42 protein-coding genes and 3 pseudogenes (1 of these 45 running past the window's edge) are annotated in these 57671 nt (G+C 70.5%); 17 read left to right on the forward strand and 28 right to left on the reverse strand.

Going from position 1 to position 57671, the window contains the following annotated elements; all coding sequences use genetic code 11:
* The 7 genes from ACIQMR_RS27875 to ACIQMR_RS27905 form a co-directional block, all read right to left on the reverse strand.
* A partial coding sequence (locus ACIQMR_RS27875) for an amino acid adenylation domain-containing protein (RefSeq protein WP_401392812.1) occupies nt 1-7613 on the reverse strand: 7613 nt, incomplete at its 3' end.
* A gap of 2 nt (nt 7614-7615) precedes the next feature.
* On the reverse strand, nt 7616-8914 hold the full coding sequence (locus ACIQMR_RS27880) for an SRPBCC family protein (RefSeq protein ID WP_401392815.1): 1299 nt from the start codon (nt 8912-8914) through the stop codon (nt 7616-7618).
* A gap of 371 nt (nt 8915-9285) precedes the next feature.
* The gene (locus tag ACIQMR_RS27885) at nt 9286-10527 is read right to left on the reverse strand and encodes an NAD(P)/FAD-dependent oxidoreductase (protein ID WP_401392817.1); all 1242 of its coding nucleotides are present in this window, start codon (nt 10525-10527) and stop codon (nt 9286-9288) included.
* Nucleotides 10528-11666: 1139 nt separating this feature from the next.
* Nucleotides 11667-12452: an ABC transporter permease gene (locus ACIQMR_RS27890; protein ID WP_401392820.1), complete on the reverse strand. Its 786-nt coding sequence runs from the start codon at nt 12450-12452 to the stop codon at nt 11667-11669.
* Nucleotides 12449-13450, reverse strand: a complete 1002-nt coding sequence (locus ACIQMR_RS27895; protein WP_401392823.1) for an ATP-binding cassette domain-containing protein — start codon at nt 13448-13450, stop codon at nt 12449-12451. Before ACIQMR_RS27895 ends, ACIQMR_RS27890 begins: the two co-directional genes overlap by 4 nt.
* A gap of 66 nt (nt 13451-13516) precedes the next feature.
* On the reverse strand, nt 13517-14362 hold the full coding sequence (locus ACIQMR_RS27900) for a DUF4097 family beta strand repeat-containing protein (RefSeq protein ID WP_401392826.1): 846 nt from the start codon (nt 14360-14362) through the stop codon (nt 13517-13519).
* A 76-nt stretch (nt 14363-14438) separates the two neighbouring features.
* On the reverse strand, nt 14439-14969 hold the full coding sequence (locus tag ACIQMR_RS27905) for a hypothetical protein (RefSeq protein ID WP_401392829.1): 531 nt from the start codon (nt 14967-14969) through the stop codon (nt 14439-14441).
* Nucleotides 14970-15400: 431 nt separating this feature from the next.
* Between ACIQMR_RS27905 and ACIQMR_RS27910 the strand changes: the two genes are divergently transcribed.
* Nucleotides 15401-15919: a hypothetical protein gene (locus ACIQMR_RS27910; RefSeq protein ID WP_401392832.1), complete on the forward strand. Its 519-nt coding sequence runs from the start codon at nt 15401-15403 to the stop codon at nt 15917-15919.
* Nucleotides 15920-16050: 131 nt separating this feature from the next.
* Here ACIQMR_RS27910 and ACIQMR_RS27915 read toward each other — a convergent pair whose 3' ends face one another.
* Nucleotides 16051-16341 carry a hypothetical protein gene (locus ACIQMR_RS27915; protein ID WP_401392834.1) on the reverse strand — a complete coding sequence of 97 codons (291 nt, stop codon included), beginning with the start codon at nt 16339-16341 and terminating at the stop codon, nt 16051-16053.
* Between the two features lie 63 nt (nt 16342-16404).
* Here ACIQMR_RS27915 and ACIQMR_RS27920 point away from each other — a divergent pair, with 63 nt between their 5' ends.
* From ACIQMR_RS27920 to ACIQMR_RS27930, 3 genes are all read left to right on the forward strand, one after another.
* Nucleotides 16405-17133, forward strand: coding sequence for a MerR family transcriptional regulator (locus ACIQMR_RS27920; RefSeq protein WP_401392837.1), 729 nt, complete (start codon nt 16405-16407; stop codon nt 17131-17133).
* Nucleotides 17134-17336: 203 nt separating this feature from the next.
* Nucleotides 17337-19193, forward strand: coding sequence for a protein kinase (locus ACIQMR_RS27925; protein WP_401392839.1), 1857 nt, complete (start codon nt 17337-17339; stop codon nt 19191-19193).
* Nucleotides 19194-19378: 185 nt separating this feature from the next.
* Complete coding sequence (locus ACIQMR_RS27930) at nt 19379-21307, forward strand: FHA domain-containing protein (protein ID WP_401392842.1); 1929 nt, start codon at nt 19379-19381, stop codon at nt 21305-21307.
* Nucleotides 21308-21454: 147 nt separating this feature from the next.
* Here ACIQMR_RS27930 and ACIQMR_RS27935 read toward each other — a convergent pair whose 3' ends face one another.
* A complete protein-coding gene (locus tag ACIQMR_RS27935; RefSeq protein WP_340370390.1) occupies nt 21455-22018 on the reverse strand; it encodes an NAD(P)H-dependent oxidoreductase in 564 nt (187 codons plus the stop codon).
* A 134-nt stretch (nt 22019-22152) separates the two neighbouring features.
* On the opposite strand from ACIQMR_RS27935, the gene ACIQMR_RS27940 reads away from it, so the two are divergent.
* The 3 genes from ACIQMR_RS27940 to ACIQMR_RS27950 all read left to right on the forward strand — a co-directional run bounded on the left by ACIQMR_RS27940 (nt 22153) and on the right by ACIQMR_RS27950 (nt 26104).
* Entirely contained in the window at nt 22153-22698 is a 546-nt protein-coding gene (locus ACIQMR_RS27940; protein ID WP_401392846.1) for a MarR family winged helix-turn-helix transcriptional regulator, read from the forward strand.
* 318 nt (nt 22699-23016) lie between these two features.
* On the forward strand, nt 23017-25656 hold the full coding sequence (locus ACIQMR_RS27945) for a LuxR C-terminal-related transcriptional regulator (RefSeq protein WP_401392849.1): 2640 nt from the start codon (nt 23017-23019) through the stop codon (nt 25654-25656).
* Between the two features lie 25 nt (nt 25657-25681).
* Nucleotides 25682-26104 carry an acyl-CoA thioesterase gene (locus ACIQMR_RS27950; protein WP_401393220.1) on the forward strand — a complete coding sequence of 141 codons (423 nt, stop codon included), beginning with the start codon at nt 25682-25684 and terminating at the stop codon, nt 26102-26104.
* A 66-nt stretch (nt 26105-26170) separates the two neighbouring features.
* On the opposite strand, the gene ACIQMR_RS27955 is transcribed toward ACIQMR_RS27950, so the two are convergent.
* The 15 genes from ACIQMR_RS27955 to ACIQMR_RS28025 all read right to left on the reverse strand — a co-directional run bounded on the left by ACIQMR_RS27955 (nt 26171) and on the right by ACIQMR_RS28025 (nt 41286).
* Nucleotides 26171-27352 carry an NAD(P)/FAD-dependent oxidoreductase gene (locus tag ACIQMR_RS27955; protein ID WP_401392851.1) on the reverse strand — a complete coding sequence of 394 codons (1182 nt, stop codon included), beginning with the start codon at nt 27350-27352 and terminating at the stop codon, nt 26171-26173.
* A 145-nt stretch (nt 27353-27497) separates the two neighbouring features.
* Complete coding sequence (locus ACIQMR_RS27960) at nt 27498-28556, reverse strand: LLM class F420-dependent oxidoreductase (RefSeq protein ID WP_401392854.1); 1059 nt, start codon at nt 28554-28556, stop codon at nt 27498-27500.
* Nucleotides 28553-29530, reverse strand: coding sequence for an alpha/beta hydrolase (locus tag ACIQMR_RS27965; RefSeq protein WP_401392856.1), 978 nt, complete (start codon nt 29528-29530; stop codon nt 28553-28555). The genes ACIQMR_RS27960 and ACIQMR_RS27965 overlap by 4 nt, the downstream gene beginning before the upstream one ends.
* Nucleotides 29527-30273 carry a 3-oxoacyl-ACP reductase FabG gene (gene fabG / locus ACIQMR_RS27970; RefSeq protein WP_401392859.1) on the reverse strand — a complete coding sequence of 249 codons (747 nt, stop codon included), beginning with the start codon at nt 30271-30273 and terminating at the stop codon, nt 29527-29529. Before fabG ends, ACIQMR_RS27965 begins: the two co-directional genes overlap by 4 nt.
* Nucleotides 30274-30449: 176 nt before the next feature.
* Complete coding sequence (locus ACIQMR_RS27975; RefSeq protein ID WP_266387960.1) at nt 30450-30704, reverse strand: acyl carrier protein; 255 nt, start codon at nt 30702-30704, stop codon at nt 30450-30452.
* 64 nt (nt 30705-30768) lie between these two features.
* Nucleotides 30769-31575: an SDR family oxidoreductase gene (locus ACIQMR_RS27980; protein WP_401392862.1), complete on the reverse strand. Its 807-nt coding sequence runs from the start codon at nt 31573-31575 to the stop codon at nt 30769-30771.
* Nucleotides 31575-32558, reverse strand: coding sequence for a beta-ketoacyl synthase N-terminal-like domain-containing protein (locus tag ACIQMR_RS27985; protein ID WP_401392865.1), 984 nt, complete (start codon nt 32556-32558; stop codon nt 31575-31577). Before ACIQMR_RS27985 ends, ACIQMR_RS27980 begins: the two co-directional genes overlap by 1 nt.
* Nucleotides 32555-33874, reverse strand: coding sequence for a beta-ketoacyl-[acyl-carrier-protein] synthase family protein (locus tag ACIQMR_RS27990; protein ID WP_401392868.1), 1320 nt, complete (start codon nt 33872-33874; stop codon nt 32555-32557). The genes ACIQMR_RS27985 and ACIQMR_RS27990 overlap by 4 nt, the downstream gene beginning before the upstream one ends.
* Nucleotides 33871-34842 carry a beta-ketoacyl synthase N-terminal-like domain-containing protein gene (locus ACIQMR_RS27995; RefSeq protein WP_401392870.1) on the reverse strand — a complete coding sequence of 324 codons (972 nt, stop codon included), beginning with the start codon at nt 34840-34842 and terminating at the stop codon, nt 33871-33873. The genes ACIQMR_RS27990 and ACIQMR_RS27995 overlap by 4 nt, the downstream gene beginning before the upstream one ends.
* Nucleotides 34839-35981: a beta-ketoacyl-[acyl-carrier-protein] synthase family protein gene (locus ACIQMR_RS28000; RefSeq protein WP_401392873.1), complete on the reverse strand. Its 1143-nt coding sequence runs from the start codon at nt 35979-35981 to the stop codon at nt 34839-34841. The genes ACIQMR_RS27995 and ACIQMR_RS28000 overlap by 4 nt, the downstream gene beginning before the upstream one ends.
* On the reverse strand, nt 35978-37522 hold the full coding sequence (locus ACIQMR_RS28005; RefSeq protein ID WP_401392876.1) for a class I adenylate-forming enzyme family protein: 1545 nt from the start codon (nt 37520-37522) through the stop codon (nt 35978-35980). The genes ACIQMR_RS28000 and ACIQMR_RS28005 overlap by 4 nt, the downstream gene beginning before the upstream one ends.
* Nucleotides 37519-38544, reverse strand: coding sequence for a beta-ketoacyl synthase N-terminal-like domain-containing protein (locus tag ACIQMR_RS28010; RefSeq protein ID WP_401392879.1), 1026 nt, complete (start codon nt 38542-38544; stop codon nt 37519-37521). Before ACIQMR_RS28010 ends, ACIQMR_RS28005 begins: the two co-directional genes overlap by 4 nt.
* Nucleotides 38534-39811 carry a beta-ketoacyl-[acyl-carrier-protein] synthase family protein gene (locus ACIQMR_RS28015; RefSeq protein WP_401392882.1) on the reverse strand — a complete coding sequence of 426 codons (1278 nt, stop codon included), beginning with the start codon at nt 39809-39811 and terminating at the stop codon, nt 38534-38536. Before ACIQMR_RS28015 ends, ACIQMR_RS28010 begins: the two co-directional genes overlap by 11 nt.
* Nucleotides 39811-40068, reverse strand: coding sequence for an acyl carrier protein (locus tag ACIQMR_RS28020; RefSeq protein ID WP_401392884.1), 258 nt, complete (start codon nt 40066-40068; stop codon nt 39811-39813). The genes ACIQMR_RS28015 and ACIQMR_RS28020 overlap by 1 nt, the downstream gene beginning before the upstream one ends.
* Nucleotides 40069-40077: 9 nt before the next feature.
* Nucleotides 40078-41286, reverse strand: coding sequence for a 3-deoxy-7-phosphoheptulonate synthase (locus tag ACIQMR_RS28025; RefSeq protein ID WP_401392887.1), 1209 nt, complete (start codon nt 41284-41286; stop codon nt 40078-40080).
* A gap of 404 nt (nt 41287-41690) precedes the next feature.
* Here ACIQMR_RS28025 and ACIQMR_RS28030 point away from each other — a divergent pair, with 404 nt between their 5' ends.
* A complete protein-coding gene (locus ACIQMR_RS28030; RefSeq protein WP_401393222.1) occupies nt 41691-43613 on the forward strand; it encodes an anthranilate synthase family protein in 1923 nt (640 codons plus the stop codon).
* A 251-nt stretch (nt 43614-43864) separates the two neighbouring features.
* Complete coding sequence (locus ACIQMR_RS28035; protein ID WP_401392890.1) at nt 43865-45403, forward strand: MFS transporter; 1539 nt, start codon at nt 43865-43867, stop codon at nt 45401-45403.
* A gap of 252 nt (nt 45404-45655) precedes the next feature.
* On the opposite strand, the pseudogene ACIQMR_RS28040 reads toward ACIQMR_RS28035, so the two are convergent.
* From ACIQMR_RS28040 to ACIQMR_RS28050, 3 genes and pseudogenes are all read right to left on the reverse strand, one after another.
* Nucleotides 45656-45811: pseudogene (locus ACIQMR_RS28040) on the reverse strand (DUF6193 family natural product biosynthesis protein); the annotation flags it as partial.
* A 46-nt stretch (nt 45812-45857) separates the two neighbouring features.
* Nucleotides 45858-46214, reverse strand: coding sequence for a DUF6193 family natural product biosynthesis protein (locus ACIQMR_RS28045; RefSeq protein WP_401392893.1), 357 nt, complete (start codon nt 46212-46214; stop codon nt 45858-45860).
* Between the two features lie 15 nt (nt 46215-46229).
* Nucleotides 46230-51080, reverse strand: coding sequence for a DUF6531 domain-containing protein (locus ACIQMR_RS28050; protein WP_401392896.1), 4851 nt, complete (start codon nt 51078-51080; stop codon nt 46230-46232).
* Nucleotides 51081-52257: 1177 nt separating this feature from the next.
* On the opposite strand from ACIQMR_RS28050, the pseudogene ACIQMR_RS28055 reads away from it, so the two are divergent.
* The 8 genes and pseudogenes from ACIQMR_RS28055 (at nt 52258) to ACIQMR_RS28090 (ending at nt 57262) form a co-directional block, all read left to right on the forward strand.
* Nucleotides 52258-52643 (forward strand): annotated as a pseudogene (locus ACIQMR_RS28055) (hypothetical protein).
* 65 nt (nt 52644-52708) lie between these two features.
* A pseudogene (locus ACIQMR_RS28060) lies at nt 52709-53161 on the forward strand (nucleotidyl transferase AbiEii/AbiGii toxin family protein); the annotation flags it as partial.
* Between the two features lie 404 nt (nt 53162-53565).
* A complete protein-coding gene (locus ACIQMR_RS28065) occupies nt 53566-53769 on the forward strand; it encodes a response regulator transcription factor (RefSeq protein ID WP_401392899.1) in 204 nt (67 codons plus the stop codon).
* Nucleotides 53770-53858: 89 nt separating this feature from the next.
* Nucleotides 53859-54191, forward strand: a complete 333-nt coding sequence (locus ACIQMR_RS28070) for a hypothetical protein (RefSeq protein ID WP_385480636.1) — start codon at nt 53859-53861, stop codon at nt 54189-54191.
* A 109-nt stretch (nt 54192-54300) separates the two neighbouring features.
* Nucleotides 54301-55017 carry an ATP-binding cassette domain-containing protein gene (locus tag ACIQMR_RS28075; protein ID WP_401392902.1) on the forward strand — a complete coding sequence of 239 codons (717 nt, stop codon included), beginning with the start codon at nt 54301-54303 and terminating at the stop codon, nt 55015-55017.
* A complete protein-coding gene (locus ACIQMR_RS28080; protein WP_401392905.1) occupies nt 55014-56546 on the forward strand; it encodes a hypothetical protein in 1533 nt (510 codons plus the stop codon). The genes ACIQMR_RS28075 and ACIQMR_RS28080 overlap by 4 nt, the downstream gene beginning before the upstream one ends.
* Nucleotides 56506-56763, forward strand: coding sequence for a hypothetical protein (locus ACIQMR_RS28085; protein WP_401392908.1), 258 nt, complete (start codon nt 56506-56508; stop codon nt 56761-56763). The genes ACIQMR_RS28080 and ACIQMR_RS28085 overlap by 41 nt, the downstream gene beginning before the upstream one ends.
* The gene (locus tag ACIQMR_RS28090; RefSeq protein ID WP_401392911.1) at nt 56729-57262 is read left to right on the forward strand and encodes a hypothetical protein; all 534 of its coding nucleotides are present in this window, start codon (nt 56729-56731) and stop codon (nt 57260-57262) included. The genes ACIQMR_RS28085 and ACIQMR_RS28090 overlap by 35 nt, the downstream gene beginning before the upstream one ends.
* A 263-nt stretch (nt 57263-57525) precedes the next feature.
* On the opposite strand, the gene ACIQMR_RS28095 is transcribed toward ACIQMR_RS28090, so the two are convergent.
* On the reverse strand, nt 57526-57671 hold the 3' portion of the coding sequence (locus ACIQMR_RS28095) for an IS3 family transposase (protein WP_401392914.1). 67 nt of this gene lie beyond the right edge of the window; 146 of the gene's 213 nt are visible here — the last part of the coding sequence; its start codon lies beyond the right edge, outside the window; its stop codon occupies nt 57526-57528.

The following is a 57671-nucleotide window of genomic DNA, read 5'->3' on the forward strand; positions in this document are numbered from 1 at the left end:
ACCTCGATCGGATCACCCAAAGACGTCCCCGTCCCATGAGCCTCCACCAACCCGATCGACTCCACCGACACCCCCGCATCACCCAACGCCGCAGACACAACCTCCTGCTGCGCCGCACTGCTCGGCACCGTCAACCCACTCGTACGACCACCGTGGTTGACCGCACTCCCCCTGATCACACCCCGCACCCGATCACCATCACGCAACGCAGCACGCAACGGCTTCACCACCACCGTCACCACACCCTCCCCCGGCACAAACCCATCCGCACCCGCATCAAACGGCCGAAGGGCATGGGAGGGAGAGAACGACCGGAGTCGTGCGCCGAGTTGGAAGTACTGCGGTGACATCGCCAGGTGCACACCGGCGACGATGGCTTGCTCGCACTCGCCGTCGCGGAGGCTCCGCACCGCCGTGTGCAACGCGACCAGCGACGACGAACACAACGTGTCGATCGTCATGCTCGGCCCGTGCAGATCCAGGAAGAAGCTCACCCGATTGGCGAGGATGGCGTTGTGGTTGCCCAGGCCCGCCGCCGTCTGTACGACGTCCCCGACGACCATGTCCCGGTAGTGCTGGTAGCTGGCGCCCACGAACACACCGGTGGACCGCTGGGTTTCACCCGCCAGGCCGGCGTCCTCCAAGGCCCGCCAGGCGGACTGGACGAGATGACGCTGCTGGGGGTCGATCCACTCCGCCTCGGCGGGCGACAGCCGGAAGAATCCGGCGTCGAAGTCGGTCAGCCCTTCGACGAAGCCGGCGCGCCTGAGGTAGACGGTGCCGGGCTTGCCCTCCGTGCCGTAGTACGAGTCGATGTCCCAGCGGGAGGCGGGCACCTCGCTCAGGCAGTCCACGCCCTCCAGCAGTACGCGCCACAGTTCGTCGGTGTTCCGGGCGTTCGGGAACACTCCGTCGAAGCCGATGACGGCGATGTCGTGGAGATCCGCGTCACCGCGCACCGGGGCGACGGGCGGTTCGACCGCCTGCACCTGGGCCGGGACCCGGGCCGCGCCCACGGCCCGAACCGGGTCCGGGGCCGCGGCCGGCTCGGGATGCTCCTCGGGCACGGCGGTCCGCGGGGCACCGCCCGCGTCCGGGGAGCCCGCGTCGGCGGGCGCCGCGGTGACCCCGTACTCGTCCCTCAGCTCGGCGGCCAGGCGATCGACCGTGCCGACCTCCAGGACCAGCGTCACAGGTATCTCCACGTCCAGCTTGGCCCGGATGTCCTGGGCCAGCGAGACCGCGAGCATCGAATCGAGCCCCTGCTCCTGCAGCGGTCGGTCCGTCTCCAGCTCGTCGACGTCCAACTCCAGGGCGGCTGCCACCCACTGGGCCAGGGCCGTGTCGAGACCTCCGGCCGCCGGGCGGCCGGGGACCGGCACGGGACGGTGGCCGTTGGACACGTGCGCCGGGGTCGGCGACGACGTCGGCGCGCCACGGTGGCCGTTTCGCGCGTCGTCTCCCGGGGCCTGCGGCGACGGCGCCTGGGAGAGCCGCTTCCAGGAGATCCCGCGGGCTTCCAGTACGGGTTCGTCGCCGTCGAGGATCACCAGGCTCGCGGTCAGGAGACCGGAGTCCGGCCCGGTGTCCCTGTCCCGCCGGGCGTACACCCGGGCGGTGTCGGGAAGCCGGCCGAGGACGGTGAGCCGCTCGATGGTGAACGGCACATACAGTCCCCGCGCGCCGCACGCGGCGAGCGCGATCTGGAAGGCGCCGTCCAGGAGCCGGGCGTCCACCGCGCCGGCGGTCCGCGTGTCGCCGTGCAGCACGCCCATCGCCTGCCCGGGCGCCACGGACAGCGTGGACACGGTCCGGAAGCCGGCGCCGTAGCTGAGTCCGACGCGCTCGAACGCTTCGTACATCGCGTCGAGGGCGACGGGTGTGAGGCTGTCGGCGGTGGCCGGAGGGACGAGTGTCACCTGTTCGGGCGCTGTCACCTCGGCGTTGCAGACGAGGGCGCCGGTGCTGTCACGGAAGGCGACCGTGGCGTGGTCGCGCTCGGCCGTGAGGGTCGTGGGAGCCTCGACGGCCGCCCGGAAGGTGAGGTCCCGCAGGCCGAACCGGTCCTGGCCGATGAGCTCGGCGACCTTGCCGGGGTACCCGGCGCCGGGCAGTGTCGGCTTGCCGAGGACCAGGTGTTCCGCGGCCTCCGGGTGTTCCGTCCACGTGCTCTTCGTGCGGCCCGACGCGCCGTCGCGCACAGGCGCGTTCGGCTGCCCGGCGTTCGGCTGCTCGGCGGGCTCCAGCCAGAGGTACTTCTCCGCGTGCGGAGCGGTCGGGAACCGTACGCCCGACCGGCGCCGCCGCCCGGCGGGCAGGGCCGCGCCGGCGACGAACGCGCGGGCGGCCTCGGCGAGAGCCTCCCGGCTCGCTCCGGCGCCGACCGGCTCCGTCGCGCCGGTCGCGGACGCCACCCCCACATGGAGGGAGCGGATGTCCGCGACCCCGGCCAGGAACAGCTGCAGCTTGTCCTCCAGCTGCTCGACGCTGTCCGCCACGCAGGCCAGCCTGTGTGCCGCGGCGGGCCGTCGTCGGCTCGCCTCACTCAGCTCGTCCAGGGACGGGCAGTACGCGGAGCGCAGCATCAGCACGAGCCGGTGGGCCAGGGTGCGCAGCGCCTCGTCCGATCCCGCGGAGAGGATCAGCAGCCGCGGACCGGGCTCCGTGGCGTCCGGCGGGCCGCCGGGTCCCGCCTCCACCACCGCGTGGGCGTTCGCGCCACCGAAGCCGAAGCTGCTGATTCCCGCGACCCGCGGGCCGCTGCCCCACGGCAGCAGCCGGTCGGCCACGAACAGGGGCGAACCGTCGAAGTCGAAGGACTTGTTCGGGGTGCTGAAGTTCAACGACGGCGGGATGTGTCCCGCTTGGAGCGCCAGGACCGTCTTGATCAGTCCGGCGATGCCCGCGGCGGGCTCCAGATGACCGATGTTGGTCTTCACCGAGCCCACCGCGACCGGCCGCCGGCCGGCCGGCTCGCCCAGGACCGCGTGCAGGGCTTCGAGTTCGATGAGATCGCCCAGCTGCGTTCCGGTGCCGTGCGCCTCCACGTAGCCGATGTCGGCCGCTGTGCGCCCGGAGCCGGCCAGCGCCTTGCGCAGCACCGCTTCCTGGGCCGGCCTGCTGGGTGCCGTGAGGAAGCCGGCACTGCCGCCCGTGTGGTTGACGGCGGTGCCCCGGATCACGGCGAGGACGGGGTCGCCGTCGCGTTCGGCGTCCGTGAGCCGCTTGAGGATGACGGCGCCGGTGCCCTCTCCTCGTACGTAGCCGTCGGCGGCATCGTCGAAGGTGCGGCACATGCCCTGCGGGGACAGCATCCCGTTGCGGGCGAAGGAGCGTGTCTTGGTCGGGGTGAGAACCAGGTTCGCGGCGCCGACCACGGCGGCGTCCACATCGCCCGCCCGCAGATGCATGGCCGCTTGGTGCAGGGCGACGAGGGAGGACGAGCAGGCCGTGTCGACGGCGAAGCTCGGCCCCGACCAGTCGAAGACGTGCGACAGCCGGTTGGCGACCATCGAGGCGGCCGTGCCGGTCGCCACGTGCGGGTCGCTGTGGCCGATGCTCCGCGCCACGATCTCCGGGAAGTCGCTCGCGATGACGCCGACGAAGACGCCGGTGGCAGCCCCCAGGGACGTGTGGTCGTGGCCGCAGCTCTCCAGAGCCTCGGCCGTCACGCTGAGCAGGGTCCGCTGCAGGGGGTCCATGCGGCGGGCCTCGCGGTCGGTCAGTCCGAAGCGGGCGGCGTCGAAGTACTCGACACCGTCCACCCAGGCCATCGGCACATCGTCGGCGGCGGACCACAGGTGGGCCCAGCCCCGCTTGCCGTCCGGGGCGTGCCCGACACTGGACACCCCGCCGACGAGGTTCTGCCAGAACTCGTCGGGTGTGGCGGCGCCGGGGAAGCGGCACGCCATGCCGATGACGGCCAGGGCGCCGTCGTCCGCCTGGCGGGCGGACTCCGCGAACGCGGGCTCCGTCGGCGCGGCCTCCCTCGGCGCGGACCGCACAGAGGTCGATACCGCGGCGGTCGATACGGCAGAGGTCGATACGGCGGAGACGTTCACCACGGGTTCGGGATCGCCCGTCGCCCGTACGGTGATGGCGTCTTCGGTCTCCGCGTCGAGCAGCTGTACCACGCCCTCCGCGCCCAGCAGCCGGGCCAGCTTCACCGGGGTACCCGAGGCGAAGATCGACGGGGCGGTGACGGTCGCACCCAGCTCACGGCCGAGTTGTACGGCGGCGAACGTGACGTTGACCGAATCGCCGCCCAGGTCGAAGAAGTTGGCGTGCACGTCGAAGCCGGGATGGTCCAGCGTGGCCGCGAACACGCCCGCGATCGACTCGGCCAGCGCCTCCACCGTCACACCGGTCAGGGCCGGCTCCGAGAGCTCCACGGGTTCCGCCGGCGTCGCGGCGGGCTCGGGGGCCGAGGGGATGATGGTGTCCCTCGTCGGCAGGGGCAGCTTGGCGCGCGCCACCTTGCCGTTGTCGGTCAACGGCAGGGCGTCGAGGTCGACGTAGGCGTCGGGCACCATGTAGCCGGGCAGGGAGCTGCCGACGAACGCGTCGAGCCGGGACTTGGTCGGCGTACGGTCGCCCACCAGATAGGCGGTCAGCCTCGGTTCGCCGCGGCCCTCGAAGCGCGCCGCGACGACCACGGCGGCGGTGACGCCGTCGAACTTCTCCAGCACCCGCTCGATCTCCGCGGGCTCGATGCGATTGCCGCGCACCTTCACCTGGGCGTCGCTGCGCCCGAGCCACTCGATCGCGCCGTCCGCGTGCAGACGTACGTCGTCGCCGGTCCGGTAGAGCCGCACACCGGTCACCGGGTGGACGATGAAGACGTCCTTCGTCAGATCGGGCCGGCCGGCGTAGCCGCGGGCGAGTCCGGTGCCCGAGAGGTACAGCTCGCCGGTCGTTCCGGCCGCACACTGCTCCAACTCCCCGTTCAGCACGTGGAGTTCCATGTTCGGCAGGGCTTCGCCCAGCGGCAGGAAGGAGCCCACGGAGGTGACCTCGTGGCACGAGGCCCAGATCGTCGCCTCGGTCGGTCCGTACAGGTTCCACAGGGCACGGGCCGGTCCGTGCAGACGCTCGGCGGTGGCCGGCGGCAGGGCCTCGCCACCGGAGAGCACGGTGAGCTCCGCGTGCGGAGTCCAGCCGGTGCCCAGCAGCAGGCGCCACAGGCTCGGCGTCGCCTGAGCCACGGTCACATCACCGGTGAGTTCGGCCAGTCGGGACGGGTCGCCCGCGGTCTCACGGGAGGCCAGGACGACCGTCGCGCCGACCGTCAGCCCGAGGAACAGCTCCAGCAGGGAGATGTCGAAGGCGACGGTGGTGTGTGCGAGCACGGTGTCGTCGGGCGAGACGCCGAGGCGTTCACCGATCCCGGTGAGGAAGTTGGCCAGCGCCCCGTGCTCGACCTCCACGCCCTTCGGGTTGCCGGTCGATCCGCTGGTGAAGAGGAGGTAGGCCAGGTCGGAGCCGGTGACCTCGGGCGGCACCGCCTGCGCCGAGCCGTCCGGCTCCGGCACGCTCCACGCGGGGCCCAGCGACGCGCCGAGCGCATGCGTACGGCTGTCGGTGACGATCAGGTCGCACTGCGAGACCTCCACGTACCGCTGCAGCCGCTCCACGGGGTATCCCGGGTCCATGGGCAGGAAGGCCGCCCCGGCCCGCAGGATTCCTAGCATGGCCGGGAGCAGCGGGAGGTCCCGCTCCATCAGTACGCCGACCACCGCACCGGACTCGATGCCCTGGTCGTGGAGGCGCGCGGCGATGGCGTCGGCCCAGGCGTCCAGGCCGGCGTAGTCCAGCGTGCGGGCGCCGCTGCGGACAGCGGTGGATCCCGGCCGGTCGGCCACCGTGGCCGCGAACAGGTCCAGTACCGTCCCGGCGGCCGAGGGGGTGGCCGAGCCGTCCGGCTGCGCCGTGAGCGGCTCCGCGGACTGCGCCTCGGACTGCGCCTCGGGCCCTGTCGCCGGGTGGGGCTCGGAGTGGCGCCCGGGCTGGGGGTGAGGTTCGGGCTGGGATTCGGCGTGCGGTTCCTCGCCGTGGAGCAGGGCCGTCAGGACCAGGTCCTCGACCTGCTCGGTGAACTCCAGCGCCTCGGCCTCCCCCATCGCGGTCTCGCGCACGAAAACGGTGGGCGGGCCGTCCTGCAGGCACAGCAGGGCGATCTCGGTGTGTGGTTCGGCGGACGCTTCTTCCCCCACGCCGCGGTCCAGCACCATGACGCGGGTGAAGCTCGGCTCGTCGGAGCCGAGCGGGCGACCGGCCAGGCCGAGCCGGAGTTCGAGGTCGCTGGCGTAGCCCTGGCGGGCGACCGCCTCGTCCAGCTTGTCCTGCAGGGACCGGGAGGTGTCGCCGTCGAACCGTATGGGGAATCGCGCGGCGGCGATGCCGTGGGTCCGCTCCGCGAGGACCCGCGCGGCCGACGGCGACCAGGCGAAGTCGAAGGTCTGCTCGCCGGTGCGCTCGGCCACGACGGTGAGGAAGGCGCGGACGACCGCGACGGCCTCCTCCCGTGAGCCGGGGGTGAGGGCCAGTTCGTAGCGGCCGTAGTGGGCCGCGGCGGCGGAGAAGTCGTCGGCGGGCAGCGGGGCGGGGCGCAGCCCCTCCAGCCGTGCGCGCCACCACGGTTCGTGCACCCGCAGCACCTTCTGGGCGGCGGCGATGTCCGCCAGCCGCTCGGCCGGGACGGCGGGCAGCGGCGAGCCCGGGGTGATGCCGAGCCGCTGCGCGGCGGCCTGGCCGCTCAGCGCGCTCCCGTCGACGGCGGTGCAGTCGCTCAGCACGAGATCGGCGTCCGGGGCGGCCAGGGTGATGGCCGACGTCGTCACCGACAGCACGGTGGTCTCGGTACGGGGATCCTCGCGCGGGATCAGCCTGACCTGCCGGGTGAAGACCGCGCCCTGCTCGGTGACGAGGGTCGGTACCCCGAGCGGGTTCGGGAAGGAGCCGTAGTCCAGGGCCTTGGAGAGCCGAACGGCCTCGACGGCGGAGGTGCCGGCGTGGATGAGGCCGCCGGACGCCATCCGGGCGGACCGTCGGTAGAACCGCCGCTCGCGGTCGCTCGTATCGACCGGCTCGGGCAGGGTCCGGGCCACCACGTGCGGCACGAGATCGGCGAAGAGGTCTATGCCCACCTCGGCCGTCTCGTACGTCAGCGACAGAGCGGTGGAGTGGTCGCGGACCGGGAACCAGCGCTCCAACAGCACGCCGCCGGCGTCCACGGCCTCCGTCATCCGGTGCCAGGTCGCCGCGTGCCGGGACGCGCCCTCGTACAGCGCCCAGGCGGGGACGTGGCTACCGGAGTAGCGGGGCAGCGGCCCGTCGTGGAAGTTGATCGCGGCCGTTGTCGGCAGGTCCAGGATCGCGGCGGGCAGGATCCGGAAGTTGACCATGCTGAACAGGTAGTCGAACGGCTGCGCCGAGAGTGTCGCCGACAGATCGCCGTACGGGTCGAGCACGGGGATCGCGTGCACACCCGCCCAGGCCTCCACGGCCGGGTCGTCGCTGAAGATTCCCTCGATCCGCACGCCCGCGTCGAGGAGCTGTGCGGCGCACTGGGTGAGGACCCGGGTGCCGCCGATGATGTAGCAATTGGCTGCCATGCTCAACCCATGGCCTTCCCGGTCTCGGAGGTGCCCGCGCCGTCCTCGGCGTTCGCGGCGGCGTCCTCGGTCCTGGCGGAGATGTCGGCGGCTTCCTCGGCGTTCGCGGCGTTCGCCGAAGTGACCGCGCGGTCCTCGGCGTTGGCGGCGGTGGCCGGGCGCTCGGCCGTCTCGGCGGCGACCCAGGAGTCGATCTGCGAGACGACCTCCTCGTCGAGCGAGAGCTGCCCGGGCGCCCAGAGCGGGTTCGACAGGCCGCGGTGCGTCCGCTCGCACATCTCCCAGTCCTCGTAGTTCGCCTTGTCCCACAGCGCGAACACGGCCTCGTGGGAGAAGTCGCTCTTGGCGGTCTCGGAGGGGTGGAAGAGCCAGAAGTGCCGTACGAAGCACGTGCCGGGGCTCTCCGGCCAGACCCACTGCATCATCACGTAGTCGGCCGTGAACCCGAACAGCAGATTGGGCAGGATCGTGATCCAGTTGATCTTCTGCCGGTCCGCTTCGGGCACCAGATCCATCGGCGTCCGGGCGCTGCGCCCCGTCATGGAGACGGAGTTGTAGCCGTTGCGGATCGACTGCCAGGCCCCGACGATGTCGCCCTTGAGGACGTAGGTGCCCGCGTCGTCGAAGTCGGTGATGCGGTGCAGGTCCTTGTGAGCCGTGGGGAAGTGCAGGCTCTCGTTGACGTTGTGCGCGACGAGCTTCCAGTTCGAGGCGACCGGGTAGTCCTTCGCCTCGACGCACTCCAGGTCGGCGAGCTCGTAGACGCGCGCGAACTCGCCGAACTCGCCCAGTGAGGCGTCGAGGTCCGGGGCGTCGTCGGACAGGGCGATGAACACGACCCCGAACCGGACCTCGGTCCTCACCGGCAGCAGACCGTTCTTCTCCTTCTCGAAGAAGTGGTCCAGGTAGGTGCCGTTGAGGCTCTTGAGCTTGCCGTTTCGGTCGTACACCCAGCAGTGGTAGAGGCAGACCAGGCTCTGCCGCTTGCCGGCAGCCTCCTCCACGAGCTTGTAGCCCCGGTGCCGGCAGTAGTTGTGGTACGCCTGGATCCCGTCGTCCCCGTGGATGATCAGAACGGATCCGGTGCCGATGTTCAGCGTGGTGTAGGCGCCCTTGTCCTTCAGCCGTGAGACGTGGTCCACCGGGAGCCAGCGTCGGCCATAGATACGGGACATCTCCCGGCGGTGCTGCTCCTCGCCGGTGTAGAACTCGTGCGACCTGCCGATGCCACCCGTCTCGAAGTAGGGCCTTTCATCGTCCTGGTCACTGATGAGATCGAACATGCTGGACGCACGCGTCATCTGCTGGTCTCCCTCAGAGGGTCGAGCGCATGGAATGCAGTGCGGGGAACGCCGAGGCGTCGGGGCCTGCGAGAAGGCCGCACCGAGCCCGGGGCATGGCCGGACTGCATGAGGAGTGGTGGCTGAGAAGTGGTGCCGGGCCTGCCCGGTTGAGGCGCGGGGGCCCGGCCGACGGGCGGGCGGCTGCCGAAGGGATACGGACGGGCGGGCCGATCGCCTTCGAAGGGAACTCGGAGAGGATCACCAGAGCACGCACGGCTCTCTGTGTGAGGGGTGCGCGAAGCACCGGCGTGAGGGCCGGTGACGGCACGCTCAACGCACGGCGCTTGGCATGGTGTGCCCTGGTCGGGGCTGGTGCGGCGAACCGGCCGTCATCCGGCCGGGTCGTAGATCCGCTTCTCCTCCGGCACGCCGGCGTCGTCGTAGAGGCGCTCGAGGGCGTCCGGCGCGTAGACCTCGTAGTCCGGTACGACTCCGCCGATCAGGCCGAGCATCTTGTTGGTCCACTCCTGGGTCGCGCTCATCGCGGACATCGTCGCCTCGAAGAACGGCGGGAGTTCGGTGAGCTCGCCGAGCGTCGTCGTGAAGTCGTACACGCCCGCGCTCTCCTCGTCGCGCAGCTTGTTGTACTCCGCCAGCGCCTCTTCCATCGGCCGCTCGCCGGCGAGGCCCTGGTGGACGCGCTCGGCGAGGAGTTCACCGTGCGTGAAGGCGTCGGTGATGCCCCACCCGGTGTAGGGGTCCTTGTGGTAGCCGGCATCGCCGACCAGCGCCCAGCCGGGGCCGTAGGCGCGGCGGTAGTAGTTGTCCGGGTAGCGCATGGGCTTGAAGGCCTCTTCACGCCTGCCCTGCTCGCGCAGCTGCGCGCCCATCTCCGGCGAGACGTCGTCGAACACGCCCTGGAAGCCGGCCTCGACGTCCTGGCGGAACTCCTTGAGCTGGCGCTTGGTGCAGATGACGGCGAGCATGCTCACGCCGTCGTTCGTCGGCCAGGTGCCGAACCACTTCTCGTTGAAGCCGGTCTTGTGGTGCAGGCCCCAGTCGAGACCGCTGTAGTACGAGTAGTAGATGAAGCCCGCGGCGGGGCGCACGTTGTACAGCTCCGCGCCGACCTTCTTGGCGACCGTGGAGTGGAAGCCGTCGGCACCGATGACGACGGTGGCACGGAACTCCCGCTCCGGCCCGTCCCCTTCGCGCCCTCGGATGCCCGTCACGCGGCCGTCGGTGAAGACCAGGTCGGAGACGGTGAATCCTTCGATCACCTCGGCGCCGGCACGGCGGGAGGCGTTGATGAGGATCTCGTCCAGCACGGTGCGGCGCGGGCAGTAGACGGCGTCGATGCCGTCCACCGGGTCGGCGAATCCGTTGAGTTCGATGCCCTGGTAGGAGTAGTTCATCTTCCGGAGCGCCGGGGTCTTGGCCGCGATGATCTCGTCGAGCAGACCCCACTCCTGGAGCCGCAGAAGTCCGGCCTGGTGGATGTAGTGGGTCGACACCGTGTCGCTGGGGAACGAGGAACGATCCACCACGAGGACCCGGTACCCCTGTCGCGCCAGCAGCATCGCAACCGGCGATCCGGCGCAGCGTCCACCCACAACAATGACGTCGTACATACGATCCCCCGCCAAATTAGGTTTGAGGTACTGGCGCACCGTGGTCTGCGGCACGAGCACGATTCGGAGGCTATGAAAATCGGCAGATGAAGGTCAAGCATCGGTAATGGCGGGGCAATGCACCGGCATCTATATCCCGCCACTCGAATGATCCATTCCGCCCAACTGTCGTACGACATGCCCCACTTTGCCCCCCTCGATCCGGTCAGGAGTGTGCTGTGCGTCACAATCCACCACGAGTTCGGATCCAGCCAGCCACGTGACGGATTCAGCCCTTCTGGCAAAGCAAAGTTATTTTCTGGAGAAGCCGAAGAAACGCGTCGCGCACGACCGGCCGTGCCGGAGAAGGCCGCCACCGACGGGGAGTTGCCCTCGCTCATCACCTCTGATGCCGGAGTCCTCCGGATCATGCCGAAGCACGGCCACTTCGACGCCGGCGCGGGCCCGGACCCCGTCTACCTGCGGCTTCTCGCCGGGCACATCACCAAGGCGTCGGCCGAGGAGGTCGCCTGGCCGGCCTCGCAGTGGAGCGTGGGGCGTGGCGCCGTGAATTCCCGGCGCAGAGATCAGCCCCTGGAAAGCGAAGAAAGATCACGCGGCTTGCGTGGCGCTTCTCGACCTGTACCGCTCACTCCGCATCCTCGACCGGTGCCTCGCGCGAGTCGTCGCGAAAGACAAGAAGGGTCACGGGCCGCGAATCTCGTGCACCGCGCCATCCACACCCGCAGGCAAACCGAAACAGCCGACGGCAAAGGGGAGACGGACACGGAACGCGAGGCGGAGGCGGCAGCCCATGTCGAGGACACGCTCTCCGGCCTTGTCCGGGACGAGCGGGAACACGGTGCCCGCTACGTCGTCATGGCCATCGGGGCCTTCCTGCCATCGGATCCCGGACGGAACTGCACAAGGAGAACCGGAACCATCGGAAAAGCGCTATCTCCGCTCCATCTCGGGCCGAACTGCGCCGAGGTGAAGTGGATTCTCACAAAAGCCTGTTCCTGGTCCTCTTCGATGTCCTCTTCGATGTCCCGGGGCCGACGGCGGAAAAGGCCGGCGGGCGGCGTACGCCGACGGGTGTCGGAGTACGCCGCCCTGGAGTGGGACGAGTTGCGGGAGGTCGCCCGTAGGCCGGCGCCCCCCTACTTCGGGTCGCGGTTGAATGCCGACTTGGACCAGACGTAGCCGAGCACCGCGAGGCCCAGGCACCAGGCCACGGCGAGCCATCCGTTGTGGCCGATCTCGGTGCCGAGCAGCAGGCCGCGCAGCGTCTCGATGGCCGGGGTGAACGGCTGGTACTCCGCGATCGGCCGGAACCAGCCCGGCATCGCGTCGACCGGCACGAAGGCGCTCGAGATGAGCGGCAGGACGACCAGCGGCAGCGCGTTGTTGCTGGCCGCCTCGGCGTTCGGGCTGACCATGCCCATCCCGACCGCGATCCAGGTGAGGGCCAGGGCGACGAGCGCCATCAGTCCGAGCGCCGCCACCCACTCCAGGACGGTGGCGTCCGTGGACCGGAAGCCGATGGCCACGGCGACGGCGCCGACGAGGACCACACTCATGACCGACTGCAGCACGCTGCCGATGACGTGCCCGATGAGCACGGAACCGCGGTGGATCGCCATCGTGCGGAAGCGGGCGATGATGCCCTCGGTCATGTCGTTGGAGACGGACACCGCCGTCCCGACGACGGTGCCTCCGATGGTCATCATCAGGATGCCCGGCACGACGTAGGCGATGTAATCGGAGCGGTCGCCGCCCCCCATGCCCGCGCTCATCACGTCACCGAAGACGTAGACGAAGAGCAGCAGCAGGACGATCGGAGTGAGCAGCAGGTTCAGGGTGAGGGACGGATAGCGGCGGGCGTGCAGGAGGTTGCGGCGCAGCATCGTGGAGGAGTCGCGCACGGCAAGGGAAAGGGAGCTCATCGGACGGTCTCCTCGGTCTGGTGGGGAATGTCGGTGGTGTCGGTGAGGGCGAAGAAGACGTCGTCGAGATCCGGGGTGTGGACGGTCAGTTCGTCCGCCTCGATGCCGGCCGTGTCGAGCCGGTCGAGGATGGAGCGCAGCTCGCGCTGGCTGCCGTCGCTGGGGATCTGCAGCGCCAGCGCCTCGTCGTCCCGGGAGGCCTCGCGCAGCGCCGAGGCGGCGGACCGGTACGCGGCCGGGTCGGTGAAGCGGAGCCGGACGTGTCCGCCGGGGATCAGCCGCTTCAGCTCCTCGGCGCTCCCCTCGGCGGCGATCCTGCCGCCGTTGAGCACGGCGATGCGGTCGGCGAGTTCGTCGGCCTCCTCCAGGTACTGGGTGGTGAGGAAGACGGTGACGCCGCCGGTGACCAGCTCGCGGATGATCTGCCACATGTTGTGGCGGGCGCGCGGGTCGAGGCCGGTGGTCGGCTCGTCGAGGAAGATGATCCGCGGGTTGCCGACCAGGGTCATGGCGATGTCGAGGCGGCGCTTCATACCGCCGGAGTAGGTCGAGGCGGGCTTCTTCGCGGCCTCGACCAGGTCGAACCGCTCCAGCAACTCGGCGGCGACCCGGCGCCCCTCACGCTTGGAGAGGTGGTGCAGGTCCGCCATCAGGAGCATGTTCTCCTCGCCGGTGATCAGGCCGTCGACGGCGGAGAACTGCCCGGTGACACCGATCGCGGCCCGTACCCCGTCCGGTGAGGTGGCGAGGTCGTGGCCCGCGACCTGGGCCTGCCCGCCGTCGGCGGCGATGAGCGTGGAGAGGATCTTGACGGCGGTGGTCTTGCCGGCGCCGTTCGGCCCGAGCAGCGCGAACACGGTCCCGGCCGGGACGACGATGTCGATGCCGTCGAGGACGGTCTTGTCGCCGTACGACTTGCGCAGACCGACGGCGGAGACGGCGGCCGGGGACGGGTGACCGCCACCCTGCCTGGATGTGGACATGACAGACGAAGGCATGGAGCCCTCCTTTGTGAAGGCGTGGTGAGTCGTGAAGTGGGGCGGGCTGACGAGGGATCGGGCGGATCAGGCCCGGGCGCGGCGGACGTCGATGTTGCCGTAGCGGGTACGGGCCCTGACCTCGACCGTGTCCTCGGACGTGTCCGGGCTCTCGGAGGAGGTGAGCGCGTTGCGCACCTGCCCCTTGCTCGCGCTGACGTCGAGCCAGGCGGCCGTGCCCTCGCGGACGCCGACATCGATGGCGCCGTAGGAGGTCTCCAACTGGACGGTGCCACGGGCCACATCGCCCACCCGCAGGGTGCCGTGGGCGGTGGTCGCGGTGACCGAGCTCTCGGCGCGCTGGATGTCGATGTCGCCGTTGGCTCCGCTCACCCGCAGCTCGCCGGTCGCGGCACCGACGGTCGTGGTGCCGTGCGAGTTCTTCAGGACGGCCGGGCCGTCCACGACACCGACGCGCAGGCTGCCGGAGCTGGTGGTGATCTCGGCCGGCCCCTCGACCTGGTCCACGGTGATCGAGCCGTGCGACGCGGTCAGTTGCAGCGGCCCGGTGCTGTCGAGGCGGACGTCGCCCGACGAGGTCTTCACCCGGACCTCTCCGAGCCGGCCCTCGCCGAGCACCTGGGTCCAGGAACCGGTCGTGTCGACGCGCGAGCCGGTGGGCAGTTCGACCGTCACGTCGACGCTGCCGGTGGGCCCGACGAGATAGCGCCCCTTGGGCGTCCTGATGGTCAGCACGCCACTCGCATACGTGACCTCGGTCTGCTCGGCGACCCGCACGTCCTTGTCCTTCTTCGGGTCACGGGGCCGCACCTCGACGACGGTGTCGAGACGGTCGCTCGCGGAGAACTGGATGGAACCGGCGGCCACGTTGGCGGTGACCGAGATCGGCTGGGGAGTGTCGAAAGAAGGCATGGCTGTCCCGTCCTCTTGGGTCTTCGCGGCGTCCCTGCTGGTGGGACGTGGTGTGGGTGAAGTGGGGCGGGCGGGGCTAGCGCACCCAGCCCGTGAAGCTCTGTCCGACGGTGCGGGTGGTGCGGCTCTTCTCCGGCGTGCGTGGCTGGGTGCCGCCGTCGACCGCGGCCGACACGGCCCGTACCAGCCAGGCGTTGACCGACAGGCCCTCGCGGCTCGCGGCTTCCTCGGCGCGGGCCTTGAGGTGGGCGGGCAGGCGCAGGTTGACGCGGGCGGTGCCGCCTTCGTCGCCGTCGGCGGGTGCCGGGGCCGGTGCCCTGAGCGGCTCGGCGGGCCCGCTGCTGTCCTCGTACGCCTCGTCGCCCGCCGGACGCGTCACCACGAAGTCGGGGTCGAGGCCGCGCAGTCGCACGTCGACCGACCCGGGGGCGAGGTCACGGGTGATCTCGTCCATCGCGGCGGAGAGCACGTTGAGCATCGTCAGTCGGGTCGCCGACTCCAGGGGAGCGGTGAGCCGCTCGGCCAGCTCGCGGGCTTCTTCGCCGCCGGCTTCGGCGGCCACCGCGAGTTCGCGGCGGAGGTTGTCGACATACGGCGTGAGGTCCATGACACCATAGTGACACCACCATGGCGCCATGCGCAAGCCCACCAGGAGGGCCATTGCGGCGCGAGGTAAGCAGGACGACCCTGACCTGCGAAAACGTACCGACATCGAGTTGCGCCAGTACGGCGCCACGGGAGTCCGGACCCCACCGGACACCTCACGAGTGGCGCCGCATGGCACCACTCGCATCACCCTGGCGCGGCCTGGACGAGCACGCAGCAGACCGGGCCCATGCCGAGACGGCGCACCGATCGCCGACCCACGCAGGCGCGACCCGATCCACACCGTGGCGCCACAGGCGGCACGCGCGTCACCACTGACGACCCCCAGTGGTGCCACTTGTGTGCCATCATGGCACCACTAGGGGGGCAGTCCTCGGCATCGCAGCCGAGGGGTGCGCGTTTCGCGGAGTCAGCCGTCAAAGGGGTCGGACCATGGAGACGGCACGGAGTCAGCAGCTCGTGGCGGCACCCGGCGCCTTCACCGCCTTCACCCGCTTCGCGCTCTGCGGCGGCGGGGTGGGGCTCGCCGCCGGCTTCGCCGTGGCGGCCCTCGCCTCCTGGGTTCCCTGGGTCTTCGCCAACGCCCTGGTCACCGTGGTCTCCACGCCCCTCGCCACCGAGCTGCACGCCCGCTTCACCTTCGGCGCGGGCGGGCGCGCGACCTGGCGCCAGCATGTGCAGTCGGCCGGGTCCGCGGTGGCCGCGTACGCGGTGACCTGCGTGGCGATGCTGGTGCTGCGGCAGCTGGTGGCGGCGCCCGGCGTGCTGCTCGAGCAGGTCGTCTACCTGTCCGCCTCCGCACTCGCCGGTGTCGCGAGGTTCGCGGTGCTGCGCCTCGTCGTCTTCGCCCGCAACCGCTCGCGGGCAGCGGCCACCGTCCGCCCCGTGCACGCGACCATGGCCCACGCCTCGACTCCGGCCGGCCCTGAGGCGCTCTGCCACGCCGCCTGACTTCCCGCCGGGCGGAAGAACGCCCCGGAGCGGGGGTCACGCTCCCGGGACGTGGCACCACGACCTTGACCACCCTGCGGTGACCACCGGGCGCTACTGAGCTCGCCGTTGGGCGCGCCGTTGGGCGCCGATCATGTACGGGGCGCGTGGTCGGCCGCGCCGGCCGGTGCCTTCAGCAACCGGTTCAGCTCGTCCCCCGCCTCGTCGTACCCGGCGTCGGCGATCCGCTGCAACGCGCGCAGGTCGCCGGTCGCGATCGCGCGACGCGTCAGGAGGAATCCGGCGCGCATGCTCCCCTCGTCCAGCAGCCCGCTCAGTTCCTCGACGTCGTCGGCTTCGTCAACGAGGTCGGCCAGCCGGTCCAGAGCCGCCTCGTTACCCTCATCGGCCAGCTCACGCAGAGTCTCCCGATCAGCATTCATGTTCGCCATGACTCCATCCTGCAAGCCTGCCCCAGGGGCAAGGTCAAGTGCGACGATGGCAGGGTGATCACCATCGGGCAGCTGGCCAGGTACGTCGGCGTTTCGATCAAGACCATCCGCGTCTATCACGACAAGGGGCTGCTTCCCGAGCCCGACCGCGACGCGTCCGGTTACCGGCGATACGGCGCCGACGACGCCGTCGACCTGATCAAGATCCGCACCCTCGCCGAAGCCGGCGTCCCGCTGGCCCGCATCCGGGAGCTGAGATCGGCGACCGACGAGGACTACCAGCGGGCGCTGGGTGAGATCGACGACGAACTCACCGCCCGCATCCGAAGCCTGCGGGCCGTGCAGAAGCGCCTGCGCCGGCTCGCCGCCGGGCAGCCGGCGCTGCCCACCGAGGTCGGGGCCCACCTGGAGCACCTGACCGAATGGGGATTCTCCCCTCGCTGGGTGGAGCTCCAACGCGACCTGTGGATCCTCGTGTTCGCCACCCACCCGGACCATGCGACCGCCCTGTTCCACGACCAGGCCCAGAGCCTGTCCGACCCCGCTCTGCGGCAGCTCTTCCTCGACTACGACCACGCGCACGACCTCGTACCCGACGATCCCCGCCTCGACGACCTCGCCCGCCGGATCGTCGAGGCGACCCGGGAACGCTACGGACCCGGCGCCCCGCCCGAGCTGGACGCCACGTCGGAGATCCCCGCCCTCATCCAGGGCACGGTCAATGCCTCGTCCCCGGCATGGCAGCGCCTCGACACGCTCATTCGCGCGCGACTGCGGACGTGACCCGCCGTGTTCGGAGGAACCTGACACCGGAGCAACGAGGCCTTCGGGCAGCAGGTCCGCAGGTGCCACAGGTCTCCCGCGATGAGGCGAACCGTTCGAACTGGCTTGCGCGTGTAGCACAATGCGGCTCTTGGAAGGTCCGGGAAGCGGCGGGCGGCACACAGCCGCGTCGCCTCCGCACGAGGAGAGGGAGAGCCGTCCGGATGCACAACGAGGAGGCCGCACAGGTGCCACCGGACCAGGAGCGGAAGGTCGCGGGCCGCTATCTGCTGCTGTCGCGCCTCGGCGAGGGCGGGATGGGAACGGTGTGGCGTGCGCGCGACGAGACCCTGCACCGCGACGTCGCCGTCAAGGAGGTGCGTGCCCCCGCCGGGATGTCCGCCGCGCACATCGAGCGGATGTACACCCGGCTGGAACGCGAGGCCTGGGCCGCCGCCCGCATCCCCAACCGCAACGTGGTGACCGTGTACGACGTGGCCACCGACGACGGCCGCCCCTGGATCGTCATGGAACTCGTGCGTGGACGCTCGCTGGGAGACCTGCTGCGCGCCGAGGGACCGCTGGCCCCGAAGCGGGCGGCGCAGATCGGCGCCGAGGTCCTGTCGGCTCTGCGTGCCGCGCACGGCGAAGGGGTGCTGCACCGCGACGTGAAGCCCGCCAACGTGCTGCTCGGCGACGACGGCAGCGTCGTGCTCACCGACTTCGGCATCGCCATGGTCGAGGGCGATTCCTCGCTGACCATGACCGGCGAGGTCGTGGGCTCCCCCGAGTACCTTCCGCCCGAGCGGGCCCTCGGCCGCACGCCGGGTCCCGAGTCCGACCTGTGGTCGCTCGGCGTTCTGCTCTACGCGGCCGTGGAGGGCCTCTCCCCCTTCCGTCAGGACACTCCGCTCAGCACGCTGCGCGCGATCGTCGACGAGGAAGCCCGGGCACCGCGCCTCGCCGGCCCTCTCACCCCGGTCATCGAAGGGCTTCTGCGCAAGGAGCCCAGCGAGCGCATGACCGCCGAGCAGGCCGAGCGGGACCTGCGGTCGATCGCGTCAGGTGATGCGGCCCGGACGGCTCCGGCATCCCCGGCGATTGCGACGGCCGCCGCGGATGCGCCCACGAGCGCCGACCTGGAAGCCCCGACGGCCGACGCCTCGGAGGGCCCAACGGCCGGAGAAACCCGCACAGTCGGCGACGCGGCGACGGTGGACGATGCGGCAACGGTGGGTGACGCCGCGAGGGTGGGTGACGCGCCGACCACAGGTGACGCGGCGACGGTGGCTCACGCGGCGACGGCGCACACCGTGCCCGGGACATCTCCTGCTCGGACCGTTCAGACTCCTGAGCCTGCTCGGACCGTTCAGCCTGCCGAGCCGGCTCGGCCCTCTCAGCCCCATCAGCCCGTACCGACACCCTCCGCGACCCTGCCGCACGGACCTGCGGTCGCCGGGGCGTCTGGCGCCACCACACCGACCGGCGTCTTCGGCCCGCCCGTCCCCTTCGAGCCGCCGCCTGCCGATGCCCCGCGCCGTCACCGACGCACCGCGGTCGTGATCGCCGGCGCGGTGGCGTGTGCCCTGCTCATCGCCGGGCTGAGCTACACGCTGGTCAATCACGGTCACGACGAGGGAGGCAACGGCAAGGCCGCGGGCACGAACGGTTCGTCGCAGGACACGGGCGCGACGCCCGGCGCCGGTTCGTCGCCGGGCCGGGCCGAGCAGGACACCTCCGCCTCGCAGCAGGTTCGTGTGACGGTGACGGGCGTGAACACGACCTATGTGGGCGCGTGTTCGCCGCCGGCCGACCGGGCACCCACCTTCACGGCCACGTTCGCCGTGGACCAGGTACCGGCCAGGATCACCTACCGGTGGGTGTCCAAGGACGGTTCGGTGGTCGACCGCAAGTGGCGCTCCCTCACCTTCCCCGGTGACGGGGACCGCACGGGCCAGGACGTCGTACGGCTCACGGCGTACTCCAAGGCCGGAACCTTCACCAGCGAGATCGGCGTTGAGGTCAAGGGCGCCCTGGGGACGACCTCGAACACGGTCCCCTTCTCGGTGACGTGCGAGTAGACCACGGACGGAGCGGCCGGAAACCGGCCGTTCCGGCCGAGTTGTCCGGGATCGGTTGAACCGCCGCCGGGCACAACTGCGTGTATGTCCGGGGATGCTCCACTCTTGCACGGGGCCGACCGCGCCATGCGGTCCGTCCTCGTATCCGTCGTTGTTCTCGAATGCCGCTCACAAGGAGTACGCAGGTGCCGTCGATCATCGTGGGACGTACGGGTCCCTTCACTGGTCAGAGTGTGGTTCTGGACGGTGCACCGCTGACACTCGGTCGCAAGGGTGACAACGGCATCGTGCTCGTGAGCGCCAACGCCTCGCGCCTGCACGCCGAGATCGTCACGGAGGAAGCCGGGTTCGTCCTCTACGACCGGGACAGCCGCAACGGCACGTACGTCAACGACGAACGCGTCACGCGGCACGTGCTGCGCCCCAATGACTGCATACGGATCGGCGACGAGACCTTCCTCTACGAGGCGCAGGAGGCGATGGAGACGGTCATGGACCTCTCCCTGCTCAACTCCCCGCGCGTCGACCCGAGCACCGTCTCCGGCACCCTGCGCGTCACGGTCACCGGTGGGGGTCCGGTCGGCCTCGCCTTCGCTCTGGCGCTCGAGGAGCAACTCCCGGGGCGTGTGCAGATCACCGTGTACGACGCCCGGTGGCGCAAGGAAGGCTCCACCGTCGTCTGGAAGGACGAGCGACACGGCAACGTCCGGCGTCAGCAGGTCGTGACCGTGCAGAGCCGGCAGTACCTGGCGCTGTCCGAGGAGGTCCGCTCGGCGCTGTTCGACGACACGGACGGCTACTCGGAGATGTGGCCCGTCGGACCGGACTCCGTGGACGGCCGTCCGCCGCGCAACATCCGCATCGCCCACGTCGAGGACCAGTTGCTGGAGCTGGCCGACAGACGCGAGGCCATCAGGCTGGTGCCCCGGCGTTTCGACGTGGAGGAGCAGCAGAACCGGCTCGCCCAGGACCACGTCCTCGTCATCGCCGAAGGCGGGCGTTCGCGCACCCGCGAACACTTCGCCGACCGCTTCGGGGCGGCCGACGCCTCGATCTACTCGCTCGACGGCGAGCACCTGCGGGACGTCGTGCTCGGGTTGCGGGTCAAGTCGACGCTGTCGGACCCGATGAGCGTCCTGCTCACCGTGTCGCAGAACCGTTTCCTGCTCAACTCGCTGCGCGGCGAGGGCTTTCTGAACATGCGGCTGACCCGCGAGGAGGCCGAGGACGTGATCGGCATCGACCCGGTCCGCAAGGTCTTCGAGGAGTGCATCGCCGCCCGTCCCTGCGTCATGACCCGTGGCGAGCACCACGAGTTCGTGTGTCCCACGCACGGAACCCTGTTCCTGCCGGCCCTGCTTCAGGGTTCGCCGCTGTGGAAGCGGATCCTGGAGGGGCTGAAGATGTTCGGGGTGCCCGAGGAGGACCTGTCGGCGGTCACCTCGTTCCGTCTGGACATGGTGCAGCGTCCGCGCTTCACGGCCCAACTCAGCCGGCCCACAGCCAAGACCCCGGGAACGTTCGGCTTCCTGCTGGGCGATGCGGCCAACGCCATCCACTTCTGGCCCGGCCGCGGCCTCAACAGCGGTCTGGCATCGGCCACTTCGCTCGCCCGCTCCCTCAGCCGGGTCTGGCAGGGCCGGCCGCTTCGCGACGCCGACTTCATCCGGCACGAGGCGGCGATGTCGATGCTTCAGTACCGGCACAAGTCCCGGGCCTGGAACGCGATGGTGGCGACCGACGACGAGGGGGTCACCCGCGCCATCAAGGACATCGTCGCCCGCAGCATGGAGCCGGACGACGGCTCCGCGGCGAGGCGCTCCGACCTCGACCTGCTGCTCGACCGTATGACCGCCATCCGTGAGCGGCTGTCGTCCCGCCTGCCGGGCATGCCGACCGACGAGGTGCTGCGCGCCCACCTGGCGACGCTCGGGCCTCAGACGCTGCGCACGCTTCAGGAGAGCGGGGCGTGGGACACCCTGATCGTCAGCGGTGAGGAGGCCGACATCGACATCTTCTACCAGTCGGAGGTCCCGGTCTTCGTCCCCCGCCCCACCGACCCCCGCACCGGCCTTCCGCCGCACGCGCCGCAGGAGGCCGCTTCTCGCCACTGAGGGCCCGTCCACCACTCGGGGAAGGGTTTCCCCGCACTCACCCGCAGCGTTCCGGGACTCGTCTCAGGAGGGACAGTCTTCCCGTCGTCCCTCGCGGACGCGGTCCCGGAACCTCCGGGGAAGCCCTCCTTCCGGCGGGCAGGGGTGTCAGCCCCGGACCGTCCTGAGGGCGCGGGCCCAGGACTCCAGCTGGTCGAACAGGGTGGTCGCGGCGGCGTCGTGCTGCTCGGCCGGCTTGAAGAGGGAGAAGTTCTCGAAGTCGGTGAACAGCGAGAAGGACAGCTGCTGACGCACGTGGGCCAGCTGCAGTTCACTGGCCACGCTCCGCAGGTGCTCGATGGCCCGGGCGCCGCCGAGAGAACCGTAGGAGACGAAGGCGGCGGCCTTGTTGTTCCACTCGCCGTACAGGTAGTCGATCGCGTTCTTGAGTACGCCGGAGGTGGAGTGGTTGTACTCGGGGGTCACGAAGATGTACCCGTCGAACTCGGCGATCTTGGCCGCCCATGCCTTGGTGTGCTCCCCCTGGTACTGGCCCATGGACGGCGGGATGGCCTCGTCGAGGTGGGGCAGCGGGTAGTCGGCGAGGTCGACCAGCTCGTACTCCACGCCGGCGCGGGCGCCGGACCGGTCCACCACCCAGTCGGCGACGGCCTTGCCGTTGCGGCCGGGGCGGGTGCTGCCGAGGATGACGGCGATCTTCAGGTCACTCATGTGGTCTTCTCCTTGATGGCCGCCGATCGAGGCCGACCTCTTCACTTGAACCTTCATGTCAGACCCTAGACCAGTGACTCATGAACGTTCAAGTGTGAGCCGGTCGCGGCGTTCACGCCGGATAGAATCCCGGCATGCCCGAACAGGTGCCGCACCCGCACGAGGAGCCCCGCTGGCTGACCCCGGCGGAGCTGGAGACGTGGCAGCGGTTCAGCCTGATGCTGCACAAACTGCCCACCGCCCTGGAAGCGCAGCTGCAGCAGGACTCCGACCTCCGCTACGCCGAGTACTACGTCCTCGCCGGACTGTCCGACCAGCCGGAACATCGCATGCGGATGAGCGAACTGGCCGTCCTCGCCAACTCCGAGCAGTCCCGCCTCTCCCACATGATGAGCAGGCTGGAACGCCGCGGTTTCGTCCGCCGCGAACCCGACCCCACCAACGGCCGCTACACCCACGCGATCCTCACCGACGCCGGGCTCGCCCATCTCGTCGAAGCCGCCCCGGGACACGTGGCCCGGGTGCGCGCCCTCGTATACGACGTCCTCGAACCCGCCGAGCTGGACAGCCTGCGTTCCGCCGCCGAGAAGATCAGCGAGAGCATCGACCGCTGGGAGCGGCGGGGCGGCCCCGGCGAGAACACGGCCACTCAGCCGCAGCTGCGGGACGCCACACGCTGATGGGACCCCGATGCGGGACGCCGTACATCCGGCGTCCCGCATCGTCGATTCGCGTCCCTTCGTGCGCCCACGGCACCCGGTCGCCACAGAATATTCAGAAACGGAACCACGTAGATTTTACGAAATCCTGAACTGAGACGAAGATCACACGTCAAACAGGACAAGCCGTCTCCGTTTTCCGGCGGTCCGCATGCCAGTCTGGGAGGGCGTTGACCTGCCATTCGACCGCTGTCACGGAGGGAGAATTCCATGACCTGCCACCCGCCGTTACCCGACCTGACGTCCAGGCCTTCACTTAAACCGAAAGTCTGAGACACCATGACGGAACGTCCTGAATTAGTTCAGACTTTCGGCCGGAAAGCAGAAACAGATCGAATAGCGCAACTGCTCGCCGCCGGTTCTGCGGGGCGCAGCGGCACGCTCACCGTCCAGGGACCGCCGGGAACGGGCAAGACCAGGCTGCTGCTGGAGTCCCAACGGGCCGCGGAGCGACTCGGCTTCACCGTTTCCTCGTTCTTGAACCCCGCCGCGGGCGGACCGGCAGGACGCCATGAGGCCGCATCCCTCATGGCGGTTCTCGACTCCGCCGCAGTGAGCTCCACGCCCCGGCTGGTCGTGGTGGACAACCTGCACAACGTCCCCGAGGAATTGACCGAGGCAGTGGCATCACTGGCTCACTACGAGCCGCCGAAGAATTCCCGGACGGCTCCCCTCATCCGGATCATCGGGCTTCGCACCGAATTACAGAACCCATCGATGCGCCGCCTTTCCAGTGAATTTGCCGGGTGCCAGCGAATAGAACTCGGCAGGCTTTCCGAAGCCACTTCGAGAGAACTCGCCGCCGACATCATGGGCGCCGCTCCCGACCCGAAGCTCGCCGACATGATCTCCGGCGCGGGAGGAAATCCCCTCCTGATCGTGGAACTCGTCCAGGGGTTGCGCGAGGAGGGTTCCGTGGAGATCTCCCACGAGCGGGCCCGGCTGCTGGACGAACGCATCCCACGACGGGTGCGCGACCTCGCGCAGCACTGGCTGGACTCGCTCTCGGACAAGGCCCGCCAACTCGTCCAGGTGGCCGCGGCGGTCGGCGGGTCCTTCATGGTCGTCGAGGTCGCCTCGATGCTGCGGGAGACCACCGCGTCGATGCTTCCCGCGCTGAACGAGACCATCGCCTCGGGCTTGCTGATCTGTCCGGGCGAACAGACGGTGTTCCAGCACGAGCTGGTGCGACGCTCCATCGCCGACGCGCTGCCCGCCGCGGTCCGGCAGGCGCTGCGCCAGGACGTGAGCGCCCTGCGCAGGCAGCACTGCCTCCAGGTGCCGATACCGCCGGAGTTCCTGGTCACCGGCGGCCGTCCGCCCGGCACGCCGGTGGCGGGGTCCACGGACGCGCCCGGTCCACTGCACACGCCCGGCCCGCTGCCCGCGCCGGCGCCCCTGTCGGGCGCGACCACGGGACCCGGGATCGTCCACCGGCTGCTGCCCGCCCTGATGATGGCCCGCGGCACCCGCACCGAGCCCCTGCCGTTGGGGCTCGCCGAGGAGTTGCGAGCCGGCCTGACCTCCGTGCTGCAGGCCCACTACGCCGACGCGGCACTCACCGGGACCGCCGACGCACCGCTCGCCGACCGGACCGACCGGATCACCCGCAACACGGTCTCCCTCTTCGCCGACGGTGTGGAGCGCGCCACCACCCGGGCGCGGGCGATGCTCGCCACCCACCAGGGCCGCGACGACGACGCCGACGCGGTGACGGCCACCGTCGTCATGTCCAACCTGGAATGGGCCGTGGGCAACCTCGCCGAAGGGCTCAGATGGGGGCAGCGCGCCGTCCAGCGCCTGGGCCCGGCCACCCCGCCGGTGTGGTCCCCGTACGTCAGGCTGGCGCTGGCCACCAAGCTGTCCGACATCGGCCGGTTCGAGGAGGCCGAGGAGCTGATCCGCACGGCCCGGACGGAGGCCGGGGCGCTCGGCCACCCGCACACGGCGACGCCGTTGATCGCCAGGGCCAGGCTGCTGCTCCAGTCCAGCCGGCTCCAGGAGGCCCAGGACTGCGCCCAGACCGGGCTGGAGGTCGCGGCCAAGACCGGCGGCGGCTGGGTCGTACCGGTCGGGCAGGCGGTGCTGATCCTGGTCGCGCTGCGCCGCGGTGACCTGGCGTCGGCCGCCGACTACGCGTGGCGCTGCCGGGCGGCCGTCGGCGCCGACAGCACGGTCTTCCCCTCGATCCACTTCGACTGGGGGGAGTGTCTGGTGGCGACCGCGCAGCTCGGCGCACGGCGCACGGCGGAACTGCTGACCACCACGTACGCCCATCTCCTCACCTCACCCCAGCTGTTCGTGGAGGAGGCGGCGGCTGCGGCCTGGTTCGTCAGGCTCGCTCTGGCGGCGGACGACATGCCGCTCGCGGCGACCGTGGTGACGGCCGCCGAAAGGTTCGCGGCCGCCAACCCCGGGCTCCCCACCCTGGCCGTCGCCGCCCTGCACGCCAGGGGGTTGCTGGAGCGGGACTCCGAGGCACTGCGGCAGGCCGCGCGCGAGCACGTCAGCCCGTGCGCGGGCGCGCTCGCCGAGGAGGACCTGGGGATACTGCTGAGCGCGCAGGAGGAGAAGAACGGCGCTCTCGGCGCCGCCGCGCTGCGGTCCGCGCTGCGGCGCTTCGTACAGATCGGATCACAGGGCGACATCGAGCGTATCCAGGCCTTCATGGAGGAGCGCGGGACGCCCGTCACGAGCTCCCCCCGCCGGAGCAGGGCCGCCACCGCGGGCTGGGAGGCGCTCACGGAGACCGAACGGTCCATCGCCCACCTGGTCAGCGACGGGCTGACCAACCGCCAGGTCGCACGGCGGGTCAGCCTGTCTCCGCACACCGTCAACTACCACCTCAGGGCGATCTTCCGGAAGCTCGGCATCGGCTCACGGGTCGAAGTCGCCCGCCACATCACCCACAGCGCATGAGATGCGCACCGCAGAAAGGAAGAACATGGCCAAGCCGTTCACGGTCCGGGTCACCGTTCGCGTCTACGAGACCGACGCGCAGGGACACCTCAATGGGAACGTGTACCTCCAGCACGCGGAGCACGCGCGCTGGGAACTGCTGCGCGCGGCCGGGATCAACCAGGCGGACCTGCTGAAGAAGGGCGTCAGTCCCGTCAACCTGGAGACGACCATCAGGTACCACCGTGAGGTGGTCGCCGGCGACGAGGTGGACATCAACTGCGTCTTCGTCTTCGGCGAGGGCAAGAGCTTCCGGGTGGAGCAGACCATGACCAGGGCCGACGGCACGCTCGTGGCGGAGGTCTTCAACGTGGGCGGCATCCTCGACCTGGACGCTCGCAAGCTCGTATCCGATCCCCGGGAGTGCTTCCGCTCGGTGGCGGCCGATCCGGCGGTGGCCGGGATCTGACCGCGCCGCCGCGCCGGACGGCGCCGGTCTCCCCACTTCTTCTCGTGGGGGGACCGGCGCGGCGCGTCACGCCCCGACGCGTTCCCGCAGCTCCGGTGTCATCAGCTCGCCGGAGGGCAGCACTCCGGAGATGGTGGAGAAGAACCGCGCGGTCATCTGCGCGTCGTCCACGATGGCGCGCATCAGCGGCAGCCGACGGCCCGGCCGCAGCTCGGCCGCCGCCAGGGTGTCCCGGTATCCGTCCATGACCAGCTCGTCCCGCCGCTCGCCGTACCGGCGCAGCGACTTGTCCAGCGCGGGCCCGTCGCGCAGCCCGTCGCCGACGGACTCGACGAGCGCGGTCGCCTGCCGGAAGGCGTCGGTGATGCCCTTGCCGGTGAGCGAGTCCTTGTGGTGGCCCGCGTCCCCCACCAGCGCCCAGCCGGGGCCCGCCGCCTGGCGGAAGAAGTTGCGCTGGTCCCCGGTGCCGAAGAGCCGGTCCTCCTGCGTCGCGCCTGCCATCCGGTCGGCCAGGACGGGTGAGATGGCGGAGATGTTCTCCAGATAGGCGGTACGGGCGTCCGCGCGCACCCGGTCGTAGTCCGCCATCGGGAAGTAGGTGCCGACCAGGGTCAGGCCGTCGTTGGTGGGGACGAATCCGGCCCACTTGCGGGTGCTCTCGTACACCTCGAATCCGGTGTCGATCCCCGACCAGAACGAGTAGTACGCGCAGGTCAGCATGGGATCCTCCAACTCGATCCGGGCACCGGCGAGTTCGGCGACCTTGGAGCGCATGCCGTCCGCGCCCACCACCAGACGGGCGCGCTCCTCGAACTGCTGCCGGCCCGAGCGGTAGCGGACGCCTGCCACGCGGCCGTCGTCGAAGACCAGCTCGTCGACGGTGGACTGCTCGCGGAACTCCGCGCCGGACGCGACCGCCTCGTCGGTGAGGATGCGGTCCAGCAGATAGCGGCGCGGGGCGTACGCGGCGGTGACGCCGTCGGCGGGCCACGAACAGCCTTCGAGCACCACGTCCTTGACCTGGTGACGGGCATGGTCGAGCGGCGGGCAACCGGTGGCGGCGACCGCGTCGAGCACGCCCCAGCGCTTCAGGTGGGCGACGCCGGGCTGATGGATGTAGAGGGTCGAGAGCGTGTCGCGGGGGTGGCGGATGCGGTCCAGCAGCAGCACGCGGTATCCGGCGCGGGCGAAGAGCATCGCTGTCGGGGAACCGGCGGCCCGCGCTCCCACCACTATGACGTCGTACACGGGGCGACCGTGCCTTTCCTGGGATCGGAGGTCCGGGGACGGAGGTCCGCGTCGGGGGTCCGGGGACGGAGGTCCGCGTCGCAGGACGCGGCGCGCGGTGGCCGGGCGGGTACGGGCGCCGGCAGGCGTCCGCGGGCAGGGACCGTCAACCCACGCCCGCCTTTCCCAGCGCGTCGGCGAGTGCGCGCAGGGTCCGCAGGCCGTCCTCCGCGTCGACGGGGAAGATCATCGCGGAGAGCGTGGTGACTCCCGCCTCCGCGTGCTCCCGCAGGGTGTCGGCGATGCGGTCGACGGGGCCCAGCAGACAGGTCCGTTCCAGGAACTGCCGGGGGATCGCCGCGGCCGCCTCCCGCGGGCGGCCCTCCAGGTAGAGCTCCTGGACGCGCCGTGCGGCGTCCGCGTAGCCCATGCGGGCGGCGAGACGGTTGTAGAAGTTCTCCTTGCGGGAGCCCATGCCGCCGAGATAGTGCGCGGTGTACATGCGGACGCGGTCGGCACAGTCGGCGACGTCGTCGCCGACGACCGCGGGCATCGAGGAGACGACGTCGAACCCCGTCAGGTCCCGGCCCGTCCTGGCCCGCCCGGCGCGCAGCAGCGGCAGGTGCTCGGCGACGGTCTCGGGCCGGTAGAACACGGACAGCCAGCCGTCGGCGATCTCCCCGGCCAGTTCCACGTTGCGCGGGCCAACCGCCGCCAGGTAGACCGGCACGTCCTTGCGGCGCGGCCGGGTGCCCAGGCGCAGCGGCTTGCCCGGTCCGTCGGGCAGCGGGAGCCGGTAGTGCGTGCCGTCGTAGACGACGTCCTCTCTGCGCAGTGCCATGCGGACGATGTCCACGTACTCGCGGGTGCGCGCCAGCGGCTTGTCGAAGCGCGCGCCGTGCCAGCCCTCGGCGACCTGCGGCCCCGAGACGCCCAGGCCGAGCCGGAAGCGGCCCTCGGAGAGGATGTCGAGGGTGGTGGCGGTCATCGCGGTCATGGCGGGGCTGCGGGCCGGGATCTGCATGGCGGCCGTGCCGAGTTCGATACGGCTGGTCTGCGCGGCGAGGTAGCCGAGCAGGGACACCGCGTCGGAACTGAAGGCTTCGGCGGTCCAGGCCACCGCGTAGTCGAGCCGCTCCGCCTCCTGTACGTATCTGGCGGAGGTCCTCGGGTCGGCGCCCGCGCCGAGGTTGCCGAGGTAGCGCAGGTTCAGTCCGAGTCTCATCGGTGCACCGTCCTGGTCGGATCGGCGACCGCCCCCGGGTCGTTCCCGGGCCGGGCGCAGGCACGGTCCAGGAAGTCCAGGACGGTCGCGAGGTATCGCTCCTTGTCGGCCCACAGGCCGCGCAGGTGGCGGGCGTCGGGGAGCACGAGGGTCTGGGCGTGCGGGTAGCGGCGGGCCAGCCGCAGGATCTCGTCGGCGGGGACGACGGCGTCGGCGCCGCCGCCGATGAACAGCATCGGGGTGGTGGCGTATCCGGGCGCGGCCGGGGCGGGCGGCCAGTCGGCGCCGCCGATGGTGAGGTGGTTGAACAGCTCGAAGGACCGCTCGGCGACCGCGGCGGCCCTTCCGCCGCGGGTCCGTTCCGGCAGTGGAAGCAGGCCCTCGCGCAGCAGGTTGGGTGAGATCGCCGGCGGGTCGCAGGCGGGCCCGCTGTCGCAGACCACCGCGTCGACGACCGGGTGCAGCTTCTGCAGCGCACGCAGCATCGCGAACGAGGAGAGCGAGAAGCCGTACAGCACGAGCCGTGCGCCGGCGTACTCCGGCAGGGAGGTGACGTACCGGGCAGCGGTGACGGTGTCCTGCCCGAACTTCCGGCCGAAGCCGGCGAATCCGCGGTCCTGGAAGCTGTCACCGTGGTTGCGGTAGTCGAACAGCAGCACCGTGTGTCCGGCCCGGTGCAGACAACGGGCGTAGGGCAGGCTGCGGGACTTGTCCAGCCCGAGCCCGTGGCCGAGCAGCACCACGCGGTCCGTACGCTCGCCCCGGCACAGCCAGCCGGCGAGAGTCCGGCCGCTCCTGCCCGCGGGGATGGTCACCTCCTGCACCGTGAGCCCGAACTGCTCGGGTCGGCGGCGGCGTTCGGGCCTGGGCGGATGGAACGCGGTGTACGCGGTGCGCAGGGCGTCGAGGGGCGCGGCGAGCAGCGCGGCGGCGGCGCGGCGCGTGCGGCGGCTCGTACCGCTGATGCCGCTCACACCACCAGACCTCCGTCGATGCCGAGCACCTGGCCGCTGATGTAGGCGGCCCGCGGCGACACCAGGAAGGAGACCAGGTCGGCGACCTCGTCGGCGGCCCCGAAGCGTCCCAGTGGGACCTTGCCCAGGATCTGCTTCTTGACGGTGTCGGACATGTCGGCCGTCATGTCGGTCTCGATGAGGCCGGGCGCGACGGAGTTGACGCGGATGCCGTACTTCCCGACCTCTCTGGCGAGCGAGCGGGAGAAGCCGATGATGCCGGCCTTGGACGCCGCGTAGTTGCTCTGGGTGGCGTTGCCGTGCACGCCCGCGACGGACGACATGGTCACGATGGAGCCGGTGCGCCGCTTCATGAAGGAGAAGACCGAAGCACGGCAGATGGTGTAGGTGCCGTCGAGGTTCGTGGAGATGACGTCGCGCCACTGGTCGTCGTCCATCAGGACGAGCGGGTTGTCGCGCACGATGCCGGCGCTGGTGACGACGGCGTCCAGCGGGCCGAGATCCTCCTCGGTCCGGCTGACGAACGCGCGGGCCGCGGCCGGGTCCGCGACGTCCAGCGACTGGGTGAGGACCCGTGCGCCGAGCGCGGTGGCCTCCTTGGCGACCTGCTCGGCCGCGCCGGTGTCGGAGCGGTAGCAGAACGCCACGTCGAAGCCGTCGCGGGCGAGGCGGGTGACCACGGCCCGTCCTATGCCGCGGGAGCCGCCGGTGACGAGGGCGACCGGTCGTACGCCGTCTGACATGTTGCTGCCTTTCGGTGGGCTGGCGGGTCGGGCTTGGGGGGCGTTGCTCCGGAGCGGCGTCGAGCACGGTTGTCCGGGCCGGCAGGTGGTACGGGCCGGCTGCGCGGGGCCTGCGACGGGCGCGGGCCCCGCGAACACCGGCCCGTACGGCGCCTGCCCGAGGAGCCGTACGACGGCTACTTGAGCTTCGAGTCGACCAGCGCCCGCACGTGGAGCAGGGTGGAGACCTGCTTGAAGTCGGACTCGGCGACCTTGATGCCGTACTTCTTCTCCAGGTTGACGACGATCTCCAGGGCCATGAGCGAGTCGACCTGGAGGTCGTCGACGAAGTGCGCCTCGTCGGTGACCTCTTCGACGGGGAGTTCCAGTGCGTCGGCGACGAGCGAGCGCAGTTCCTCGGTGTCGACGGCGACGGCGGTGTTCTCGGACATGTGGTGATTTCCTTCCGAACGGATCTGCTGGGCGTTGCGGGTGGTGTGCGATGGTGAAGGGGGTTCAGGCGGTGAGGATCTCGCCACCGTCGATGCCGATGACGTTGCCGGTGAGCCACGAGGAGTCGGACATCGACAGCAGGACGATCGCCTCGGCGACGTCCTCGGGCTCGGTGAGCCGCTTGTGCGGGTTGCGGGCCCGGCACACCTCGGCGTACGCGGCGCTGTGCGGGATCTTCTCCAGGGCGGGCGTGATCGTGGTGCCCGCACGCAGGGCGTTGGCCGCGATGCCACGTGGCGCCAGTTCGGCCGCCAGCTGGCGCAGATGGGCCTCCAGGGCCGCCTTGGCGGCGGAGACGGGACCGTAGCTGTCCAGGACCTGGGTGCTGCCCGCGCTGGTCATTCCGTAGATCTTCGCGCCGCGTCGCAGCAGGCCGGCGGCGAGCAGGTCCTGGGTCCAGTAGACGAGGCTGTTGGCCATGACGTCGAGGGTCATCGCCAACTGCCGGGAGTTGACCGTCTCCTGGTCGTGCGGCCCGTCCTGCGAGGGCACGAACGGCAGCAGCGAGCCGAACGCCAGCGAGTGGAGCAGGATGCGGACGCCCTTGTCGCCGGCGAGTTCGACGGCCTGGCCGACCACCTCCCTGCGGGTGCTCGCGCTGGCCGCGTTGAGGTTGAAGAAGTGCGCGAACACTCCGCTGTCCCGGAGTTCGTCGGCGAACTTGGCGGCGGCCTCCGCACCGTCGGCGGTGTCGAAGTGCACTCCGATGACGTTGCCGCCGCGTTCCGCGAGCGCCCTGGCGACGGCCCGGCCGAAGCCGCTGGAGACGCCCAGGACGAGGGACCAGGACCCCTGGATTTCCGTGATCATTATCGGCTCCTGTTCTGCTGGGGGTGGATGAGGGGGACGTGTGCGCAGGCGTCCAGCCGGGCGAACGCCACGTGGCCCTCCGCCGCGGCCGTCACGACGATCCGGCCGTGGCCGTCCCGGGCGGCGAGCGCGGCGGCGAGGTGGCGCAGCGGGGTGAGCGCTCCGGCGCCGGCCGGGGAGACCGTGAGGTCGGCACACCGGTTGCCGAGCCAGGCAGTGACGGCCTCACCGACGGGCGAGTCGTCGACGATCGCGTCGACCTGCGAGGGCCGGTCCCCGTCATCGGTCAGGGCGCGCCAGGCGTACTCCAGCGCGCGGCCAAAGCGGCTGCCCGGCGCGAGGAAGGCGTCGCGCACCCGCACGGTGCCGTACGAGGACGCCGGGGGCGGACCGCCCGCGCGGGCGCAGACCAGCGCGACGGCTCCGGTGTCACTGCCGTCGGCGCCCGGTTCGCCGGCGGGCAGCGATTCCTCGGTCGCGCCGACGACGAGCACGTCGGCCCGGTCGGCGGCCAGTGCCCTGGCACCGGCGCCGAGCGCGTCCAGGGCGGCGGTGCGCGGCGAGTTGACGGTGAGAGTGAAGCCGTTGACCTGGTGCTCCGTGGCCAGCCGGGACGCGAACAGGCTCATCGCGAAGTACGGCGCGGTCAGCGGGGCGATGGCGTCCGCGCCCTGAGCGATGATCGTGCGGTCCTGCTCGTCCAGCAGGGCCATGCCCGCGTTGTCCGTGCCCACGACGACGCCTCGGCGTTCGGCGGGGACGGCGGACAGTGCTCCGTCCGCGTCCGCCAGGGCGTTCCCGGTGGCGGCAAGCAGGTACTGGCAGGCCGAGGGCAGCCGCTTGTAGCCGCGGCCCGGCAGTGCGGCGGCCACGTCGAGCCAGCCGGGGCCGGGGGTGCCGGTGACGGCCGGGGACAGGGCCTCGGTGGGCTTGTCGGTGCCGGGCAGGCAGACGCCCACCCCGAGGACGGCGAGAGCGCTCATGCGGCGGCTCCCCGCGTGCCCGGGTCCTGGTGGACGGGATCGTGACGCGCGGTGCCCGCCTGCCCCGCCGTGCCCTGGCGTTCGCGTGCGGATCCGGCCCCCGGCACGCCCGACAGGACGAGCGAGACGTTGTTGCCGCCGAAAGCGTAGGCGTTGACCAGGACGGCGGACGCGCTCAGCGGCACCGGCCGGTCCTGCGGCAACCAGACCGCGCAGCGCGGGTCCTGCGCGGTGACGGGCGCGTTGGCCGGGACGTGTCCGTGGTGCAGCATCAGCGCCGCCGTGAGCACGCCGAACGCGCCGGCGACTCCCGCCGTGTGCCCGATCATGGCTTTGAGGCTGAACAGGGGTAGCTCGTCGCAGAGTTCGCCGAACACCTCGCGCAGTGCCTCGCTCTCCACGATGTCGTTGAGCGGGGTGCCCGTGCCGTGCGGCACCACGCCCCCGACGTCCTCGGGCCGCAGACCCGCGTCGGCCAGGGCCCGGCGCATGCCGCGCACGGCCTGGGTGCCGCCGGGGTCGGGGGCGGTGGGGTGGTGGGCGTCGCAGCTGAACGCGGCGGCGGACAGTTCCGCGTACGGCGTCGCCCCACGGGCCTCGGCGTGCTCGGCCGACTCCAGCACCAGCATCGCCGCGCCGTCGCCGAAGAGGGTGCCCCGGCGGTCGGTGTCGAAGGGCCGGCAGGCGACCGGGTCGGCCGCGCCGATGCGGTTGAAGACGCCCATGCCCACGCGGGTCGGGCCCTCGGCGCCGCCGGTGAGGACCACGTCCGCCTCCCCCGCCCGGATCATGTCCGCCGCGATCGCCGCCGCGTAGCCGCTGGCGGCACAGGCGTTGCCGACGCTGGTGCTGCCGCCGGTGGCGCCGATCGCGGCCGAGACCGCGGCGGAGGTCACCGTCATCGGGGACCACCTGCCGGCGCCCGGACGGATCGGTGCGCCGTGCTCGGCGGCCCGCCGGGCCTCGTGCCGGCCGGCGTTGCCCATCTCCACGCCCAGGACGACGGAGAGCCGTTCGCGGCGTGCCTCGTCCAGCCCGGCGTCCGCCACCGCTTCGTGGGCGGCCGCGATCGCCATGCGGGGTCCCGCGGCGAGCTCCACGTGGGCGTGCCGCTCGGGCCCGTCGGGAACGTCGGCCGCGGGCACCAGGTACATCAGCCGGTTGTCCATGCGGGCATCCGGGTCGGTCACGGGCCGGGGTGCGCCGCCTCCTGAGGCCAGGCCCTGCCAGAAGGCGGGCACGCCCGAGCCCAGAGCGGAGATCGCCCCGAGACCGGTGACGACCACCCGGCGGCCGCTCGCTCCTCCAGCGCTCATGTCGCCTCACCGGCTCCGGTCAGCACCAGTGCTGCGGCCGCGTCGTCCGTCGCTCCCCCGCCGCTGGTGGCCAGTACGGGGCCGGGGCCGCCCGCGGCGAGGTGGGCGGCGCCCGCCGCCGCCTGGACGACGCCGAGCGCTCCCGAGCAGTGGCCGAGCCGCGTGGTGAGGTCCACCGCACGGGCCGCTCCGGTGTCCTCGGCCGAGCCGAGCCACAGTCCCGGGGCGGGCGCGCCCTCGTGCAGCGCCTGGGCGAGGGCCGTCGCGGAGTCGGCTGCCCGCACGCTGCGGGACAGCGTGGCCAGGGCGCGGGTGCCGCGTTCGGCGGCCCGCTCGGCGGACTCCAGGACCAGCGCCGCCGCCCCGTCGAGCACGCCGCGGCCCGAACCGTCCTCCATCAGCCTGGCGGCGGGCCCGGTGTGCGGCTCGACCCCGATGACGACGACCGTCTCGGCCCTGCGCGCGGCGAGCAGGTTGTGCGCCCAGTACAGCGCGTCGGCGCCGCTCGTCGCCCCGTTGCACACGGTGAGGTTGGGTCCGCGCATCCCGTACCGGATGGCGATCCAGCCCGCGATCACATTGGACGAGGTGTGCGGCAGGCCGAGCGGGCTCAGTCCGGTGACCGTGTGTTCGGTGATGGTGTCGACGAAGTCGCAGACGCTGTCGAGGTTGCCCAGGTTGGAGGAGATCACCACGGCCGTGGTGTCGCCCGGTCCTGTGTACGTCTCACCGTCGTCGGACAGCAGTCCGGCCTGGCGCAGTGCCGGGCCGACGGCGCGCAGAGCGAGCCGCGAGGCACGGTCCTTGTGCCGCATCGCCCTGCCCTTGAGGCCGGTGGCCGGGTCGAATCCCCCGGCGGGGGCGTCCGGGCCGAGCAGGTCGGCGGCTTCCGTCAGGCCCGGGATGGCGGTGCCCACGCCGGTGATCACGACGGCTTTCGCCGAACCGGCTTCGTGGCGCGCGGTCACGGGCGGTCCCCCTTCTCCAGGACGGCCACGGCGTTGATGCCGCCGAAGCCGAACGCGTTGACCTGTGCGGTGGACAGCCGGGCGGTGGCGGCCCTGTCGCGGACCAGACGCAGTCCGGCCGCCTCGTCGATCGGGTCGGTCAGGCCCCGTACGGGCGGGACGACGCCGTGCCGCAGGGCGAACGCCGCGGTGACCAGGCTGAGCAGTCCGGAGCCGCCCAGGGTGTGTCCGGTCATGGACTTGATCGCGGTGAGCAGGGGGCCGGCGCCGGCGCCGTCGAAGACTCCGGACACCGCGGTCGCCTCGGCCGAGTCGTTGAGCTGGGTACCGCTGCCGTGCAGCATCACCAGGTCGATCTCGTCGGCCTTGAGCCCGGCCCTGCGGTGCGCGTCCCTGATGGCCCAGGAGATGGTCGCCGGGTCGGGCGCGGTGGGGTGGACGGCGTCGCAGTTCATGCTGACGCCGCGGACGACGGCGTGAACTCCCCTGCGGCCGGCACCTTTTCGCTGGACGACGACGGCGACCGAGCCCTCGCCCATCAGCATGCCCGCGCGGGCCCGGTCGAACGGCCGCAGTGCGCGCGGCGTCTCGTTCTGTACGCGGTCGAGCGTCCCGAAGGCGCTCTCCGTGATCGAGTCGGTGCCCGCCACCACCACGGTGTCGGCCAGTCCCAGCTCGATCATGTCGGTGGCCATGCCCAGCGTGTACAGCGTGGCGGCGCAGGCGTTGGCGAACGTGTAGCTCCGCGCCGTGCCGAACCGGTCCCGCAGCGCGCTGCCGAAGTGCAGGTCCCGCACGGTCAGCGGTGCGCCGTCGCGCCACCACAGCTCGGCCGAGCGCTGTTCGCGCAGCGTGGTCCCGACGAGGACCGGGATGTCGTCGGCGGCGGTGTCCAGACCCGCGTCGGTGAGGGCCTGTTCGACCGCGGTCTCCAGCCATCGGGTGGCGCGCAGTGGGCGGTCGGCGCCGTCCGGGCCACGGTCGTCGATCTCGTACGCCTGCTTCGCGCGGTACTTGTCCCCGTCGAAGGCGTGCAGGTCGGTGAGGCCGCTGCGGCCCGCGCACAGCGCGTCGTAGACGGCGCGCGGGTCGGCGCCGATGCTCGCCACGGCCCCGAGGCCCGTGATGTCCCAGCTCATCGGTCGACCACTGCTTCCCGGCCCGCCGACTCCCGCAACCGGTTGCGGGCGAGCTTTCCCGTGGACGTGGTGGGCAGTACGTCGATCACCTCGACCCTGGCCGGGCGCTTGAAGGCCGCCAGGCGGGTGCGCAGAAGGGCGAGGATCGCCTTGCGGACGACGCTGGGGTCGGCGCCCGGCACGGGGACGGCGTAGGCCACCGCCTGGTCGAGCCCGTTCTCGTCGCTCACGGCCACGACCGCGCACTCCGCCACCTCTTCGGCCTCGCGCACGACCGCCTCGATCTCGCCGGGGGCCACCTTGTAGCCCCCCATGTTCAGCAGGTCGTCGGCGCGGCACAGGTACCAGAGCTCGCCCGCCTCGTCGCGGCGGACGATGTCGCCGGTGTACACGCCCCTGTCGGCGAAGGTGCGGCGGGTGGCCTCGGTCCGGTTGAGGTAGCCGAGCGCCACGGAGGGCCCGGCCACGTGCAGCCTGCCCTCGGTTCCTTCGGGGACCGGTTCGCCGTCCTCACCCCTGACGGTCGCGGTGGCGCCCGGGACGGGGAGGCCCGTGGCCCCGGCGGTGATGGCCGCGGGCGGGGTGGCGACGACGAAGTGCAGGGCCTCGGTGGCGCCCAGGCCGTTGACGAGCGGCACGCCGAACGTCTCGCGCACCCGTTCCGCGAGCGCTGCCGGGCAGTGTTCACCCGCGGTGGCGGCAAGCCGCAGCGAGGCGGTCGCCTCGGTGCCGTGGCCGGCGGCCAGGGCGAGCAGGGCGACGTACATCCTGGGCACGGAGAACAGCACCGTCGGCCGGTGGCGGTGCAGCGCGCTGTGGACCGCGTGCGCGTCGACGCCGCCGCGCAGCACCACGGTGCGGGCGCCCGCGGCGAGCGGCAGGATGACGGAGTTTCCGAAGCCGTACCCGAAGGACACCTTGGCGGTGGAGAGCACCACGTCGTCGGGGCCGAGCCCGAGCAGTGAGCCGACCGAGGCGGCGACGGCCTCGATGCCGGTGGCGGCGTGCAGCACGCCCTTGGGCGAGCCGGTGCTGCCCGAGGTGTACTGGATCAGAGCGGGCTGCCCGGCGGCCCAGTCGGCCTCCTCGGCCGCTGCTTCGGGGGCGTACGCCTGGGACTCGGTGTCGCTCATGAAGATCGTGCGGACCTCGTCGCCCGTGGTGTGCGGCAACTGGTCGATGTCCGTGCCCAGTTCCCGCCGGGCGGCGTTCGGCATGTCGAAGTGTGCGAAGGCGGCCTCGCAGTCGGCGGCCATGAAGCGCAGTTCGGGGTCGGACAGCGCGGGGCTGACCGGCACGGGTACACAGCCGTGCCACCACAGGCCGAGGATCGCGGCGGTGGTCGCCACCGAGTCGTCGGCCACCACCAGCGCCCGGGCGCCCGCGGGAATCCCGCGCTCGCGCAGGGCCCCGGCGTAGCCGGCCACGGCGTCGTGGAGCTGCGCGTAGGTCACCTCACCGACATCGGGGTCCACATGGCTGACGCGGTCCCCCACGCCTGCCGACACGTGCTTGCCCACCAGTAGTTCCACCAGTTTCATCGCGGACCTTTCCTTCGGGACGTCACTTCCACGGCGACGGCGTTGCCGCTGCCGAGGGCCAGCGCGAGGACGCGCGGGCCCGGTCGTTCCACAGGGCTGCCGGGGGCTGCCGTCAGGGCGACCGCGGTGACCAGCGCGGCGACGCCACCGGCGGCCCCCAGGTCGCCGAACCGCTCCTCGACCTGCAGCGGCGGCGCGGCACACAGCAGGGCCAGGGCGCCCGCGGCGCGGGTGTCCGTCGCGGGCGCGGACAGGACCAGGTGGTCCGGCGGCCCGTCAAGTCGTTCCAGGCAGGAGCGGACGAAGGCGTCGATGCCGTTCCGGGCCGTACGGGTCCTCAGGAGCGGCCGGACGGCCGCTCCCCCGCCGTCCGGGGAGTGCCGCTGGAGCACCGCGCACAGCGCGCCCTCCGCCGGGTCGCCGCCGGGGCAGGACCGCCACGCGGACGTGTCCGCCGAGCCTCCGACCACGACGCGCTCGCACCTGCTCCGTGTCAGCATCCTTACGGCTTCGGTGACGGCGTGGGCACCCGCGTCCTGCTCCCCGGTCACGTTCAGGTACGGCCCGTCGAGGCCGAGGCGCACGGACACCGCCGTGACGGGCGCGGTGAACGCGGAGTGCGCGGTGCGCCGTGGGGAGACGCGTCCCGGCCCGAACTCCGGTATGTCGGCGCAGGTCTGCGCGTAGGCGGCCAGGCCCGCGGTGGACGAGGCCCACACCGTGGCGGTGGTGCCGCCTGCGCCGGGCGCCCCGGGTGTGCCGGGTGCGCCAGGCGCCCCGGGTTCGCCGGGTGCGCCGGGTTCGCCGGCTGCGCGGGCGGTCGCGTCCGCCAGCGCGTCGGTGGCGGCGGCGAGCGCGTGCACGTGCTCCGGTGCCTCGTGCGCGAAGCGGCGGAGGCCGGACGGGGCGAGCAGAGCGGACGGTCCTGCCGCACCCGGAAGCCGGACGCCCATCCCGGCCACGGCCACCGCGGTCTGCCGCGCGGGGGCGCGCGGCACGGTGCGTACGGTCTCAGTCCTCATCGTCGCCCCCGGCCGCGCCGAGCAGGAGCGCGGACACCCCGCCGCCCAGACCGAAGGCGAGGCTGAGCACGGTGGCGACCGGGGCTTCGCGGCCCCGCGGCGGCACCAGGTCCAGGCCGGCGCAGGCCGGGTCGGACCGCCGGAGGGTGGCGTTGCCCGGGAGGTGTCCCGCGGCCAGCGCGAGCACCGCCACCACCGCTTCGAGTACTCCTGCCGCGCCCTGGGTGTGGCCGAGCATGCCCTTGAGCGAGGACACGGCGGGCCTGCGCCGCCCGGGTCCGCCGAGGGCGGAGACGATCGCCCGCGCCTCGACGCCGTCGCTCGCGGGGGTGCCGGTGCCGTGCGCGCACACCCAGTCGATGTCCTCGGGTGCACGGCCCGCGTCGCGCAGACAGGTGCCGATCGCCTCGACGAGGGCGTCACCGGTCGGCCGCGGCCGGGTGAGGTGGTACGCGTCGGCCGCGGCACCGTGCGCCAGGAGGACGGCGAGCGGCAGGCCGCCGCGTGCGGCGCAGTGCTCGGCGCTCTCCAGGATCACGACGGCGGCGCCCTCGGCGGGCTGCATGCCGAGCCGGTCGTCGTCGAAGGGGCGGGCGACGTCGGGGGCGAGCGCCCGCAGCGTGGTGAACATGGCGAACACCTCCTGGGAGAGCTCCTCGGCCCCGCCGCAGATCGCGACGTCCACCTCTCCCTCGGAGATCGCGTCGGCTCCGCAGGCCACGGCGTCGCCGCCGACGGAACAGCCGGAGGCCAGCAGCACCACGGGACCGTCGACGGGCACGACCTCGGGCACCAGGTCGAGCAGCCGTGCCGGCTCGGCCCATTCGGTGCCCTCGGCCGTCAGTCCGGCGGAGGTGATGCCGTGGTCCAGGACCGGCCTGGTGCCCATGACCGTCCCGGCGAAGACGCCGGTACGGGCGCCGGCCCCGGTGCGTGCGCCACCCTCGGTACGGATGAGCCCACCGGTGCGGGTGAGCCCCGCGCCGTGTGCCGCTTCCGCCGCGGCGGCGGCCAGGCAGCGTGCGGCGAGCGAGCGGTGCGGCGGCACGAGGGAGTCGAGCCGGGACAGCGCGGACCGGGGGATCTCCCCGGCACGGTGCGAGGGATGGCAGGAGGTGTCGAAGCGGGTGACGGCTCCCGTGGTCACCCTGCCGCCGCGCACGGCGTCCCACAGCGCCCGGTGACCGAGTCCGGCCGGCGACACGGCGCCGACCCCCGTCACCACGATGCCGGCGCGCCCGGGGGTGCGCTCGACGGCTGTCGCCATCAGACCACCTTTCCCTTGTCGCGCAGCAGCGCCAGCACGGCCGACGCCGATGTCATTTCGGCCGCCTCTTGGGGGCTGACCGGGATTCCGAATTCCCGCTCCACCCGCACGGCGATCTCGACCTTCTCCAGGGAGTCCGCCGCCAGGTCGTCGTAGAAACTCGCGTCCGGTTCCACGCTGTCGATGTCGATCTCCAGGACTTCCGCGACGATGCCGCGCACACGGTCGAGAGCGGCGACGCTCCGCACATCGGACATGGACAGACCTCAATTCCAGTTCGCAGCGGCGGCAATTGCTTGTTCCGCGTTCAGCCGGGGATCGCACAGCGTGGTGGAGCGGCCGTCGCAGCTGCTGAGTTCCGACGCGTCGGCGACGCATTCGGCAACCTTGTCGGGGGTGGTCTCCAGATGAAGTCCGCCCGGAATCGCGCCGATTTCACGCAGGGCCGCCTGGAACTCGCCGATCTCCTGGGTGACGGAGCTCAGCAGCCGCGTCTTACGGCCGTTGGTGGCCCGTACGGTGTTGCCGTGCATCGGGTCGCACAGCCAGACCACCGGGTGCCCCGCCTCTCGCACCCGGGCAGCCAGTGCGGGCAGAAGGCGGGCCGCCTCCCCGGCTCCCATCCGCGAGATGAGCGTCAGCCGCCCCGGCCTGCGCGCCGGGTCCAGGAGCGCGCACAGCCGCAGGAGTTCCTCCTCCGTCATGCTGGGACCGACCTTGCAGGCCACCGGATTGGAGACCGCGGCCAGCATGCGGACGTGCGAGCCGTCGAGCTGGCGGGTGCGGTCGCCGATCCACGGCCAGTGCGTGGACGTCAGCAGCATGTCGCCCTCGCAGTCGCGGCGCAGCTGCGGCAGCTCGTAGTCCATGACCAGTGCCTCGTGGCTGGTCCACACCGGCACCCTGGTGATCTCCTGCTGCTTGCGCAGGTAGGTCATGGCGAGGGTCGCGGCCTCGTGACAGGCGAGCATGCGCAGCGGATCAGGCCTGCGGTCCTCCTCGGTCTCCTTCGGGCCGTTGACCAGATGCCCGCGGAAGACCGGCAGTTCCACGCCGTCGACGACCTCGGTCGGGGCGGACCGTGGCTTGGCGAACTGGCCGGCGAAGCGGCCCACCCGCAGCACGGGCAGTCCGGAACCGATCTGCATCACGCCGGCAAGAGCGTCCAGCAGTCCGGCCTTCCTGCCCAGGTGGGCGGGCGTGCACTCGGCCGGGTCCTCGGCGCAGTCGCCCGCCTGGACGACCTGCCGGCGGCCGGCCGCGACATCGGCCAGGGCCGAGCGCAGCGCGTGGATCTCGTCGGCGTCCACGAGTTCCGGCAGACAGGCGAGGTCCCTCCTGATGCCGGTGACGAGCCAGTCGTCGTTCCAGGCGGGCTGCTGACGGGACGGCAGCAGCCGCCAGGACCGCATCTCGTCCTCGGTGAGTGCGGAATGGGATTCGGTGAGTCCGGCCCAGTTGATGGCGACGTTCATAAAGGTTCGATCCCCGTATCCCCTGTCGGCTGCCTTGGAATAGGCGCAAGTGAATGAGGCGCAAGCGTGAATCGCGAATGTCGGGCCGGTCACAGCCGAATGACGGCGCAACCGGCCGGGTGCCACGGCTGAATGTCCGGCGCGAACGGCCGAGTTCGGCGCAGCCAGCCGATTTCGACTGTAGTCGCGCGGAAGCCCCCGAGGACTACCCATGCGAGTAGCCGGAAGCGGTTGACAACCTACTCGTTGCCCGCGGATCGCGGCGCATGTGAGTAGTGGCCCGCACAGCCGCCCGGCTGCGAGGCTGATCGAGGCGCAGGAGAAGCCGGCGAATGAAGAGCAGGACCAGAAGTGGCAGTCATGACCTGTACCGTGCGAGTTTCCGGGGAGTTCTCGTGAGTGAGATGAATACGGCACGTCTGCACGCCCTGTTGAGTCCCGACGCACCGTCGTTCGCCCTGCTCCACCGACCGCATTCCGCGGGCCACGACGACGTCGAGCTCCTGCTCGGGAACGTCACGGAGGTTCCGGGTCTGGGCGATCTGCCACTGCCCTCGGGCCCGCCGTCGCACAGCGCCGACGGCCGGCACGATCTGGTGGTGCTGGTTCCGTACCGTCAGATAGCGGAGCGCGGTTACGCGCACCAGGACGACGGCACTCCGCTGCTCGCGATGACGGTGGACGAGCAGATCAGGCTCAGCGTCGAGGAGACGCTGGCCATCGTTCCCGACCGGCCCTTCGAGCTGGCCGACGCCGGCTTCGACACCGACGACGCCGAGTACGAGACCATCGTCCGCAAGATCATGAGCGAGGAGATCGGGCGCGGCGAGGGCGCGAACTTCGTGATCAAGCGCTCGTTCGTCGCCACGGTCCAGGGGCCGCCCACCGAGGCCGCGTTGACGGTGTTCCGTCGACTGCTGGCCGGTGAGGCCGGTGCGTACTGGACCTTCCTCGTCCACACGGGGACGCGCACCCTGGTGGGCGCCACCCCCGAGCGGCACGTCGCACTGAACGACGGCACCGTCACCATGACCCCGATCAGCGGCACCTACCGCTACCCCGCTGCCGGCCCCACCGTCCCCGGGACACTCCGCTTCCTCGCGGACCCCAAGGAGACCGACGAGCTGTACATGGTCGTCGACGAAGAGCTGAAGATGATGGCGCGCATCTGCGAACCCGGGGTCCGCACGGAGGGACCGTACCTGCGGCAGATGACGCAGCTGGCCCACACCGAGTACCACCTCAGCGGGCGCACCACGCTGGAGGTGGGCGAGATCCTGCGCGAGACGATGTTCGTGCCCACCGTCACCGGCAGCCCGCTGGAGAACGCCTGCCGGGTCATCAACCGGTACGAGACCGAGGGCCGCGCCTACTACAGCGGGGTGCTCGCCGTGATCGGCCGGGACGAAGCCGGCACCAGGCGGATGGACTCCGCGGTGCTCATCCGCTGCGCCGACATCGACGCGAGCTCCCGGCTTCGGATCGGAGTGGGCGCGACACTCGTGCGTCACTCCGACCCCGGCTCCGAGGTCGCCGAGACCCGCGCCAAGGCGGCGGCGGTCGTCCAGGCCCTGCACGGCGGCGGCCGGCAGGGAGCGGCCCAGGGCCCCGCGCTCGCCGAGGAGCCCGCGGTCCTCAGCGCCCTGACGGACCGGAACCGGACCCTCGCCCGGTTCTGGCTGGACCCGTTCGACGAGGAGGCGCACCGCGGCCACCGGGAGGTGTTGGCCGGCCGGCGGGTCCTGCTGATCGACGGCGAGGACACCTTCACCGCGATGCTCGCCCACCAACTCCTCGCCCTGGGCCTGCGCGTCACCGTCCGGCGCTTCGACGACTCCTACGAACCGGCCGATCACGACCTCGTGATCGTGGGCCCCGGCCCCGGCGACCCGCGCGAGCGGAACCACCCGAAGATCGCCGCCCTGCGCCGCACCGTTCGCGAACTCCTGGCCGGGCGGCGGCCGTTGCTGGCGGTATGCCTCGGACACCAGGTGCTCTGCGCGGAACTCGGGCTCGACCTGATCCGCAAGAACCCGCCCAACCAGGGGGTCCGGCGGCGGATCGACCTGTTCGGCCGCCCGGCCGGGCTCGGCTTCTACAACACCTACGCGGCTCTCTCTCCCGCCGATCGCCTGAGCGCCCCCCAGGTCCCCGAGGGCATCGATGTCAGCCGGGACCCGGAAAGCGGCGAGGTCCACGCGCTGCGCGGCGAGCGGCTGCGTTCGACACAGTTCCACCCGGAGTCGCTCCTGTCCGAGGACGGACTGCGCGTCCTCGCCGACGACCTCTCGGCGCTGCTGTCCGCACCCGTCCGCGCGACGGGCTGAGCGGAGAACGGGTCGGTGCCCGGCACGACTCCCTTCCCTCGCCGCGATCCCGGCGCGCGGGCGGACGCGGGCCGCGGCCTCCGTCTCCGCCACGGATCCACCGCGCGGGCGGACGCGCTTCCCGCCGCAGGCGCGCACGGCGCCCGGTCCCGGCCCGCCGCGATACCACTGGGCGCCGCCGCTCCGGCGCGTTCCGCGAAGGGATCCCGCCCTGCGGCTCCCGTCGCCGACCTCACACGAAAGCGCACGTGATGCCACACACCCACAGGCGCCCGGCCACGGCGGAGTTCCGCGGACGCGGCCTCGTCCTCGCGCTGGGCCTCTCGGCCATGATCGTGTCGATGATGCAGACCCTGGTCGTCCCGATCCTGACCGTGGTCCAGAAGGACCTGTCGCTCTCCTCCTCGAGCACGAGCTGGCTGGCCACCTCGACGCTGCTGTCCGCCGCGGTGTTCACCCCGCTGCTCGGCCGCCTCGGCGACATGCGCGGGAAGCGGCCCGTACTCCTGTGCGTGCTGGGGGTGACCGTCGTCGGGTCCGCGCTGGCAGCCACCACCAGCTCGTTCCCGCTGCTGCTCGTCGCCCGCGCGATGCAGGGAGCGTCGACGGCCATCTTCCCGCTCGCGCTGTCGGTGCTGCGCGACGAACTGCCCGCGCGGCGGCTGCCGGGGGCGATGGGGCTGGTCAGCGGAACCCTGGCGTTCGGCAGCGGTCTCGCCCTGGTCGGCGCGGGGCTGCTCACCCAAGGCCCGCACCCGGACTACCACCGGGTGTTCTGGCTGGCGACCGTACTGTCCCTGGTCGCGCTGGCGACCGTGGCGATCGCCGTCCCGCCGTCTCCTTCCTCCACCGGCGGCCGTACGGACTGGCTGGGGGCGACGACACTCGCCGGCGCGCTGGTCCTGCTCCTGCTGCCAGTGTCTCAGGGCGGTACGTGGGGGTGGACCTCGGCGCGCTGCCTGGGGCTGCTGGGGGGCGCGGCGGTACTGACCGCCGTGTGGGTGCTCGTCGAGCGCCGGGTACGTCAACCTCTGGTGGACATGCGCATGTTCGCCCTACGGCCGGTGGTGTTCACCAACCTCGCCGGGGTGCTGCTGGGGTTCGGCATGTTCACCCAGTTCATCGGCATCTCGTACCTGGTGCAGACGCCGCATCGCATCGCGGGGTACGGCTTCTCGGCCTCGGTGCTGGATGCCGCTGTGGTCTATCTGCTGCCCGGCACCGTTGCTTCGCTGATCGCCGCGCAGTTCGGCGGTGTGCTGGTCCGGCGGATCGGCGCCCGCGTCACCCTCGCCGCCGGGGCCGGGTCCGGCGTCCTGGGCTTCGGCTGGCTGGCCGTCAGCCACGGCAGGCCCGGGGGCGTCGTGGCGGCGGGGCTGCTCACCGGCATCGCGATCAGCTTCGGCTTCGCGACCCTGCCCGCGTTCATCGTGGCGGGCGTTCCCGTCCATCAGAGCGGCATCGCGAACGGCATCAACTCGATCGCCCGGTCCCTGGGCAGTTCGCTGGGCAGCGCCGTGATCACCGCGCTGCTGAGTGCCCGCCTGCTGACGGGTCTTCCCCCCGGCACGCCCGCGGTGCCCGCCGAGGGCCAGTACACGCTCTCCTTCGCTCTGGGCGCCGCAGCCTTCGCCCTGGTCGCCCTCATCGCTCTCACCGGTCTGCGGACCGGAACCGTCCCGCACCACAAGGTCGTCGGGCCCGGGAGCCCGGGCGGCGAGACCCCCGAAGGCACCCGCCCTACTCCGGGACCACGCCACCGGGCCCCGCGCAGTTCGGGACGGCGATAGCCGTGACGCGGGCGTGGACGTGCACCGGGTGACGCACTCACCCACCGCCCGTTGCCCGCACATCTCCTGACGTCTCATCAGAGCGAGCGGTGGGTCACGGCTGCGCAGGTCCCGGATGCCCTCGACGGCCAGGCGCCGGTCGTCGTCTGCGGCGAACAGATCGTCGGCAACCGCTTCAACAGCTCGCCGAGGTCGTGGCCTTGCTTCTACTCTGGTCCAAGGAGAGCCTTCAACGACAGCTCGGCCACTTGGTAGCCGCCCCCGGGTACATCGGTCGAGAAACAGGGTCCCGTGACTCACCATCGGGTGAAACTCCCGCAGCCGTGGCTGCGCGTACGCGGCACGAGGCAGAGCGGGATCGACGACGCCATCGCCGTAGGCGAGGGCTCGCTGCCACTCGGCGGCCACGTTCTCCGCAGCCCACGTCGCAGTCCTCCTTCGTCTCGTCAGTGGCCTACTCGTCGCCCTCGGGAAGACTCGCCACGACCAGAGCGAAAGCCTCCTCTAGTGTGTCCACTTCGCCGAGTGAGCCCACACCGAGAGGCCCACGGACCCAGAAGCGCCCGTCTTCCTGGGGGTACACGTAGCCACCGACAGGGTCTCCCGAGAGCCCGTCGCCTTGTTTGAAGAACATGATGCCGTGACTCACACCGGGGTAAAGACTCCGCAGTCGAGGTTGTGCGTATGCCGCTCGGACCATCGCCGGATCGACTACCTCCTCCCCTCCTTCGATGAGTCGGCGCCATTGCGCGGTCACCGCATCTGCGGCGCTTTCAGAGCCTTGCGGAAACGTCATGATGCGATGCACCATTTCCTCTCACTACATTCACGGGTTGACGCGACGTGCCTGAATCTCGGGGATGTCCGGTTTAGGGACCTTGATTTCTTTGAACCCTCCATCTTCGTCTTGGGTGTACCAGTGGATCGACTCCCAAGGGCGTCCGCTGCGCATCTCCTCCGGCTCGTCCATCGCGACGTCGATCTCGTACTTGCGCACGTAGTAGGCGACTTGGCTCATCTCCCAGGCGGTCCCCCCCACGCCCGGCGGCGGGTAGTCCGCGCGGCGTTCCATGTTGAACTGCGATCCGAAATTCGCTGCTTTCTGGAAAGCCTCCACGATTGTTTCGGGTGAGTCCCAGTTGAGTTTCTCACCCTTCTCGTTCGGCATGCCATCGAGAGTGATCGACAACGTAGTCCCACGATCGCTCACCGCACTCACGACGTTCGTCATCCACTCAGGAGGCTCGCCATTAGCGTAATCCGAGCCGTTGTATGTGTGTGCACCTGGATCCTGCGGGCGATCCGGATCGTGGTTGGCGTCGTTGGGATCGTTGCGCAAGTACCTTGCCAGCCTGTTCGAAGGACCGTCGGGGGCCCCAGGGTTGTTCGGCCCCAGTACGACACTGTGCCTGGGCTTGTCCGCGCCCTTGTGCGGGCACCCTGCCAACCCCAGTGGGTCGATCCACCGCGTCGGATTGTCGACGTACGTGACCGCGTTCGGTGCCGGGACCAGGCCCAACGGGTCCGGGGAGACATATCGTCCCGACTCGGGATCGTAGTGGCGGTGGCGGTTGTAGTGGAGGCCCGACTCCGGGTCGAAGTACTGGCCTGGGAAACGCAGCGGCGTGTACGCCGCGGCGCTGCGGTTCCATGTCGTCGTGCCCCACAGCGTCGCGCGGGTGCGCCAGGCCACCTCGCCCTGTTCGTCCACGAGTTCGCGTGGTGTGCCGACCAGGTCCGTGATGATCGCGAAGAAGCGACGGTCGACCTCCGACTGGTCGAGCAGGCGGCGTTCCACCTGAGTGACCGGCTTCACGCCGTCGTGGTCCCAGGTCAGGGCGATGGCATCGGGTGCTTCGGCGAGCGTGGTCGTCTGTTCGCACAGAGTGTCGCCGTCCCAGGTGAAGGCCACCTCTTCGGCGACCGTCGTCCCATCTTCCGCCAGACGCTGTTTCGCGATCCGCCTGCCCAGCGCGTCGTACCGGTAGCGCCAGCGCGTGCCGTCGGGTGTGGTCACCGAGACCAGGCGGTCCTCGGCATCCCAGCCGTAGTGCCAGGTGTCCGGCTTCCGCGACAGGCGGGCCTTCTGCCGCAGGACGACCCGGCCCTGCGCGTCGTGCTCGTAGCGGACCCGGCCCGCGCGGGTGATCCTGGTACCGGTGTACTCGCGTGAGCCGTCGGCGTCGCCGTTGCCGGGCGAGGTCGCCGCTGTCTGGTTGCCGGCCTCGTCGTAGGCGTACCGCTCGCTCCAACTCTCGGCGGTGACGCCCGTGACACGACCCTCGCTCGTCAACTCCAACTGTTTCCAGCCGCCCAGTCGGTCGTCGACCTCGATCAGATGGCCGTCCGCGCGGTAGGTGTAGGAGCGGTGCTGGACAGTCCGGTCGTTGGCGCCACGGACCCGCTGCTCGCTCAGCCGGCCGACCGCGTCGTAGGCGTGCTCGATGGCGAGCGCATCGCCGATGCGGCGGGTGGCCTCCCTGCCCGTCTCGTCGAACTCGAAGACCACTTGGTGACCCGAGGAGTTCAGCTCGGCGTGGAGGTCCGCGGGGAAGGACCAGGTGCTGACCGCTCCGGATGGAGTGGTGCGGCGGATGCGGCGGCCGGTCTCGTCGTAGACGTTGGTGAGCTCCCGGCCGTTGCAGATCTCCCGGAGGACCCGGCCCGAGCTGTCGCGTATGCACGTCAGTTCCGCGTCGGGACCGACGGCGCCGGCGAGGTGACCGTGAATGTCGTAGGTAAAGCGGGTGACGACTCCCTCGGCGTCCTTGGTGATGACGCGGCCCGCCTGGTCGCGCTCGAAGCGGACGGTCTGGCCGAGGCCGTTGGTACGGGAGGAGAGGCGGCCCATCGCGTCGTGGGTGTAGCTGAGCGTGCGGCCGTCGAAGTCGGTCTCGGAGGTGAGACGTCCCGCCGTGTCGTACGCGTAGCGCCAGGTGAGGCCCTGCGGGTTCGTCACGGCGGCGAGGCGCAGCTCCGTGTCGTGAGTGAACTCGTGGCGCGCGCCGTCCGGTGTGGTGCGGGCGGCGACCATGTCGAAGTGGGTGTACTCGAAGCGGGTCTCTCCGCCCATCGCATCCGTCTGGACGAGACAGTTGGCCTCCCCGTCGTACGTCCAGGACTGCTGCGAACCGTCCGGGTCGGTCCGACGGGCGAGTCTGCCCTCGACCGTCCACTCCAGCTCGGTGGCGCGGCCCTGCGGATCGGTGATTCGGGTCGCCCGGCCGAAGGCGTCCCGCGTGTAGCGGGTGATCGCACCGAGCGGGCCGCGAATCGCGAGGGGTAGGCCGGCGGTGTTGCAGTGCAGCCGGTCCTGCGCGCCCAGCGAGTCGTCGACGCCGGTGAGCTGACCGCGCGTGCCGTGGGTGAGCCTGATCGTCGAGCCGTTCGGGCGGGTGAAGAGGGTGGGGTTGCCGCGCTCGTCGTACTTCTGCCGTGACGTTGCGCCGTCCGGGCCGGTGACCGAGGCGAGCTGGTTCAGTTCGTTGTACTCGATGGTGGCCGCGGTGCCGTCCGGGTGGTCGACGCGGGTCAGGTTGCCCCGGTCGTCGTAGATGTAGGTGGTGGTTCTGCCGAACGCGTCGGTGCGGGAGAGGAGGCGGTCGTAACGGTCGAAGAACTGGCGCGTCGTGATTCCCAGCGCGTCAGTCTCCGCGGTGACTTGAAGGCGATCGTTGAAGACATAGACCTTTGTGGCGCCGACCGAGTCCGTGTACCGGGTGGTGCGGTCGCCCGTCTTGGGGTGGACGTCATATGCGAACGTCGATGACAGGTAGCCGTCAGGGCCGATCGTGCGGACGACACGGCCGTCGCCGTCGTATACGTACTGGAACGTGGAGTCGTTGCGGTCGGTCCAGGATGTGATTCTTGCGTCCGGGTCGTACGTGAAACGGAGCGGGAGCCCGGAGGAGTTGGTGACGGCATCGAGGTTGCCCTGTGCGTCGTAGCCATAGCGCATGACGGTGACCGGACCGTCGGGCGTACGCAGGGCGAGTTCGCGTATTCGTGCATCCTCGACGGCCAGGAGGACCCGGTAGCCACCGTCGTGAGTGACGGCCGCGGGGCTGCCGTCGCCGCGGCGCGTGAACGTGATCCGGTTGTGGTTGCGGTCCTCGATCTCGGCGAGCCAGTACGCCGGGGACTCGTTGTACGGGCTGCCCGTGAAGGAGCGCGTCAGACCCGAGTGCGGGTCGGTGACCTGGTAAGTGGTTTCCGCGTCGTCCTGTCCGCCGTACAGGAGGGGCAGCCGTGCACCCTCCAGGGGCAGGACGCCGTCCGTGTCGTCCGGCAGCGGCAGCCGGGGGTAGACCAGGAGCGAGCCGTCCTCGCGTGACCAGACCGCACCGGCGCCGAGCGGGGCGAGTTCGATCCGCTCGTCCAGGGTGGAAGCCCAACTGCGGCCGAACCACTGGCCGTAACGGTATGAGGAGAGATGCGTGCGGCGGAGGACGAGGGGCAGCACACCGGGCAGGGACAGGTCGGTCTGGGGCAGTGCCATCTCGCCGGTGGCGACATCGACCGGGTCGTTCTCACAGGTCTTCTTGTCGAGCGAGATGCCGTTGCGGCGCGCGTCGTCCTTGGCGGTGTCCAGACGGTCCGGCTTCGTCCGCTTGTCGTCGGCTCCGCGCTGTCCTCGCCCGGGCTCAGAGCTGCCCTGCTTCCCGCCCAGGCCCCCGTCGTCCTTGCCGTCCTTGGTGAGGATGCTCTTGACGCGGTCGCGGACGTCGCCGTCGGTGTCCTTGTGGGTCTTGGAGCCTCCGGTGATGGCGTCGGGGACCTTCTTGCCGACGTGGTCGCCGAGGTCGTCCAGCGCCTTCCCGAGCTTCTCCGTGACGCCTTCGATGGTGGTGTCGAGGACGGCGGTCAGGGAGTCCTTGCCCTTGGCCCGGCCGTGGTGGCCCTTGGCCTTGCCAAGCTTGCTGCCCGCCCGGGTCTTCATGGAGATCTGAACATTGGCCAGGTGCATCCCGGCATTGCCGTGCGCGTCGTGGTCGATCTCCGGACCGCCGCCGGGGCCGGGGCCGGTCGGCCCGCCCGCTGAGTTGATCTGCAGCCCGTCCTTGCCGGCCTGCACCGTCTGGTCGGTGTTGTAGCCGTCCTGCATACCCGCCGCATTCAGCGCGGTCTGGATGGCGAGATCAGCGACAATGTTCTCGATCGCGGCGACCGCGGGCTCGGTGAGCGTCGCGACGATCTCCGCGACGGCCGCCTCCGCCATCTCCTTCAGGATCTTCTTGAACGCGATCCGGGTGGCCGCGATCTTGGCACCGGCGAGCAGCGTCGACAGACCGGCCGTCACCGGTGCGAACGCCAGCGTGATGCCCACCGTGGCGCACAGGTCCGCCAGTTCGCCCACTGCGGCGATCTTGCGGGCCACGACGATGTCCGCCACCCGGTCGAGGGCGCCCGCGACGATCCGGGCGGCCTTCGCCAGGTCCTTGTGCTTGCCCTGTACTTTCGACCAGTGCTTGTCCAGGGCGGTCAGCGACTCTCCCTGTCCGCTGGACAGCAACCTCTGGATATGACCGTAGGCCGCGCCCGCGTCGTCTTCCGCATCGTCGGCGAACTCTCTCAGCGAATCGGCCATGTCGCGGTAGGCGTCCTCGTCGACGTTCGGCCAACCCACACCCACGACATCGAGCATCGTGTCGACACCCTCAGGAATCGTGTAACCCACGATGCATCAGCCCCCGGTTCCTCATGGCAGGACAGTTCGACCAATCGAACAAGATCTCCCAGCATGCCATGAGTGAACTTCTGGGACTGACTCGGTTCCTGACCACTCCTCACCCCACGGTCACGCGTCGCCGCTGCGAGATCGGCCGGTACTTATCATGACGGCGCATCATCACCCCGAGACCTGGTGAGGGCACGGCCACCGACAGGCCGACACGAGAGCGAGTCGGCACTGCTGTTGTGCGTGGCCTCTGAGTGATCCGTCGCTCGCGACCAGGCCATAAAGGCAACAGGGGGAGCCTTCAAGCACATGGTCAGCACCCCCTTGCGGCCCTTTCCCATGGGACCCGCGAGCCCTCCTCCGTCAAGTCCTCTCAGTCCTGCAAGAAGTCCCAGGGCCTCCGAGCCCGGCGCGGCTGGCTCTCTGCCGAGGGTTGAGGGCATCGGGCTCGACGGCCACCGTTGGGAGCGCTGAACAAGAGGGTCCGAATACCGCCGTCTTTCGCTGGTTCTGACCTCGATGCCGGAGGGTCGCGGTCAGGACACCGCGGTCATCGCGCGGGTCACCGTGGACGACGGCACCAGCCGCATCGGTCCCTCGGCGTGAGACGGTGCACCACATCCTCAAGCGGGATGCGCTCGACCACACCACGCACGAGCTCCTGACATGACATCAGGGGTAGCATCGGATGAGTGTCGAGACTGCCGCGCGCTGCACCTGTAGAGGTCGTGGCGCGATGCCCGCCCCCGCACACCACTGGCTGAAATCGCGGGTCCGAGCCGCTCATCCGGCATTCGGCGCGCTCCACGTCGTGCGTTCCTGAGAAACAGGTCGGCCCTGTCGACCCGGACATGGGGAACCAAGAGAAACCGCAGTTCAGGCGCCCTTCCCCACCGGCTCAAGCACCGCCACGCACTCCACATGATGCGTCATCGGGAAGATGTCGGCCTGGGCGCGTCGCGGAAAGGCCAGGTCAAGGCCGGTTCCTTGGCCCACTGTCCCGCGTGCCGGCGCCCAGAGCGTCAAACGAGCGTCGTGACCAACAGTCCATCCCACCCCTTCAGGGCGGAACAGGCTGCCCCGACCAGCTCCTCGGGACGAGCCCGCCTACGCTCACTCAGGACACCGGCTCGAACTTCATGACCCGCACCACTTCTCCGGCCGCCATATTAGAGTCATGCCCTCCAGCCCGCAGCACCCCGCTCCGAGGGATCTCTCGGAGCGGACGCCGAGGACCTCGCGCTGTACCGGGAGAAGTTCCGGCGGCGCCTGCCGGCGTCACTGGACGAGTTGCAGGGCCCCGCTCAAGGGGTCGTGGAGCTCCCGCTGCACATGGCATGGTCCGGGATGACCTCGTACGACATGGCCAAGCCTCACCAGCGCATGGGCCTGTACCGCACCGTCCTGCACGAGGGCCTGCGCGACGACCTCCCCCGTTACCTCAACCAGAACCTGCTCCTCCAGATGTGGCCGGTGCTGCGCACCCTCGCCGGTCGCACCGTCCGCGGCGTGTGGGAAGACGCCTTCCCTCAGCTCGCCTCCCGCACCCGGGCAGCCGCGTGACGGACATGCCGGAGCTGCACACGCGGCTCCTGGCGGATGTGATCGCCCTCGGCTCCCCGTAACCACTGGTCCTCACCGGCGGATACGCCGTGCGGGCCCACCGCCTCGTGAACCGCCCCAGTCAGGACCTCGATGTCGCCACCGAGAACCCGGCACCGATGGCCGACATCGCAGCCGCGCTCCGTAGCGGCCTGGAAGCACGAGGCTGGCAGGTGCGCGCACTGGAGACCGCCCCGCTGTCCGCCCGCTTCACCGTGTCCGATCCGGCCACCGGGCAGGAATGCGAGGTCGACATCCTCAAGGAGATCTTCTGGCGACCTGTCGCCCAGAGCCCGTACGGGCCCGTCCTCGCGGAGGAGGACGTGATCGGGACCAAGGTCCGCGCCCTGGCCGACCGTGGAGCGCCACGTGATCTCATCGACGTGTTCGCAGCGTCCCGCCGCTGGACCAATGCCGAGCTTGAGGAGTTCGGCCGCCGTTACGCCCGTGGCCGCTTCGAGCGGGAGGACCTGCAGGCACTGTGGGACGGCTGAGGATGGCCCCCTGAGACAGAGCCACGGACCCATCGCGTTTCGGCCACCAGCCGCACACGCAACACGGCTCTCAGCCATTCCGCTTCACGGGAAGGGCACACGAGTGACTCACGTTCATGCAGTCCGTCGATGATTCCGCCGGGCTGAACTTACGGAGTCACGTTCACGCCAGCCCAACATCATTCTCTTGCCCCGCTGTTCACGGCGCGCCTACATTGACCGCTGCGACTAGCCAGCGGTTCTGACCAAACCGCCCGGGTCATGCGCAGTCGAACGAACGGGCGGCTGACCGTCGTCACGGGGGATCGGAATTGAGACTGTCATCGGGCAGCAGTAATGATCACGAAGAGACTCGCGCCTGCTGCAAAGAGTTCAGCATCCCGCCATGGGTGCGTGACGTAGACCTGTCGCTCTTGACGGAGCGAGAGCGCGAGGTGCTCACCGCGCTGGGTGACTGCCAGTCGAACATGGCGATAGCCGACCGTCTCTGCATCACGGAGCGGACCGTGAAGAAGCATGTCACCAGTGTCTTCATCAAGTTGGAGATCACGTCACGGACGGAAGCGGCCGTCATCGCGATACTCGCGAAATGACCCGCTCGGTACCCTTTAGGACACTAGCGCCACTTGCCGGGAACATGACACCTTTGCCGAGTCAACATCAACCACAGGGGAGAACAACTGTGTCTGCGTCAACTCTGGTACGGGAACCGATAGCCGCCGACGAGTCGGTACAGGCGAAGGCCGTCACCGCCTACACAAACACGTCGATCGGCGCGTACGTGGCTGCGACCACGGCGCCCGCGCGTGCCATCGCGTCGATCAGGACGAAGGTCGACAAGGGGCTCGTCCGCTATGACGCCTGGTTCCTGATTTTCACCGCCGTCGTCCTCGGCCTGGGCGCCACCATCTTCGCCGGACTGGTCGTCTGGTGTGTGGTCAAGCAGAACAAGTCGTTCTCCGGCTCATGGTCCTTCAAGGACTTCGGCCTGAAGGTCCGCGCCGAATGCGTGTAGTTGCCTGACGGCTTTGTTTGCCAGGTGCCCAGGAAGCTCCCTCGGTAGTACCCGGGCTTCCTGGGCACCGCCCTGGTTTTGACGGATTCGGCAAAGGATCAACGCGATAGTGTCTCTCCTGAATGTCAACGAGGTCAGCTACTCCTACGACGGCATTGTCAACGTTCTCCTGGACGTGTCCTTCACGGTTGAGGAAGGCACGATCGTCGGTCTCGTCGGCCCCAACGGTTCCGGCAAGTCAACACTGATCAGGAACATCTTCGACCTCGTACGCCTTCAGTCCGGGTCCGTCCGGATCGGCGGACATGAGCACGCCCGGCCCGAGGCGAAGCAGCGGGGCATGTATCTGTCCAGCAACGACTACCTGCCCGAATTCCTCACCGCCCGCGAGTACATCTCCATGATGGGCAAGATGTTCGACCTCGACGTCGACCACGATGAGGCCATCGGCCTGTTTCGCAAGTTCTCCATGGAGGGCCGCTACGACCATCTCATCGAGGACTACTCACACGGCATGCGCAAGAAGACGCAGCTGGTCTCCGCGCTCGTCATGCGCCGGCCGCTGACCGTCATCGACGAGACCCTCAACGGCATCGATCTCGAAGCGCTGCACCTCGCCGAGAAAGAGTTCCGGCGGGTCCGCGACGCGGGCCGCTCGATCCTGCTGTGCACGCACGACTTCGCCGTACTGGAACGCCTGGCCGACAGGACCCTCTTCCTCGACCTGGGCCACGTGGTGTACGACGAGCCGACAAAGGATCTGGTCGAACAACACGGATCGCTGTCCGCCATGGTTTTCGACTACCTCGAAACGTCCCAGCGATGAGGGCTGTACGGCTGAAGCAGTCCGCCGTCCTGGCCCGGATGCTCCTCGTCTTCTTCCGCCGCCGGGTACTGCGGGCCGGGGTCCTGAAGTCTCCCCCGGTCAGGGTGTTCGTCATGGTGGCGGCCGTGCTGCTCCTGGCTGTCATGTGCACCGCCGCCTACTTCTTCCTGCGTCCCCTGGCCGACGAAACGGCTGTGTGGCGGCTGCTGTTCGACACCTCGACGGTGTCCCTCCTGCTGTGGGTGCAGATCGCGTTCCTACTGGTGAAGGTGCTGTTCATCAACGCCGAAGGGATGCTCCGGCTCAGCTACCAGCTACCGGTCACCAACCGGGAACGCTCGACGGCGTTCCTCATGTACGAAGCGGCGATGACCGCCATCGTGACCGCGGCCGGCCTGATCTCCCTCTCCGTCAGCGCGCTGATCCTCCTCGGCCCGTCCGCGACCGGATACATCACCGCATCCGTCGTCCTGCCGGTCGCCCTCACCTACCTGACGCTGTCTGTTCTGTACCAGCTGCTGACCCGGATGTGGATGCTGGTGGGGCTCAGCCGGATGGCCGGCATCCTCAACGTGCTCGTCCTGTTCGCGGTGTTGGCCTACTACTCCGCGCAGATGACACGGCTGATCCAGGACATCTCCGGCGCGTATCTGGCCGAACGGACGGAGTACACGTGGGTCACGTCGGTGTCCTGGGCGTGGAACGAGCACGGGCCCTGGCTGACCCTGGCCGCCGCGGTGGCGTTGTCGGCCGTGCTCATGGCCCTCGCCTTCACGCTCGCCCCGAACCAGCACGTACGCCAGTCCCGCTACCTGAAACTCCCCGGAAGCCTGCGGCTGCGAGGCATTCTCGGACCGTACGACTGGTGTCTGCTGCGCAGCGCGCAGACCGTTGCCGCCGCCGCGATGGCCCTCGCCGTGTTCGTCTACCTGCTGCTGGCCAAACCCGCGATGAACCCCATGTGGGGCCTTGCCGCGCTCTCCTTCGGTGGCCTGTATCAATTCACCGCCACCCAGCCGTTGCGGATGCTGCCCGGCGTTCGGGCATCAGCCTGGCAGGTCTACACACGGCTCATCCGGGCCCAGTTGGCCCTGCTCACGGTGTTCGCCGTGCCCGCTCTGGCAATCACCACGGCGATCTACCCCGACCGACTGCTCTCCAGCGGAGCGGCGCTGGCATCCTGCCTGGGCGGGGCGGTCATGACCACATGCATCAGCATCGTGTTCCCGGCAGAGAAGGACAATCCGTTCTCCGTGTTCCTGGGGCTGTCCGTGGTCGTCATCGTTCTGGGCCTGTCAGTGATCGGGCTGGGCATGCTCAATCTCCCGCCCTGGGCCGTGATTGCCTGCCTCGCCGGGGCAGCCGTCGCGTTCATCTGGTACGCGGTACAAGGAATCCACACAAGCGAGTCGAGGAGAAGGAATGCTCAAGGCACGGTCGGTCATGAAGGCCGCCACAGGGGCCGCACTGCTCACCCTGGTCATGGTAGTGGCGACCCTGCTCGCCCTCATGTTCTCAACGGGCAGTGACGAGTTCGGCGAACGGAAAGCGTTCTTCGGATCGATGGTCTTCGAGACGGTGAAGATGGACAACGGGAATACGGGCATCACCACCGGCATCGACAATCCGGTCCCGATCATCGTCCTGTTCCTCGTACTCACCGTCATCATGGTGATGATTCAGATCGTCTACCGGGGGTTGAAGGAGCGTCGTGACCAGCTCCTCAACGAGATGCCCGGCAACTGAACTGAAGATCCGCGCCGTTGGCTGGACAGTGGCCGCCCAGGTGTGGCCACTGCTGGCGTTCGCCGGCGTTCTCCTGGCCGCTGCTCTGGTCTGGATGGCGCGCTCCGGTGACCCGGTGCCGGCCGAGATGGCGTGGGTGCTGCTGGTCAAGCCGGCCACCCTGGGCCTCGTGGCCCCGTTCGCCCTGCACGAGTCGGTACACGCCCTCGTCCTCAAGCGGATCCGCACGGTCACTCACATCTCGATCGAGCGGACAGCGTGGCGTACGTCGGTGATCCCGGAAGGGACCATGAGCGCATGGCAGACAGCTATGGTTGCCGTGGCCGGGCCGTCTGCTTGCATCGCGGTGGGCGTCCTTCTGTGGCTCCCCGGCCTCGACCGGTCCTTGGCCTGGTGGTACCTCGCGCACATCGTGTTCCTGCTGCCTTTCTTCGGCGACGGTCAGGCCCTCTGGCGCAGCTTCCGCGCGACATGGCGACAGCCAGAAGACAGGAGTTGACATCCTCCGCCCCGTGACGGTCAGCGGGTATCCCGGAAACCGGTCAGGTCGGGCGGTGTGGATCGGCGAGGTGGGCTTCGAGGTCGGCGAGGCGCCGTCTTGGAAGCGGACGTTGGAGCGGACGGCCTTGGGCCGCTCGTCGAGGGTGCGGTTTTCAGCCATCAGTTGGCGGACTCGCTGCTTGAGGGTGGTGTTCTCGGTGGTGATCCGCTGAATGGCTCCCTCGGTTCATTCGGCTGCAAGTCGTGTATCTGGCCGAGGTGTCAATCCCCTCGAACTGTGGAGACCTTCCTGTGCAGCCAGCTTCTCGGTGGGGCTGGCCCAGTAGTGGTGTTCGGTCGACCGGGGCTCGTGAAGCCGCACACGCTGTGTAGCCGACGGCTGTTGTAGGAGTCGGTGATCCAGGTCG

It is taken from the genome of Streptomyces sp. NPDC091376, from assembly GCF_044757085.1.
Lineage (GTDB): Bacteria > Actinomycetota > Actinomycetes > Streptomycetales > Streptomycetaceae > Streptomyces > Streptomyces pratisoli.

What these genes read in the sequence shown, in the direction of transcription:
- ACIQMR_RS27895 (WP_401392823.1), bottom strand. Translation starts at nt 13,450, where the DNA reads ATGCCTTCGTCTGTCATGTCCACATCCAGGCAGGGTGGCGGTCACCCG.
- ACIQMR_RS28015 (WP_401392882.1), bottom strand. Translation starts at nt 39,811, where the DNA reads ATGGCGACAGCCGTCGAGCGCACCCCCGGGCGCGCCGGCATCGTGGTG.
- ACIQMR_RS27960 (WP_401392854.1), bottom strand. Translation starts at nt 28,556, where the DNA reads ATGAGACTCGGACTGAACCTGCGCTACCTCGGCAACCTCGGCGCGGGC.
- ACIQMR_RS28025 (WP_401392887.1), bottom strand. Translation starts at nt 41,286, where the DNA reads ATGAACGTCGCCATCAACTGGGCCGGACTCACCGAATCCCATTCCGCA.
- ACIQMR_RS27945 (WP_401392849.1), top strand. Translation starts at nt 23,017, where the DNA reads ATGACGGAACGTCCTGAATTAGTTCAGACTTTCGGCCGGAAAGCAGAA.
- ACIQMR_RS28080 (WP_401392905.1), top strand. Translation starts at nt 55,014, where the DNA reads ATGAGGGCTGTACGGCTGAAGCAGTCCGCCGTCCTGGCCCGGATGCTC.
- ACIQMR_RS28020 (WP_401392884.1), bottom strand. Translation starts at nt 40,068, where the DNA reads ATGTCCGATGTGCGGAGCGTCGCCGCTCTCGACCGTGTGCGCGGCATC.
- ACIQMR_RS28045 (WP_401392893.1), bottom strand. Translation starts at nt 46,214, where the DNA reads ATGGTGCATCGCATCATGACGTTTCCGCAAGGCTCTGAAAGCGCCGCA.
- ACIQMR_RS28005 (WP_401392876.1), bottom strand. Translation starts at nt 37,522, where the DNA reads ATGAAACTGGTGGAACTACTGGTGGGCAAGCACGTGTCGGCAGGCGTG.
- ACIQMR_RS27990 (WP_401392868.1), bottom strand. Translation starts at nt 33,874, where the DNA reads ATGAGCGCTGGAGGAGCGAGCGGCCGCCGGGTGGTCGTCACCGGTCTC.
- ACIQMR_RS27940 (WP_401392846.1), top strand. Translation starts at nt 22,153, where the DNA reads ATGCCCGAACAGGTGCCGCACCCGCACGAGGAGCCCCGCTGGCTGACC.
- ACIQMR_RS27885 (WP_401392817.1), bottom strand. Translation starts at nt 10,527, where the DNA reads ATGTACGACGTCATTGTTGTGGGTGGACGCTGCGCCGGATCGCCGGTT.
- ACIQMR_RS27935 (WP_340370390.1), bottom strand. Translation starts at nt 22,018, where the DNA reads ATGAGTGACCTGAAGATCGCCGTCATCCTCGGCAGCACCCGCCCCGGC.
- ACIQMR_RS28035 (WP_401392890.1), top strand. Translation starts at nt 43,865, where the DNA reads ATGCCACACACCCACAGGCGCCCGGCCACGGCGGAGTTCCGCGGACGC.
- ACIQMR_RS27985 (WP_401392865.1), bottom strand. Translation starts at nt 32,558, where the DNA reads ATGAGCGCTCTCGCCGTCCTCGGGGTGGGCGTCTGCCTGCCCGGCACC.
- fabG (WP_401392859.1), bottom strand. Translation starts at nt 30,273, where the DNA reads ATGTCAGACGGCGTACGACCGGTCGCCCTCGTCACCGGCGGCTCCCGC.
- ACIQMR_RS27925 (WP_401392839.1), top strand. Translation starts at nt 17,337, where the DNA reads ATGCACAACGAGGAGGCCGCACAGGTGCCACCGGACCAGGAGCGGAAG.
- ACIQMR_RS27905 (WP_401392829.1), bottom strand. Translation starts at nt 14,969, where the DNA reads ATGGACCTCACGCCGTATGTCGACAACCTCCGCCGCGAACTCGCGGTG.
- ACIQMR_RS27880 (WP_401392815.1), bottom strand. Translation starts at nt 8,914, where the DNA reads ATGACGCGTGCGTCCAGCATGTTCGATCTCATCAGTGACCAGGACGAT.
- ACIQMR_RS28030 (WP_401393222.1), top strand. Translation starts at nt 41,691, where the DNA reads ATGAATACGGCACGTCTGCACGCCCTGTTGAGTCCCGACGCACCGTCG.
- ACIQMR_RS27975 (WP_266387960.1), bottom strand. Translation starts at nt 30,704, where the DNA reads ATGTCCGAGAACACCGCCGTCGCCGTCGACACCGAGGAACTGCGCTCG.
- ACIQMR_RS27900 (WP_401392826.1), bottom strand. Translation starts at nt 14,362, where the DNA reads ATGCCTTCTTTCGACACTCCCCAGCCGATCTCGGTCACCGCCAACGTG.
- ACIQMR_RS28000 (WP_401392873.1), bottom strand. Translation starts at nt 35,981, where the DNA reads ATGAGCTGGGACATCACGGGCCTCGGGGCCGTGGCGAGCATCGGCGCC.
- ACIQMR_RS27950 (WP_401393220.1), top strand. Translation starts at nt 25,682, where the DNA reads ATGGCCAAGCCGTTCACGGTCCGGGTCACCGTTCGCGTCTACGAGACC.
- ACIQMR_RS27915 (WP_401392834.1), bottom strand. Translation starts at nt 16,341, where the DNA reads ATGAATGCTGATCGGGAGACTCTGCGTGAGCTGGCCGATGAGGGTAAC.
- ACIQMR_RS27910 (WP_401392832.1), top strand. Translation starts at nt 15,401, where the DNA reads ATGGAGACGGCACGGAGTCAGCAGCTCGTGGCGGCACCCGGCGCCTTC.
- ACIQMR_RS28010 (WP_401392879.1), bottom strand. Translation starts at nt 38,544, where the DNA reads ATGAGGACTGAGACCGTACGCACCGTGCCGCGCGCCCCCGCGCGGCAG.
- ACIQMR_RS27890 (WP_401392820.1), bottom strand. Translation starts at nt 12,452, where the DNA reads ATGAGCTCCCTTTCCCTTGCCGTGCGCGACTCCTCCACGATGCTGCGC.
- ACIQMR_RS27980 (WP_401392862.1), bottom strand. Translation starts at nt 31,575, where the DNA reads ATGATCACGGAAATCCAGGGGTCCTGGTCCCTCGTCCTGGGCGTCTCC.